The organism is Streptomyces sp. NPDC085931 (genome assembly GCF_044540565.1).
GTDB lineage: Bacteria > Actinomycetota > Actinomycetes > Streptomycetales > Streptomycetaceae > Streptomyces.
Map to the genome: position 1 here is coordinate 113,907 of NZ_JBITSK010000014.1, position 56,690 is coordinate 170,596.

The 56,690-nt window shown below is 73.4% G+C and carries 47 protein-coding genes (2 of these 47 cut by a window edge); 16 read left to right on the forward strand and 31 right to left on the reverse strand.

All coding sequences use genetic code 11. The annotated features are described in order from the left end of the window. From ACIGAN_RS27290 to ACIGAN_RS27305, 4 genes are all read right to left on the reverse strand, one after another. Nucleotides 1-1,329: the 5' portion of an ABC transporter permease gene (locus ACIGAN_RS27290; protein ID WP_399861538.1), read on the reverse strand. 21 nt of this gene lie to the left of the window's left edge; 1,329 of the gene's 1,350 nt are visible here — the first part of the coding sequence; its start codon is at nucleotides 1,327-1,329; the stop codon falls past the left edge of the window. Then, a complete protein-coding gene (locus ACIGAN_RS27295) occupies nucleotides 1,326-2,012 on the reverse strand; it encodes an ABC transporter ATP-binding protein (RefSeq protein ID WP_399861541.1) in 687 nt (228 codons plus the stop codon). Before ACIGAN_RS27295 ends, ACIGAN_RS27290 begins: the two co-directional genes overlap by 4 nt. Beyond that, on the reverse strand, nucleotides 2,009-2,542 hold the full coding sequence (locus ACIGAN_RS27300; protein ID WP_365098617.1) for a PadR family transcriptional regulator: 534 nt from the start codon (nucleotides 2,540-2,542) through the stop codon (nucleotides 2,009-2,011). The genes ACIGAN_RS27295 and ACIGAN_RS27300 overlap by 4 nt, the downstream gene beginning before the upstream one ends. Before the next feature lie 90 nt (nucleotides 2,543-2,632). Continuing rightward, nucleotides 2,633-5,503: a beta-N-acetylglucosaminidase domain-containing protein gene (locus ACIGAN_RS27305; protein ID WP_399861545.1), complete on the reverse strand. Its 2,871-nt coding sequence runs from the start codon at nucleotides 5,501-5,503 to the stop codon at nucleotides 2,633-2,635. A 221-nt stretch (nucleotides 5,504-5,724) separates the two neighbouring features. Between ACIGAN_RS27305 and ACIGAN_RS27310 the strand changes: the two genes are divergently transcribed. From ACIGAN_RS27310 to ACIGAN_RS27320, 3 genes are all read left to right on the forward strand, one after another. Beyond that, nucleotides 5,725-5,982, forward strand: a complete 258-nt coding sequence (locus ACIGAN_RS27310) for a hypothetical protein (protein ID WP_399861548.1) — start codon at nucleotides 5,725-5,727, stop codon at nucleotides 5,980-5,982. Then, nucleotides 5,983-8,067 (forward strand): 4-alpha-glucanotransferase, encoded by a 2,085-nt coding sequence (gene malQ / locus ACIGAN_RS27315; protein ID WP_399861550.1) that lies wholly within the window; start codon nucleotides 5,983-5,985, stop codon nucleotides 8,065-8,067. It abuts the gene before it with no gap. A 62-nt stretch (nucleotides 8,068-8,129) separates the two neighbouring features. Beyond that, nucleotides 8,130-8,417, forward strand: a complete 288-nt coding sequence (locus ACIGAN_RS27320; RefSeq protein ID WP_094055522.1) for a hypothetical protein — start codon at nucleotides 8,130-8,132, stop codon at nucleotides 8,415-8,417. A gap of 58 nt (nucleotides 8,418-8,475) precedes the next feature. Here the strand turns inward: ACIGAN_RS27320 and ACIGAN_RS27325 are convergent, their stop codons facing one another. Beyond that, nucleotides 8,476-8,988, reverse strand: a complete 513-nt coding sequence (locus ACIGAN_RS27325) for a MarR family winged helix-turn-helix transcriptional regulator (protein ID WP_399861552.1) — start codon at nucleotides 8,986-8,988, stop codon at nucleotides 8,476-8,478. Between the two features lie 106 nt (nucleotides 8,989-9,094). Here ACIGAN_RS27325 and ACIGAN_RS27330 point away from each other — a divergent pair, with 106 nt between their 5' ends. After that, nucleotides 9,095-10,051 carry an EamA family transporter gene (locus ACIGAN_RS27330; RefSeq protein WP_399861555.1) on the forward strand — a complete coding sequence of 319 codons (957 nt, stop codon included), beginning with the start codon at nucleotides 9,095-9,097 and terminating at the stop codon, nucleotides 10,049-10,051. A 99-nt stretch (nucleotides 10,052-10,150) separates the two neighbouring features. Here ACIGAN_RS27330 and pepN (ACIGAN_RS27335) read toward each other — a convergent pair whose 3' ends face one another. Further along, nucleotides 10,151-12,733, reverse strand: a complete 2,583-nt coding sequence (gene pepN / locus ACIGAN_RS27335; protein WP_399861558.1) for an aminopeptidase N — start codon at nucleotides 12,731-12,733, stop codon at nucleotides 10,151-10,153. Between the two features lie 171 nt (nucleotides 12,734-12,904). Between pepN (ACIGAN_RS27335) and ACIGAN_RS27340 the strand changes: the two genes are divergently transcribed. Further along, nucleotides 12,905-13,384, forward strand: a complete 480-nt coding sequence (locus ACIGAN_RS27340) for a DUF1203 domain-containing protein (RefSeq protein ID WP_399861561.1) — start codon at nucleotides 12,905-12,907, stop codon at nucleotides 13,382-13,384. A gap of 80 nt (nucleotides 13,385-13,464) precedes the next feature. Here the strand turns inward: ACIGAN_RS27340 and ACIGAN_RS27345 are convergent, their stop codons facing one another. Next, nucleotides 13,465-14,484 carry an aspartate-semialdehyde dehydrogenase gene (locus ACIGAN_RS27345; RefSeq protein ID WP_365098603.1) on the reverse strand — a complete coding sequence of 340 codons (1,020 nt, stop codon included), beginning with the start codon at nucleotides 14,482-14,484 and terminating at the stop codon, nucleotides 13,465-13,467. A gap of 347 nt (nucleotides 14,485-14,831) precedes the next feature. On the opposite strand from ACIGAN_RS27345, the gene ACIGAN_RS27350 reads away from it, so the two are divergent. After that, nucleotides 14,832-15,380 (forward strand): RNA polymerase sigma factor, encoded by a 549-nt coding sequence (locus tag ACIGAN_RS27350; protein ID WP_365098685.1) that lies wholly within the window; start codon nucleotides 14,832-14,834, stop codon nucleotides 15,378-15,380. A gap of 1 nt (nucleotide 15,381) precedes the next feature. After that, entirely contained in the window at nucleotides 15,382-16,215 is an 834-nt protein-coding gene (locus ACIGAN_RS27355) for a hypothetical protein (protein WP_399861563.1), read from the forward strand. 66 nt (nucleotides 16,216-16,281) lie between these two features. Here ACIGAN_RS27355 and ACIGAN_RS27360 read toward each other — a convergent pair whose 3' ends face one another. Then, nucleotides 16,282-19,584 carry a S8 family serine peptidase gene (locus ACIGAN_RS27360; protein WP_399861566.1) on the reverse strand — a complete coding sequence of 1,101 codons (3,303 nt, stop codon included), beginning with the start codon at nucleotides 19,582-19,584 and terminating at the stop codon, nucleotides 16,282-16,284. A gap of 220 nt (nucleotides 19,585-19,804) precedes the next feature. On the opposite strand from ACIGAN_RS27360, the gene ACIGAN_RS27365 reads away from it, so the two are divergent. After that, nucleotides 19,805-20,284 carry an NUDIX hydrolase gene (locus ACIGAN_RS27365; RefSeq protein WP_399861568.1) on the forward strand — a complete coding sequence of 160 codons (480 nt, stop codon included), beginning with the start codon at nucleotides 19,805-19,807 and terminating at the stop codon, nucleotides 20,282-20,284. Nucleotides 20,285-20,494: 210 nt separating this feature from the next. After that, nucleotides 20,495-22,252: a TIGR03767 family metallophosphoesterase gene (locus ACIGAN_RS27370; RefSeq protein WP_399861571.1), complete on the forward strand. Its 1,758-nt coding sequence runs from the start codon at nucleotides 20,495-20,497 to the stop codon at nucleotides 22,250-22,252. Between the two features lie 134 nt (nucleotides 22,253-22,386). Here ACIGAN_RS27370 and ACIGAN_RS27375 read toward each other — a convergent pair whose 3' ends face one another. Then, a complete protein-coding gene (locus ACIGAN_RS27375; RefSeq protein ID WP_399861573.1) occupies nucleotides 22,387-23,427 on the reverse strand; it encodes a hypothetical protein in 1,041 nt (346 codons plus the stop codon). A 196-nt stretch (nucleotides 23,428-23,623) separates the two neighbouring features. Beyond that, nucleotides 23,624-26,200 (reverse strand): aminopeptidase N, encoded by a 2,577-nt coding sequence (gene pepN, locus ACIGAN_RS27380; RefSeq protein ID WP_399861575.1) that lies wholly within the window; start codon nucleotides 26,198-26,200, stop codon nucleotides 23,624-23,626. A gap of 139 nt (nucleotides 26,201-26,339) precedes the next feature. Here pepN (ACIGAN_RS27380) and ACIGAN_RS27385 point away from each other — a divergent pair, with 139 nt between their 5' ends. Continuing rightward, a complete protein-coding gene (locus ACIGAN_RS27385) occupies nucleotides 26,340-26,975 on the forward strand; it encodes a mycothiol-dependent nitroreductase Rv2466c family protein (RefSeq protein ID WP_399861578.1) in 636 nt (211 codons plus the stop codon). 3 nt (nucleotides 26,976-26,978) lie between these two features. Here ACIGAN_RS27385 and ACIGAN_RS27390 read toward each other — a convergent pair whose 3' ends face one another. The 10 genes from ACIGAN_RS27390 to ACIGAN_RS27435 are packed head-to-tail and all read right to left on the reverse strand — an operon-like array spanning nucleotide 26,979 to nucleotide 36,866. Continuing rightward, entirely contained in the window at nucleotides 26,979-27,200 is a 222-nt protein-coding gene (locus ACIGAN_RS27390; RefSeq protein ID WP_365095755.1) for a hypothetical protein, read from the reverse strand. Beyond that, nucleotides 27,200-28,249 carry a glycerophosphodiester phosphodiesterase family protein gene (locus ACIGAN_RS27395; protein ID WP_399861580.1) on the reverse strand — a complete coding sequence of 350 codons (1,050 nt, stop codon included), beginning with the start codon at nucleotides 28,247-28,249 and terminating at the stop codon, nucleotides 27,200-27,202. The genes ACIGAN_RS27390 and ACIGAN_RS27395 overlap by 1 nt, the downstream gene beginning before the upstream one ends. Before the next feature lie 26 nt (nucleotides 28,250-28,275). Next, a complete protein-coding gene (locus tag ACIGAN_RS27400) occupies nucleotides 28,276-29,700 on the reverse strand; it encodes an FGGY family carbohydrate kinase (RefSeq protein ID WP_399861583.1) in 1,425 nt (474 codons plus the stop codon). Between the two features lie 33 nt (nucleotides 29,701-29,733). Further along, on the reverse strand, nucleotides 29,734-30,765 hold the full coding sequence (locus ACIGAN_RS27405) for a 2-hydroxyacid dehydrogenase (protein WP_365744919.1): 1,032 nt from the start codon (nucleotides 30,763-30,765) through the stop codon (nucleotides 29,734-29,736). Then, on the reverse strand, nucleotides 30,762-31,856 hold the full coding sequence (locus tag ACIGAN_RS27410; RefSeq protein WP_399861587.1) for an ABC transporter ATP-binding protein: 1,095 nt from the start codon (nucleotides 31,854-31,856) through the stop codon (nucleotides 30,762-30,764). Before ACIGAN_RS27410 ends, ACIGAN_RS27405 begins: the two co-directional genes overlap by 4 nt. After that, nucleotides 31,828-32,658 carry a DeoR/GlpR family DNA-binding transcription regulator gene (locus ACIGAN_RS27415; RefSeq protein WP_365099392.1) on the reverse strand — a complete coding sequence of 277 codons (831 nt, stop codon included), beginning with the start codon at nucleotides 32,656-32,658 and terminating at the stop codon, nucleotides 31,828-31,830. The genes ACIGAN_RS27410 and ACIGAN_RS27415 overlap by 29 nt, the downstream gene beginning before the upstream one ends. After that, complete coding sequence (locus tag ACIGAN_RS27420; protein ID WP_399861590.1) at nucleotides 32,655-33,746, reverse strand: ABC transporter ATP-binding protein; 1,092 nt, start codon at nucleotides 33,744-33,746, stop codon at nucleotides 32,655-32,657. Before ACIGAN_RS27420 ends, ACIGAN_RS27415 begins: the two co-directional genes overlap by 4 nt. Continuing rightward, nucleotides 33,743-34,567, reverse strand: coding sequence for a carbohydrate ABC transporter permease (locus tag ACIGAN_RS27425; RefSeq protein WP_365099394.1), 825 nt, complete (start codon nucleotides 34,565-34,567; stop codon nucleotides 33,743-33,745). The genes ACIGAN_RS27420 and ACIGAN_RS27425 overlap by 4 nt, the downstream gene beginning before the upstream one ends. Beyond that, nucleotides 34,564-35,442 carry a carbohydrate ABC transporter permease gene (locus ACIGAN_RS27430; protein ID WP_365099395.1) on the reverse strand — a complete coding sequence of 293 codons (879 nt, stop codon included), beginning with the start codon at nucleotides 35,440-35,442 and terminating at the stop codon, nucleotides 34,564-34,566. Before ACIGAN_RS27430 ends, ACIGAN_RS27425 begins: the two co-directional genes overlap by 4 nt. A 2-nt stretch (nucleotides 35,443-35,444) precedes the next feature. Next, the gene (locus ACIGAN_RS27435) at nucleotides 35,445-36,866 is read right to left on the reverse strand and encodes an extracellular solute-binding protein (protein WP_365744912.1); all 1,422 of its coding nucleotides are present in this window, start codon (nucleotides 36,864-36,866) and stop codon (nucleotides 35,445-35,447) included. Between the two features lie 156 nt (nucleotides 36,867-37,022). On the opposite strand from ACIGAN_RS27435, the gene ACIGAN_RS27440 reads away from it, so the two are divergent. Next, nucleotides 37,023-38,492 carry an FGGY-family carbohydrate kinase gene (locus ACIGAN_RS27440; RefSeq protein WP_399861595.1) on the forward strand — a complete coding sequence of 490 codons (1,470 nt, stop codon included), beginning with the start codon at nucleotides 37,023-37,025 and terminating at the stop codon, nucleotides 38,490-38,492. Nucleotides 38,493-38,615: 123 nt separating this feature from the next. After that, nucleotides 38,616-39,239 carry a histidine phosphatase family protein gene (locus ACIGAN_RS27445; RefSeq protein ID WP_399861597.1) on the forward strand — a complete coding sequence of 208 codons (624 nt, stop codon included), beginning with the start codon at nucleotides 38,616-38,618 and terminating at the stop codon, nucleotides 39,237-39,239. Nucleotides 39,240-39,382: 143 nt separating this feature from the next. Here the strand turns inward: ACIGAN_RS27445 and ACIGAN_RS27450 are convergent, their stop codons facing one another. The 8 genes from ACIGAN_RS27450 to ACIGAN_RS27485 form a co-directional block, all read right to left on the reverse strand. After that, entirely contained in the window at nucleotides 39,383-40,030 is a 648-nt protein-coding gene (locus ACIGAN_RS27450; protein ID WP_365099399.1) for a superoxide dismutase, read from the reverse strand. A gap of 134 nt (nucleotides 40,031-40,164) precedes the next feature. Further along, nucleotides 40,165-41,547: an amino acid permease gene (locus ACIGAN_RS27455; RefSeq protein ID WP_399861600.1), complete on the reverse strand. Its 1,383-nt coding sequence runs from the start codon at nucleotides 41,545-41,547 to the stop codon at nucleotides 40,165-40,167. A 121-nt stretch (nucleotides 41,548-41,668) separates the two neighbouring features. Continuing rightward, a complete protein-coding gene (locus tag ACIGAN_RS27460) occupies nucleotides 41,669-42,562 on the reverse strand; it encodes a TauD/TfdA dioxygenase family protein (protein ID WP_399861602.1) in 894 nt (297 codons plus the stop codon). A gap of 17 nt (nucleotides 42,563-42,579) precedes the next feature. Beyond that, entirely contained in the window at nucleotides 42,580-43,920 is a 1,341-nt protein-coding gene (locus ACIGAN_RS27465) for an LLM class flavin-dependent oxidoreductase (RefSeq protein ID WP_365744903.1), read from the reverse strand. Then, nucleotides 43,917-44,651 (reverse strand): ABC transporter ATP-binding protein, encoded by a 735-nt coding sequence (locus tag ACIGAN_RS27470; protein WP_365744901.1) that lies wholly within the window; start codon nucleotides 44,649-44,651, stop codon nucleotides 43,917-43,919. The genes ACIGAN_RS27465 and ACIGAN_RS27470 overlap by 4 nt, the downstream gene beginning before the upstream one ends. After that, the gene (locus tag ACIGAN_RS27475) at nucleotides 44,627-45,484 is read right to left on the reverse strand and encodes an ABC transporter permease (RefSeq protein ID WP_399861605.1); all 858 of its coding nucleotides are present in this window, start codon (nucleotides 45,482-45,484) and stop codon (nucleotides 44,627-44,629) included. The genes ACIGAN_RS27470 and ACIGAN_RS27475 overlap by 25 nt, the downstream gene beginning before the upstream one ends. Next, complete coding sequence (locus ACIGAN_RS27480; RefSeq protein ID WP_399861607.1) at nucleotides 45,481-46,539, reverse strand: ABC transporter substrate-binding protein; 1,059 nt, start codon at nucleotides 46,537-46,539, stop codon at nucleotides 45,481-45,483. Before ACIGAN_RS27480 ends, ACIGAN_RS27475 begins: the two co-directional genes overlap by 4 nt. A gap of 238 nt (nucleotides 46,540-46,777) precedes the next feature. Beyond that, nucleotides 46,778-47,977, reverse strand: coding sequence for an ROK family protein (locus tag ACIGAN_RS27485; protein WP_365744895.1), 1,200 nt, complete (start codon nucleotides 47,975-47,977; stop codon nucleotides 46,778-46,780). 448 nt (nucleotides 47,978-48,425) lie between these two features. Between ACIGAN_RS27485 and ACIGAN_RS27490 the strand changes: the two genes are divergently transcribed. Then, complete coding sequence (locus ACIGAN_RS27490) at nucleotides 48,426-49,007, forward strand: biotin transporter BioY (protein WP_399861610.1); 582 nt, start codon at nucleotides 48,426-48,428, stop codon at nucleotides 49,005-49,007. Between the two features lie 81 nt (nucleotides 49,008-49,088). On the opposite strand, the gene ACIGAN_RS27495 is transcribed toward ACIGAN_RS27490, so the two are convergent. After that, nucleotides 49,089-49,814, reverse strand: a complete 726-nt coding sequence (locus tag ACIGAN_RS27495) for a hypothetical protein (RefSeq protein ID WP_399861612.1) — start codon at nucleotides 49,812-49,814, stop codon at nucleotides 49,089-49,091. A 197-nt stretch (nucleotides 49,815-50,011) separates the two neighbouring features. Here ACIGAN_RS27495 and ACIGAN_RS27500 point away from each other — a divergent pair, with 197 nt between their 5' ends. Then, nucleotides 50,012-52,249 (forward strand): serine/threonine-protein kinase, encoded by a 2,238-nt coding sequence (locus ACIGAN_RS27500; protein ID WP_399861614.1) that lies wholly within the window; start codon nucleotides 50,012-50,014, stop codon nucleotides 52,247-52,249. Between the two features lie 89 nt (nucleotides 52,250-52,338). Here the strand turns inward: ACIGAN_RS27500 and ACIGAN_RS27505 are convergent, their stop codons facing one another. Then, nucleotides 52,339-53,817: an amino acid permease gene (locus ACIGAN_RS27505; RefSeq protein WP_399861617.1), complete on the reverse strand. Its 1,479-nt coding sequence runs from the start codon at nucleotides 53,815-53,817 to the stop codon at nucleotides 52,339-52,341. Nucleotides 53,818-54,094: 277 nt separating this feature from the next. Between ACIGAN_RS27505 and ACIGAN_RS27510 the strand changes: the two genes are divergently transcribed. Next, nucleotides 54,095-54,580: a ribose-5-phosphate isomerase gene (locus tag ACIGAN_RS27510; protein WP_365736915.1), complete on the forward strand. Its 486-nt coding sequence runs from the start codon at nucleotides 54,095-54,097 to the stop codon at nucleotides 54,578-54,580. Nucleotides 54,581-54,934: 354 nt separating this feature from the next. Further along, nucleotides 54,935-55,759, forward strand: a complete 825-nt coding sequence (locus tag ACIGAN_RS27515) for an Fpg/Nei family DNA glycosylase (protein ID WP_399861619.1) — start codon at nucleotides 54,935-54,937, stop codon at nucleotides 55,757-55,759. Nucleotides 55,760-55,772: 13 nt separating this feature from the next. Here the strand turns inward: ACIGAN_RS27515 and ACIGAN_RS27520 are convergent, their stop codons facing one another. Beyond that, nucleotides 55,773-56,690 carry the 3' portion of a GNAT family N-acetyltransferase gene (locus ACIGAN_RS27520; protein ID WP_399861621.1) on the reverse strand. Its footprint extends 339 nt past the window's final position, so the window shows 918 of its 1,257 coding nt (coding positions 340-1,257); its start codon lies beyond the right edge, outside the window; it ends in the stop codon at nucleotides 55,773-55,775.

Below are 56,690 nucleotides of genomic sequence, written 5' to 3' on the forward strand. Positions count from 1 at the left end.
GGGGCGCACCGAGCGGCGCAGCAGGGGCAGTGAGCCGGCCGCGGCCAGCAGGCAGGCGGCGTAGGCGGCGAGGGGCACCAGGGCGATCGCCCAGGGGACCGGCCGGCCCGCGAGCTGGGCGTACCAGGCGCCGACGGCCGTCCCGCCCACGCCCGCGAGCAGCAGCGCGGGGGCCAGCGGCAGCGCGGTCTCCAGCAGCAGGGCCCGGCCCAGCACCGCGCGCGGCACCCCGCCGGCCACCTGCGCGGCCAGCGTCCGGCGGCGGGCGGCCACGGACTCGGCGGTGCCGACGGCCAGCGCGGACAGGGCGAGGGCGAGGGCGACGGCGACCGCCGCGCCGGCGAGATCGAGGCCGGCCAGGTAGAACGACGCGTCGAGGTCCTCCCTGGAGCGCACCACGTCCCCGAGGACCCGCCGGATGCCCAGGAAGCCGGTCCCGGCGACCGTCACCAGCAGCACGGCCGCGTGGGTGCGGGCGGCGGCCCAGGGGTCGTCGCGCAGCCGCTCGGCGGCGATCAGGGCGGCCGCCGAACGGGCCCGGGCCGCGAGGAGCCGGCCGGTCGCCCCGGCGGCGGCGCCGGAGAGCCACACCGCGCCCGCGCCGGCCGCGACGGCCGCGCCCAGCACCGCGAGCAGCGGCGCACCGGCGGGCCGGTCGGCCCCGGTGGTGGACGCGCCGGACACGGTGAGCGCACCCACCAGGCCGACGAGGCACAGCCCGGCCAGGAACAGCAGGCCCGGTCCCCGTCCGCCGCGCGGCCCGGTCCGGCGCACCCGGCCGAGCGGGTCGGCCACCACCCGGCGCAGCGCGAGCCCGCCCGCCACCGCGCCCAGCAGCGGCACGGCGAGCGCGACCAGGACGATCCCGGCCCAGGCCGGGGCGCCGGGCCGCTCCCACCAGCGCAGCAGCAGCGGCACCGCGCAGCAGGCGGCGACCGCCGAGCCCAGCAGGCAGGCCAGGCCGGTCTCCAGCGCGGCGATCCGGCGCACCTGCCAGGGCGTCGCCCCGGCCAGCCGCAGCCCGGCCAGCCGCCGGTCCCGGTGCACCGCCCCGATCCGGGCGCACTGGCCGAGGAACCCGAGCACCGGGACGAGCAGGAGCAGCAGGCCGACGATCACGCCCGACCGCGTGCCCGGCTGGTCCAGCAGGCCGTGGGCGACGGGCACGCGGTAGGTGCCGCGCAGTGCCGCCAGGGCGGCGGCGGTCAGCGCGAACCCCGTCGCGAGGGCCGCCCCGGCCGCCGTCAGCGCGATCCGCCACCACTCGCCGCGGCCGGAGCCCCGGGTGAGCTGCCAGGCCAGGCGCAGATCGGAGCGCAGGGGTGTCATGCCGTCACCCCCAGCGCCGCCACCGCGCCGTCCCGCAGCCGGATCTCCCGGTCCGCGTAGGCCGCCACCTGGGCGTCGTGCGTGATGAGCAGGACCGCCGTGCCCGCCTCGCGGGCGGTGTGGACCAGGGCCGTCATGACCTGCTCGCTCGCGAGGGAGTCCAGGGCTCCCGTCGGCTCGTCGGCGAAGACCACCCGCGGGCCGGTGACCAGGGCCCGGGCCAGCGCCGCCCGCTGGGCCTGGCCGCCGCTCAGCTCACCCGGGCGCAGCTCCCCCTGCCCGAGCACCCCGAAGCGCTCCAGCCACGCACCGGCCCGGGCCCGGGCGGCGGCCCGGCCGGTGCCGGCCAGCAGCAGGGGCAGGGCGACGTTGTCCAGGACCGTCAGCTCGGGGACGAGCTGGCCGAACTGGAACACCACGCCGAACTCGGTGCGCCGCAGCGTGCTCAGCCGCTGCTCGGACAGCTCCTCCAGCCGCCGGCCGTCGTAGGTGACCGAGCCCTCGTCCGGCCGGACGATCCCGGCCAGGCAGTGCAGCAGCGTCGACTTGCCGCTGCCGCTCGCGCCGGTGACGGCGAGGATCTCCCCGGCGTGCAGCTCGGCCGACGCGCCGCGCAGGGCGGGTGTGCCGCCGTGCGTCTTGACGAGGCCACGGGCCGTGAGGAGGGGCACGGGTCTGTTCATGTTGCGTCGACCTCCGCGGTCAGGGTGGTGAGCCGGGCCGCCGTGGTGTTCATCCAGCGGAGATCGGCGTCGAGGTGGTTGAGGGCGTAGTCGGCCGAGAGCACGGTGGCCAGGTCGGCGCCCGGGGCCGCCTTGAGGGCGGTCAGCTCCCGCATCCGCTCCATGTGGGCGGCGCGCTGGGCGCTCAGGTACCCGGCCGGGTCGCCGCCGGAGAGGATCGCGACCACGACCTTGGCGAAGATCTCGTTCGCCACGAAGGGCGCGGGCGGTGCGATCTGCGCCGCCCAGCGGGACAGCTCGCGCGTCCCCTCGCCGGTCGAGCGGTAGACCGTCCGCTCCGGGCCGCCGTCCGAGTCGGTGCCGTCGACCTCGGCGAGGCCGTCGCGGACGAGGCGCTGCAAGGTCGTGTAGACCTGCCCGTAGGCGAGCGGGCGGGCCTGCGGGAAGCGTTCGTCGTGGCGTCGCTTGAGGTCGTAGCCGTGGCTCGGACCCGTGGCGAGCAGGCCCAGCAGGATGTGGCGGGTGCTCATGGCGATCATTATGTACTCAGTACATGTACTGAGTGAATAGTGGGCGCCGAAAAGCTCGCGCGGGCGCTCGCCCCGGGATCCCGTTCCAGGTCACTCCGTGACCGCGTAGGCCTCCACCGACCACAGCGAGTAGCCGTACGGCGTGGCGCGCTTGTCGCCCTGGACGCGGACCACGCGCACGTCCCGTTCGTCCAGGCGGACGGTCTCGCGGCCGCCCCGGCTGTCGCGGACCGTGGCCGCCGTCCGCCAGCGGCGGCCGTCCGGCGAGACCTGGACCCGGTAGGCGGAGGGGTGGGCGTCCTGCCAGCGGAGCACGAGCCGCCCGAGCCGCGCCGGGCGGGGCAGCTCCAGCTGCCACCAGGCGCCGTCGTCGGGCGGGGACGACCAGCGGGTACCCGGGTCGCCGTCGTTCGCCGCCGACGCGGGGAAGCCGGGCGTCTCGTCGGCCGAGGAGCGGGCCGTCGCGGTGCGGGCCAGGTCGGGACCGCCGGTGGGCGGGAACGCCCGGACGGTGAGGGTGCGCTCCGCTCCGGCGAAGCGCAGCCGGACGTCGTAGGACCGCGTCGGGGCACCGCGCGCGCCGCGCTCCACGGTCACCTCGACCGGCACCTCGACGGTCGTGCCGCGCGGCACCACCCGCTCGGCGCGCTCCACCCGCACCCGCACGCCCCGCGGTGCCTCGACGGCGAGCCGGCCGCGCGTGCCGGCGGGCCGCAGGGAGTCCAGGCGCGCCGTCAGCCGCTCGGTGCGGCCGCTCTCCACGTCCGCGAGGTCCCGGTCCAGGCCCAGGGAGGTGGCGGGCGCGTCCGCGAACCAGGGGACCAGGTGGCGCACCCGGGCGGGAGCGGGGCCCTCGACGCGCACGGCGTCCACCTTCTGCCCGGCCCCGCCCGGCAGCCGCACCTCCGTCGCCCCCGACGCGTCCAGCCGGCCGGCCTCACGCCAGCCCCGCCCCGGCAGCCGCACCTCGACCCGGCCCCGCGTGCCCGGGTCGGCCAGGACGGTCAGGGCGGTCAGCGGGCGGGCCTGCGAGAAGCGCAGGGTACGGCCGTCGCCGGGGTTGCGGGGCGGCTCGTGGTCGATGCCCGACCAGGCCGTGTACGCCTTCTGCGCCCGCTGCAGGAACGCGTCCAGCACGTCCGTGCCGACCTCGACGCGGGCCGACTGGAGGTCGTCGCGCAGCGCCCCGAGCCCGCGGTACGCCGTCCAGGCCGCCGCCGCGTCCCCGGCGCTCTGCGCGTCCAGCATGCCGAGCGCCTCCGTGCCCGCCTCGCCGTAGCGGGACAGCTGGTCCGCCCAGGGCGCGACCTCCCGGGCCAGGCCGGTGCCCGCCAGCCGCGCGGGCAGCTCGCGCAGCACGGTGAAGGCCTGCCGCAGCCGCCGCGCGGCGTCGCCGCCGCCCGGCCCGCCCGTCGCGCGGGACCGCCAGTACGCCTCGGTCAGCGGCCGCAGGTAGGCGGACTCCTCCTCGTCCAGCACCGACGAGGCGTCGTTCCCGGCGAGCGCCGCCAGGGCCTGCTCGCGGCGCCGGTCCCCGCCCGCCAGGTCGGCGATCGCGGCCCGCCAGGACTCGTCGGGCCGGTAGCCGCGCGGGTTCCAGGCGTAGTCGGCGGCGGTGAACAGCGCGATGCGGGACGCCTCCGGCTGCTGCATGGCGTTGGCGAGCAGGGCGGCCGAACCGGCCGCGACGGCCGGCTCGCGCCCCTGGTACGGGCCCAGGAAGAGCCGGCCGGGGGCGTAGTCGTTGACCGGGTAGTTGTCCATCGTCACCAGCGGGTGCCCGAACGCCCGGCGTGCCTCGGCCAGTTCGCGGCCCGTGATGGTGCGGGGCACCACCCCGACGCCCGTCCAGGCCACCTCGACCCCCTCGGCCAGCGCGTCCGCCAGGGCCCGCCGGTAGTCGGTCGCGCCGTCCTCGTAGTACTCGGTGGGCATCAGGGACAGCGGCGGGGCGCCGGGATGCCGCCCAGCCAGGTGCCGGGCGAGGGCGTTCGCCACCCGTGCCTGCGCCCGGGCGGCCGCCCCGGGCCCGGAGCCGAACCGCTCGGCGTCCGCCTCGCAGTGCCACTCGCTGTAGCTCACGTCCTGGAACTGGAGCTGGAAGACCCCGAACCCCAGCGCCCCCATCGCGTCCAGCTTCCGCGTCAGCGCGCGCACGTCGTCGTCGGAGGAGAAGCACATCGCCTGGCCCGGGGCCACCGCCCAGCCCGGTGTGACGTGGTTGCGGCGCGCCCGCTCGGCCAGCTCCCGGAACGCGGCCCGCTGCGCCGCCGGGTACGGCTCGCGCCAGCGGGCCTGCCGGTACGGGTCGTCGCCCGGGGCGTACAGATAGCGGTTCTGCTTGGTGCGCCCCAGGAAGTCGAGCTGCGCCAGCCGCTGCCGGTGCGTCCACGCGGTGCCGTAGAACCCCTCGGTGACCCCGCGGACGGCGGTGCCGGGCCAGTCGCGCACGACGGCCGCCGTGATCCGCCCGTCCGGGCGCAGGAGCTGCCGCAGCGTCTGCACGGCGTGGAACAGGCCGTCCGCGCCGGTGCCGGTGAGCCGGACACCGCCGACGCCCACCGACAGCTCGTAGCCCCCGGCGGGCAGGGCGTGCCGGTCGCCGGGGCGGGCGGGTTCCGTCCGCGCGCGCACCACCAGGGCGCCCGGCTCGGCGGTGTCGGTGATCCGGCGTGCCCCGGCGTGGCGCAGGAGCGCGCGCAGTGCGTCGAGGGCGTACGGATCGGCGTGTGCATCGGTGAGCAGCGCGACCCGGTCCGGCACGGCGACGGGCGCGCCGTTCCCGCGCAGGGACTGCGGACGCGGCCGGACGGACGGGCCCGCGTCGGTGACACCGGGGGCCGGCGCGACGGCCGGGCCGGGCGGGGGCGGGGCCGCCACCGCGGCGGGCACGGCCCCGAGGCTTCCGGCCACGACGGCGACCGCGAGGGCCGCCGCCCGCTTCCCGCGCCGCAGTCCCACAGGCCTCCTCCAGGTGTGTCCGACCGGCGGAACGAGCCCACCACCGACCCGGCGAAGGTGTCAACGACAGTGGCCGATGTGACTGCTTTCGCCGGAATGTGGAAGGAGTGCAGGGGAGCGGGATGTGAGCAGGAGCACGATGTCCGGCGCGGGGCGTCTGCCCGCCCGCCGACTGGGTAGGGCTGCGATGACCCGTAAGCCGCACCCGAAAAGGAGGCCCCGTGGCTGCGATGACGTTCCTTCCGCTCCCGGCCCCGTCCAAACCCGTGGCGGACGACCCGTCCGCCGACCTCGACGCCCCCCGCCACGACCCGCGGTACTGCGTCTTCAGCTCCGAGAGCGCCTGCACCGAGGCGCCGCTGACCAGCGAGCCGCCGCTGCCGGACGCCGAGCCCCTGACCAGCGAGCCGCCGCTCGCCGAAGCCGCCCCCCTGACCAGCGAGCCCCCCGCCTTCGTCCCGGACCACACGAGGCTCTAGATGACCGCTCCCCGGCCGGCCGAACCGCTCCCCGAGGACCTGTCCCGCCTCGCCGTCCTGTACGGCGTCGCCCCCTCCTACAGCCCCTCGCCGGACCGCACCGTCGCGGCCTCGGCCACCGCGGTCACCCTCGCCCTGGCCGCGCTCGGCGTGGACGCGAGCACGCCCGGCGCCGTCCGCGCCGCGCTCGCCGCCCGGGAGCGCGAACTGGGCGCACGGCTGCTGCCGCCGACCGTCGTCGCCTGGGGCGCGAACCCCCCGGCCGCCCTGGCCGCCCTGCCCGAGGGGACCCGGCTGCGCGTCGAGACCGAGCAGGGCGAGACGCGCGCCTCGGCCGAGCAGTTGCCGCCCGGCGTCCACCGGCTGACCGCCACGGCCCCCGACGGCCGCACGGCCCACGCCCACCTGATCGCCGCGCCGGAGCGCCTGCCCGCCGCCCCCGGCCGTTCGTACGGACTGCTCGTCCAGCTGTACTCCCTGCTCTCCCGCCGGTCCTGGGGCATGGGCGACCTCGGCGACCTCGCCGAACTGGCCGGCTGGGCCGGGCGGTCGCTCGGCGCCGGCTTCGTCCAGGTCAACCCGTTGCACGCGGCCGTGCCCGGCGCCCCCACCGACCCCTCCCCCTACCGCCCCTCCTCGCGCCGCTTCCCCGACCCCGTGCACCTGCGGATCGAGGACGTGCCCGAGGCCGCCCACGTCGAGGACCCCGGCCGGCTGCGCGCCCTGCTGGAGCGGGCGGCCCGGCTGCGCGAGGCGGTGCTGCACCAGGGCGCGCTGATCGACCGGGACGCCGTCTGGGAACTCAAGCGCGAGGCGCTCGAACTGCTCTGTGAGGTTCCCCTCGGTCCCGGCAGGCGCGCCGCCTACTGCGACTTCCTCGCCGGGCAGGGCCGGGCCCTGGAGGACCACGCCACCTGGTGCGCCCTCGCCGAGGTGCACGGCCCGGACTGGCACCGCTGGCCCAGCGGCCTGCGCGACCCCCGCTCGGCCGAGACGGCCCGCGCCCGCAACGGCCTGATGGACCGGATCGACTTCTTCTCCCGGCTCGCCTGGCTCACCGACAGCCAGCTCACCGCCGCGCAGCGCGCCGGGCGCGAGGCGGGCATGCCCGTCGGCATCGTCCACGACCTGGCGGTCGGCGTGCACCCCGCGGGGGCCGACGCCTGGGCGCAGCAGGAGTACTTCGCCGCAGGCATGTCGGTCGGCGCCCCGCCGGACGCCTTCAACGCCCGCGGCCAGGACTGGGGCCTGCCGCCCTGGCGGCCCGACCGCCTGGCCGACTCCGGCTACGCCCCCTTCCGCGAGCTGCTGCGCGCCCTGTTCCGCTACGCCGGGGCCCTGCGCATCGACCACGTCATGGGCCTGTTCCGCCTGTGGTGGGTCCCCCAGGGCCATCCGCCCACCGAGGGCACCTACGTCCGCTACGACGCCGAAGCCATGCTCGCGGTGCTGGTCCTGGAGGCCTCCCGGGCCGGAGCGCTGGTGATCGGCGAGGACCTCGGCACCGTCGAGCCCGGGGTGCGCGAGGCGCTGCGCGAGCGGGGGGTGCTCGGCACGTCCGTGCTGTGGTTCGAACGCGACTGGGAGGGCGACGGCCGCCCCCTGGCCCCGGAGAGCTGGCGCGCGGACTGCCTGGCCACCGCCACCACCCACGACCTGCCCTCCACCGCGGCCCGTCTCACCGGCGAGCACGTGGAGCTCCGCGACAGTCTCGGGCTGCTGACCCGTCCGCTCGCCGAGGAGCGCGCCGAGGCGGCCGCCGACACGGCGGAGTGGCTGTCCCTGCTGTCCGAACTCGGCCTGCTGCGCGGCACCGGCGGCGGCACCGACACCTCCTCGGAGGAGGCGCAGATCCAGGCCGTCCACCGCTTCCTGCTGCGCACCCCGGCCCGCATGGTCGGCGTCTGGCTCCCCGACGGGGTGGGCGACCGCCGCCCGCAGAACCTCCCGGGGACCTGGGACCAGTACCCCAACTGGCGCCTGCCGATCGCGGACGCCGAGGGGCGCCCGGTGACGCTGGAGGAACTGGCGGCCTCGCCGCGGCTGCGCGCGCTGACGGAGGTGCTCAGGGAGGGCGGATCCTGACGCCGGGCCCCTTACGGCACCCCGGGCGCGCGGCCCGGGGCGGCGTTGGATACTTTGACACCGTGGACAAGAAGAACGCCCTGCGCGCCGGCGCCCTGGCAGCCGGAACGACGCTGATGATGCTGCTCATGTCGTCCCCCGCCTCCGCGCTCACGCGCGACGACGGTGACGACCCCGGCACGGGCCTGAGCGTCATCGAGACGCTGGGTCTCTTCGTCGTGGCCCCGATCGTGCTGTACCTGGTCATCGCCGGACTGGTGATGGTCGGCGACAAGTCGCACAAGAAGAAGGACCCGACGAGCTCCAACATCACCACCAAGGCCGACGCGAAGACCGAAGTCAAGGCCTGATCAGGGATTTCTCGCCGAGGGCGCCGTCGCGGTCACCGCGACGGCGCCCTCGGTGGTGTCAGGGGCGGTCCGCCCCCGACAGCAGGTCCCGCAGCAGGCCGGCCAGGGCTTCGGCCTGCTCGGCGCCGAGCGCGGACAGCGCCTGCGTCTGCACCGCGAGCCCCGCCCCGACCGCCTCGTCGACCAGCGCGAGGCCCTCGTCGGTGAGCGTCACGTGCAGGGCGCGCCGGTCGTGCGGGTCGGGGGAGCGGCGCAGCAGCCCCGCCCGCTCCAGCTTGTCGAGCCGGCCCGTCATGCCGCCGGTGGTGAGCATCAGCGTCGCCGAGAGCTGCCGGGGCGAGAGCGTGTAGGGCTCCCCGGAGCGGCGCAGGGTGGCCAGGACGTCGAACTCCCCGCGGGAGATCCCGAACGTCGCGTAGACCTTCGTGGCCCGTTCCCCCATCGCGTGCGCGATCCGGTTGATCCGGCCGAAGACCTCCATGGCGGTGGTGTCGAGGTCGGGCCGTACCCGCGCCCACTGCTCGATGATCGCGTCGACGGGGTCCCTGCGCTGCTGGGGGCGTTCACTCATGGCAGGAGTATCGGGGCCCTTCCGGTCACCCGCAAGAAAGTAGCTTGACGGAAAGTAGCTTAGCGCTAAGCTACTTCCTACCGACCTACTTGGAAGGGTGTCCCGCATGGCCGTCTCCCGCCCGGCTCTCATCGCCCTCACCGCCCTGGCCCCCGTCTCCTGGGGCACCACCTACGCCGTCACCACCGAGTTCCTCCCGGCCGACCGCCCCCTGTTCACCGGCCTGATGCGCGCTCTGCCCGCCGGTCTGCTGCTGCTCGCCCTCGCCCGGACCCTGCCGCGCGGGATCTGGTGGGCGAAGGCGGCGGTGCTCGGCGCGCTGAACATCGGCGCCTTCTTCCCCCTGCTGTTCCTCTCCGCGTACCGGCTGCCCGGCGGCATGGCGGCGGTCGTCGGCTCGGCGGGGCCGCTGTTCGTCGCCGCGCTCGCGGCGCTGCTGCTGGGGCAGCGGCCGACCCGGCGCACGCTGCTCACCGGGGCCGTGGCCGCGTTCGGCGTCAGCCTCGTCGTGCTGCGCGCGGCCGGGGCGCTGGACGCGCTCGGCCTGCTGGCGGCCCTCGCGGCCACGCTCTCCATGTCCGCGGGCACGGTCCTCACCCAGCGCTGGGGGCGTCCCGCCGGGGTCGGGCCGCTGGCGCTCACCGGCTGGCAGCTGACCGCCGGCGGCCTGCTCATCGCGCCGCTCGCCTTCCTGGTGGAGGGCGCGCCCCCGGCCCTGGACGGCCGGGCGGCCGGCGGCTACCTCTACCTCGCCCTCGCCAACACGGCGGTCGCCTACTGGCTGTGGTTCCGCGGCATCGGCCGCATGACCGCCACGCAGGTCACCTTCCTCGGGCCGCTCTCCCCGCTGACCGCGGCCGTGGTCGGCTGGGCGGCACTCGGCCAGGCGCTGACGCCGGTGCAGCTGGTGGGCATGGCACTGGCGCTCGGCGCGACGGTGGCGGGGCAGTTCACCGGGCGGGGCGGCGGTCCCGGCGCCCGCGCGGTCGCCGGAACGAAGCCCCGGGACGCTCCGGCCGGCAGGGAACGCCGGGACGTGGCGGCCGGCGCGGTGCGGCGGTAGAAGAGGGGCGCGCTCGGGCAGGCGGGGGGTACGACGGCCGAAGGGGCGCCCGGCACAGGCCGGGCGCCCCTCGTCGGTGCCGCTGGTGGAACCGAGCCGCTACCGGCCGGCCGCCGCCGCGTCCGCGCGCTGGGCGCGCAGGGCGCGCTCGACGCCCGCGCGGGACTCCGAGACCAGCCGGCGCAGGGACGCGTTCGGTCCGGCGGAGGACAGCCACGCGTCCGTCTTGTCCAGGGTCTCCTGGGAGACCTGCACGGCCGGGTAGAGGCCGATCGCGATCTGCTGGGCCATCTCGTGGGAGCGGGACTCCCAGATGCCCTTGACCACCTCGAAGTACCGGTCCGCGTACGGGGCGAGCAGCTCGCGCTGGTCGGTCTGGACGAAGCCGCCGATGACCGCCTCCTGCACCGCGTTCGGCAGCTTGTCGGAGTCGACGACCGACGCCCACGCCTCCGCCTTCGCCTCCGCGGTCGGCCGGGCGGCCCGGGCCGTGGCGGCGTGCCGCTCACCGGCAGCGGTGCGGTCGCGCTCGTACTCGGCCGCGATCTCCGCCTCGTCGAACCGGCCCACCGCGGCCAGCCGCTGCACGAACGCCCAGCGCAGCTCCGTGTCGACGACCAGGCCCTCGACGCTCTGCGAGCCGTCCAGCAGCGCGTCCAGCAGGTCCAGCTGCTCCGGCGTGCGGGCCGTCGCGGCGAACGCGCGCGCCCACGCCAGCTGGTGGTCGCTGCCGGGCGCGGCCGACCGCAGGTGGGCCAGCGTCGCGTCGGTCCAGCGGGCCAGCAGCGTCTCGCGGGCGGCCGGGTCGGCGTACAGGTCGATGGCCAGCTTCACCTGCCGCTGGAGCGACTGCACGACACCGATGTCGGACTCCTTGCCGATGCCGGACAGCACCAGCGACAGGTAGTCGCGGGCCGCCAGCTGGGCGTCGCGGGTCATGTCCCACGCGGACGCCCAGCACAGGGCGCGCGGCAGGGAGGACTCGAAGTCGCCCAGGTGCTCGGTGACCACGGCCAGGGACTCCTCGTCCAGGCGCACCTTCGCGTACGACAGGTCGTCGTCGTTGAGCAGGACCACGGCCGGGCGGCGCCTGCCGGACAGCTGCGGCACGGCGGTCAGTTCCCCGTCGACGTCCAGCTCGATGCGCTCGGTGCGCACCAGCTTGCCGCTGCCGGCGTCGAGGTCGTACAGGCCGACGGCGATCCGGTGCGGGCGCAGCGTCGGCTCGCCCTTGGCGCCGGCGGGCAGGGCCGGGGCCTCCTGGCGGACGGCGAACGAGGTGATCACGCCGTCGGCGTCCGTCTCGATCTGCGGGCGCAGCACGTTGATGCCGGCCGTCTCCAGCCATTTCTTCGACCAGGTCTTCAGATCGCGGCCGGAGGTCTCCTCCAGCGCCCCCAGCAGGTCCGACAGGCGCGTGTTGCCGAAGGCGTGCGCCTTGAAGTAGGCCTGCACGCCCCGGAAGAACTCGTCCTCACCCACGTAGGCGACGAGCTGCTTCAGCACGGAGGCACCCTTGGCGTACGTGATGCCGTCGAAGTTGACGAGCACGTCGTCCAGGTCGCGGATGTCCGCCATGATCGGGTGCGTCGAGGGCAGCTGGTCCTGCCGGTACGCCCAGGTCTTCATGGAGTTGGCGAACGTCGTCCACGAGTGCGGCCAGCGCGAGCCGGGCGCGGCGGCCTGGCAGGCGATGGAGGTGTAGGTGGCGAACGACTCGTTCAGCCACAGGTCGTTCCACCACTCCATGGTCACGAGGTCGCCGAACCACATGTGGGCCAGCTCGTGCAGGATGGTCTCCGCGCGCGTCTCGTACGCCGCGTCCGTCACCTTCGAGCGGAACACGTACTGGTCGCGGATGGTCACCGCGCCCGCGTTCTCCATCGCGCCCGCGTTGAACTCCGGCACGAACAGCTGGTCGTACTTCTCGAACGGGTAGGCGTAGTCGAACTTCTCCTGGAACCACTCGAAGCCCTGCCGGGTCACCTCGAAGATGGCGTCCGAGTCGAGGTACTCGGCCAGCGAGGGACGGCAGTAGATGCCGAGCGGGACGGACTGGCCGTCCTTCTCGTACACGCTGTGCACCGAGTGGTACGGGCCGGCGATCAGCGCCGTGATGTACGTCGAGATGCGCGGCGTCGGCGCGAAGGCCCAGACGTTGCCCTGCGGCTCGGGCGTCGGCGAGTTCGAGACGACGGTCCAGCCCTCCGGCGCCTTCACGGTGAACTGGAAGGTCGCCTTGAGATCCGGCTGCTCGAAGCTGGCGAACACCCGGCGGGCGTCGGGCACCTCGAACTGGGTGTAGAGGTAGGCCTGGTCGTCGACCGGGTCGACGAACCGGTGCAGACCCTCACCGCTGTTGGTGTAGGCGCAGTCGGCGACCACCCGGAGGATGTTGCGGCCCCGCAGCAGACCGGGCAGGGCGATCCGGGAGTCCGCGAAGACCTCGGCGGGGTCGAGCGCGTCCCCGTTCAGCGTCACCTCGTGCACGGCCGGAGCGACCAGGTCGATGAACGTCTCCGCGCCGTTGTCGGCGTCGACGTCGAAGCGCACCGTGGTCACGGACCGGTAGGTGCCGCCCTCCTGCGCGCCGGAGAGGTCGAGTTCGATCTCGTACGAGTCAACGGCGAGCAGCTGCGCCCGCTGCTGCGCCTCTTCGCGGGTCAGGTTTGTGCCAGGCACGCGGTCATCTCCTCGTTATGGGTGGGTTGCGTCATCTTTCCACGGCGGCTCGGCGTCGGGCGACGACCGGGGCCATCGGTAGGGATACCCCTCGGGGGACGGCCGGCCCCGGCGGACACGAGGTCCGGAAACCGCCGGTCATCCCGCCCCGCGCGCCCGACCCTGGGGACCATGACGACGACGTACACCGCACGCCCCATCGACCCCCGGGCCCTGAAGGAACTGCGCACGGCCGACGACGCTGGCCGTCCCACCGCCGGCTTCACCGACCCGGAGGGCGGCGCCCCGCTGCGCTGCTGCCTGCGCCGCAGCGCACCCGGCGAACGCATCGCCCTGGTCTCCTACGCGCCCCTGCGCCGCTGGGCGTCCGCCACCGGGGCGGACCCGGGGCCGTACGACGAGCAGGGGCCGGTCTTCATCCACGCCGAGCCCTGTGCGGGGTACGCCGCCGGCGCCCTGCCCTTCACGAACAGTCACCGCACGGTCCGCCGCTACTCCGCCGACGGGCGCATCCTCGGCGGGCGGCTGGTCGAGGAGCCCGCGGCCTTCGGGGCGGCCTTCACCGAGGCCTTCGCGGACCCGGACGTGGCGCTCGTGCACGTCCGGGCGGTGGAGTACGGCTGCTTCCTGTACGAGGTGCGCCGGCCCTGACGGGACGGGCCCGCACAGCGCTCGGGGCGGTCACCCCCGGCCGGAGGTGACCGCCCCGCTGTGCGTGGGGCGCCGCCGCCCTACGCGGCGGACAGCTCCTGGGCCACCAGCTCCGCGATCTGCACGGCGTTCAGCGCCGCGCCCTTGCGGAGGTTGTCGTTGGAGACGAAGAACGACAGGCCGTGCTCCACCGTCTCGTCGGCGCGGATACGGCCGACGTAGGACGGGTCCTTGCCCGCGGCCTGCAGCGGGGTGGGGATGTCGGAGAGCTCGACACCGGGGGCGTGCCGCAGCAGCTCCGTGGCGCGCTCGGGGGTGATCGGGCGGGCGAAGCGGGCGTTGACCTGGAGGGAGTGGCCGGAGAAGACCGGGACGCGCACGCAGGTGCCGGAGACCTTCAGCCCGGGGATCTCCAGGATCTTGCGGGACTCGTTGCGGAGCTTCTGCTCCTCGTCGGTCTCGTTCAGGCCGTCGTCGACGATCGAACCGGCCAGCGGCAGCACGTTGAACGCGATGGGGCGCTTGTAGACGCCGGGCTCCGGGAAGTCGACCGCCTCACCGTCGTGGGTGAGCTTGTCGGCGTCGGCGGCGACCTTCTGCACCTGGCCGTGCAGCTCGGCGACGCCCGCGAGACCGGAACCGGAGACGGCCTGGTACGTGGCGACGACCAGGGCCTGCAGGCCCGCCTCGGCGTGCAGCGGACGCAGGACCGGCATCGCGGCCATCGTCGTGCAGTTCGGGTTGGCGATGATGCCCTTGGGGCGGTTCGCGATCGCGTGCGGGTTGACCTCGGAGACGACCAGCGGGACCTCCGGGTCCTTGCGCCAGGCGGAGGAGTTGTCGATCACGACGGCGCCCTGGGAGGCGACCTTCTCGGCCAGCGCCCGGGAGGTGGCACCGCCCGCGGAGAACAGCACGATGTCCAGGCCCGTGTAGTCGGCGGTCGCCGCGTCCTCCACCGTCACGCCGTCCAGCTCCGTGCCCGCCGAGCGGGCCGAGGCGAACAGGCGCAGCTCGGTGACCGGGAAGTTCCGCTCCGCGAGGATCCTGCGCATGACCGTGCCCACCTGTCCGGTGGCTCCGACGATTCCGACCCTCACGGTGACTCCCTCTCCTGCGTCTCTTCACGTGCTCGTTGCTTGGCCGAGGCTTTTCCATCATGCGGCCGACCACGCCCCGTCTGTCCACTTCTTTGCCCGGTCTGCCCGGCACGTGGGACGGCGCGGCCCGCACGATGGTCGCGGACCTGCGGTGCCGACCCCGCTGAACTGCAGGAATTCGTCCCGCGGGGGCCGTGGACCGCAAGCTCGCCTGCCCATGCGGGTCCCGGCCACACGGGAGTGTGACGTATGCCTCGGCCGGCTGCCGGAAACCGGCGCGAGGACGGCCGAACGTTCCGGGCCGTGCCGGCGTCGTAGGACAAACACGGTGAGGGGGGTGGCTTGTGCTGCTGCGCGGAAGGGACCGGCGCGGCCGGGAAGGGCACGCCGGGGACGATCCGCCGGGCGAGGCCGATCCGCTGGACGCGGCGCAGGAACGCCGGGTGCGGGCGGTGCTCGCGCTCGGGGGAGTGCCGCAGGCGGACCTGCCGGACGGGGTGCAGCAGGTCCGCCTGCGGCTGCTGGAGCGGGCGGCCAGTGGCCGGGAGGCGCCGCGGAACGTCTCGGCGTGGGCGGCGGTCGTCGCCTCCAACCTGGCCATGGACTGGCACCGGGCCAAGCGCCGCCAGGAGCGGCTCGGCGAGCGGCTGGCCGCGCTGCGGCAGCTGGAACATCCCTCCGGGGAGGACACCAGCGTGCTGTCCGTCGCGGTCGCCCAGGGCCTGGACGAGCTGCCGGCCGCCCAGCGGCAGGTCGTCGTCCTGCGCTTCTACGCCGACCTGCCGGTCCGCTCCATCGCCGAGCAGCTCGGCGTCCCGGAGGGCACGGTCAAGAGCCGGCTGCACACGGCGGTGCGGGCCCTGCGCGCCCGCCTGCACGAGGACGAGGTGGTGTGACGTGGCCCGGTACCACAGCGAGGCGGGCGGCGCGGACGGCGACCCGCTGATGGCCGCCATCACGGGCGAGCCGCTGCCCCAGGACGCCGACGCCGCCGCCCGGGCGGAGCACCGCGCGGCCCGGGCGGACGTGGCCCTGCTGCGCGAGCAGCTGGGCCTCGTCGGGGACGCGCTGGCGGACGCGGGGGAGGCGGCGCGTCCGGCCGGGGCACCGCGCGCGGCCCGCCGGCGCCCGTGGCCCCGGCGCGGCGTCGCCGGGCGCGGCCCGCGAGGCGCCGGGCAGCGGCCGGGGCACGGGGGCGGCACGGAGCCGCGGACCGCGGCAGGGGCCGGGAGATGGTCCCGGCATCCGGGGATCAGGGCCACCGCCCTCGGCCTGGCCGCCGCGGCCGCTCTGGCCGGCGCGACACTGGGCCTGGGCCGGCTCGTCTCGCACGAGGGGAGCTCGGCCGACACCTCGGCGGCCAGCGGGGAGAGCGGGAGCGCGGCGGACAAGGCCGCCACCCCGCGCGGCCCGGCCTACCTCGCCTGCGCCGAGCTGGTCGTCGAGGGCACGGTCGGCTCGGTGGCGCCGGGGCCGGAGGGCGGCGAGGACCGTGTCACGCTCGATGTGACGCGCTCCTACAAGCCCGCCCGGAGCGAGGGCGAGGTCACCTTCCGCGTGACGAGGGGCTCCTGGCCCCGGCCGGCCGTGGGCGACCGCCTGCTGGTCGGCATCCGCCCCGGGGCCGCGACCCCGGACCTCTGGGCGCACGGCGAGCGGCGGATCGCACGCGAGCGGGCCTGGATCGTCCCGGCGCTGCCGTCGGCGGAGCGGACCACCTGCGAGGAGTGAGCCGGGCAACGGCAAAGGGGCGGGTGTCCGGCCGGACACCCGCCCCTCACCTGTCGTCCCGCAGGGTTACGGCACGACCTTCTCGATCTTCACGCTGCCCAGGCCCGCGACCGTGCCGCGGGCGTTGACCAGCTGGACCTCGCCGAAGAACTCACGGCCCTCGGGGGCGGCCGCGGCGGCGGTGACGCTGCCCGAGACCGTCGCCGAGTCACCCGTGCCGAGCTTCACCGCGGAACCGTCGACGCTCACGCTGCCGAGGGAGGCGGAGAAGAACACGTCCTGGTAGTCGTAGGCGGTGGTGCCGGACGGCACGCCGTAGCCGACGACCTCGATCGTGTAGGTGCCGGCGGCCGGGGAGGGCACGGAGACCGACTCCTCCGAGTCGCCGTCGGCGGAGCTGCCGACCTGCTTGCCGGCCGCGTCGTAGACCGCCAGGTCCAGGTCGGCGGCGGCGTCCGAGACGTTGCCGATGACGACGTCCAGGGACTTGGCGCCCGCGGGCACCTCGACCGTGGTGGTCTGCGTCTCACCCTGCTTGATCGACGGGCGGGCCGTCTTGGCCGAGCCCAGCGGGCCGCCGGCCAGCTTGCCGTCGATCGCCGCGAAACCGTTGGTCACCTTCCAGGAGGCGGTGGCCGGGGTGCCGACCTTCGCCTCGGGGACGGTCACGGTCTCCGGCTCGAAGGCCGCGCCGAGGACGGCGACGTCCAGCTTGTACGGGTTGTCCAGCAGGGGCGACGTGCGGCGCGACTCGACCTCGATCTCCCAGACGCCCGGCTGCGGGTCCGCGTACGCACGCAGGTCGGGGCGGCAGGTGTTGGCCGGGTTCGCGTAGTTCGGGTAGCAGTTGATCGTCGACGTCGGGTCGGCCGGGACGCCGTACGGGTGGATGGAGATGAAGCGGGTCTGGCTCTTGTCCTTCAGACCGCTCATCGCGACCTCGAGGGTCTTGGCGCCCTCGGGGACGGTGACGAAGTAGTGCTGCGAGCTGTTGCGCTGCACCGTGCCGGCCGCGGAGAAGGTGTACTTCAGCGGCTGCGAGACGACCACGGTGTGCAGGACCTGCTTGTCGATGCCCTCGGTGCGCGGGTCGTCGACCTCCAGGATCGCGCTCTTGATGCCCGCGGACTTCGGCGCGGCCTGGACCTTGACGGTCACCGGCTGGTTGAGCGGCAGCCGCACCTCGTCGGAGCCGACGATGCGGAACGTGCCGCCCGCGTTGTTCTCGAAGTGCAGCTCGTGCCGGATCGCCTTGTCGGCGCCGGACGTGCGGGTGATCGTGACCTCGTAGGTCTTCTTCTGGCCGGCCTTCAGACCGCCCTCGCGGTCGTAGAGACCGGTGCCAAAGCCCGGGGTCTTCAACCGGTGATCCATCGCGGTGTCCACGGGCGCCTTCACGGAGTACGTGTGCGCTGTGGCGCCGTCACGGATGGCGTCCCAGGCGTCCGGGATGTTCATCAGGCCCGCGCCCTCCTCGTACGCCTGCACACCCTTGATGTGGTCGGCGGTGGAGGTGAGGGCCGTGCGCAGCGTGGCCGGCGTGAGGTCGATGTCCTTCTGCTTCGCGGCGGACAGCAGCAGCGCGGCGGCGCCGGCGGCCTGCGGGGAGGCCATCGAGGTGCCCTGCAGCATGCCGTAGCCGGCCGGCAGGGAGTAGCCCGCCTCGGCGACCGGGGCGCCCGGCATCCAGGTCTGGATGGTGTTGATGGCGGCACCCGGGGCGACCAGGGTCGGGGTGAAGCCGCCGTCCTCGCGCGGGCCGCGCGAGGAGAACGGCATCATCGCGTACTTCTTCTCCACGACGGAGCCGTAGTTGGCGGCCCAGGTCTCCTTGGAGACGGACGCGCCGACCGAGATGACCTTGTCGGCCAGGGCCGGGTCGCCGATGGTGTTGGCGCCGGGGCCGGAGTTGCCCGCGGAGATCACCAGCTGGACGCCGTAGGTGTCGATGAGCCGGGTGTACAGCTCGGCGCGCGCGTTGTTGCCGTCGTTCAGCGCCGGCAGGCCGCCGATGGACATGTTGACGATGTCGACGCCGCGCTTGGTGACGAGGTCGATCATGCCCTCGGTGAGCGCCACGTTGGTGCAGCCGCCCGACCAGGTGCAGGCGCGCGAGGAGACCAGCTTGGCGCCGGGCGCCGCGCCGTCCATCTTCCCGCCGAACAGGCCGTTGGCGGCGGTGATGCCGGCGACGTGCGTGCCGTGCTCGGACTCGATGACGCCGATGTTGACGAAGTCGGACTTCTTGCCGACCCAGGAACCGCCCAGCGGGTCCATCGGGACGTCCTTGCGGATCTCCACGACGAACGGCTGCCGCTCGGCGATGTCGGTGGCCGGGTCGTCGGTGCCGAAGTACCCGATCTGGTGGCCGTCCTTGTACGGCTTCATCGGGGCGTCGTCGCCGAAGTCGTTGTTGTTGTTCAGGTCGACCCGGACCGTGCCCGCCGCCGCGTCGTAGAGCACGCCCCAGACGTCGGTGGTGTCGCCGTCGCGGTTGGCGTCGCCCGCCGCGTCGCCGCCGGTGGTGTACGACTCCTTGAACAGGCTCACGGCATAGGAGCCGGCCGGGGCCTTGTACGACTGGCCCTGGTAGGTGAAGGCCGGGCCGGAGACGGCCGTGACCATCGGGCGCCAGGTGTTGTCGTTGTCGATGATCGGGTCGGTCGCCGTCACCCAGTCGACGATCTTCCGCTCACCGGTCGTCGTCTTCTGCAGCGCCGGGTGGCCGAGGTCCACGCCGGAGTCCAGGATGCCGATGGTGATGCCGCGGCCGTCCGCCTTCGGGTGGTCCTCGACGAAGTCGACCGCGCCCGTCTCGAAGGACGGGTTGTACGGGTTCTCGGCCGGGGTCTTCCTGCCCGGCGCCGGGTAGGTCCCCGTGGCCTTGGCGCCCTTGGCGGTGTCCGCGCCGGGCGTCGGGTCGTCCAGCGGGATCTCCTCGCGCAGGTCGATGCCGTGCACGGAGGACAGCTTGGCGGCGGCGGCGATCGCCGAGTCGGCCTTGGCCGTCGGGACGGTGGCGCGGACGTAGCCCAGCTTGTCGTCGGCCCGGCCCACCGAACCGCCCTTGACCGCGTCGAGCTGCCCGGAGACCTGCTCGGTCTGCCCGGGGGCGGTGGCGATCATCATCGTGACGGTCTTGTCGCCGTCGGCCTTGGCCTCGGCGAGCAGGTCCGCGTCGTCCGAACCGAGCTTGTGGTGCGCGGACTTGACGTCGCGGTCGGCCGGGGCGGCGCCGGGGCCGTCCGCGGCGAGGACCAGGGGGACCGGCCCGGCCGCGGAGAGCGCGGCGACGAGTCCGGCGGCCACGGCGATGCGCGCCACGCGTCTCCGGCCCGATATCGGGTCACGCTGGGGGGTGAGGGTCATCGGCATCCCTTGGAGGTAAAGGAACGAGCGGGAACGACCGGGGCCTATCGGCCCTGGTCGCCACGGTCCGGAACGGCAAGCCCGGACGATCGCACAGCCTTACGCAAGGGGAAGTTCTTTGGGGAGGGTTGACCGAAACGAAATGGATGTATGGGGAAAACCCCCTATGCGTTTTGCGGGTATCAGTCCCGAAGGCGGTGAAATCGGTTAACGTCCCGGAGTGCGACAGAAGTTGAGGGTGGCGGCCTACGCCATATGCGTCCGTGACGGACAGATCCTCCTGGCCCGCTCGCCCGCCCAGGACGGCACCCCCGAGTGGGTCGTGCCCGGCGGCGGCATGGAACACGGCGAGGATCCCTACGACACCGTCCGGCGCGAGGTCGAGGAGGAGACCGGCTACCGGATCGACGTGACCGGGCTGCTCGGCGTGGACTCCTTCCGCCGGGTCTTCCGCGACGGCATCGGACGCACCGTCGACCACCACGCCGTCCGGTTCGTCTACGAGGGCCGGATCACCGGCGGCGAACTGCGCTACGAGGTGAACGGCTCCACCGACCTCGCCGCCTGGCAGGACCTGGACGCGGTGCCCGGCCTGGTGCGGGTGCCGCTGGTCGACACCGCCCTGCGCATGTGGCGCGAGCGGCCGGTGACCGGCCGGCTGGCCGACGCCCTGGACCAGGAGCAGTACCCCCCGAGGTGAACACCGCGTGACCGGCTCCGGGCCGTTCCCGGAGCGGCCGTCGACGCGCCGGGTGGACCGAGATCCACGTAGGGTGATCGGCGCTGCGCGTTGCCGCCCTGTTCACACGGAGGTCATCCCCGCTGCCAACGATCCAGTACGAGCGGGGTGTTCACCTGATGAGCACCCCGCGACCACTGCCGACGCGTTCGCACTCGGGGAGAGAAGCGCATGTCGCGCACACGCTCAGTCGCCGGCTCCGGCCAGGGCATCCACCGCCGTTCCGTCCTCGCCGCCACCGGAGCGGTCGCCCTTTCCGCGGGCGTCGGCTACGCCCTGCGGCCCAGCGACAGCCAGGCCGCCACCGCCGGTCAGGCCACCGAGGCGGTCGCCGCCTCCTCGCGCCAGGCCCCGGCCGCACCGCTCGCCCCCTACACCCGCGGCACCACCGTGGCGTCCGTCGCCACCCCGCGCGCCGGCTCCGGCTACCGGCGCCTGGGCGAGGGACCGGGCTGGCAGCGGGTCGTGCGCTCCGAGCTGGCCGCACCCAAGTCCGGCCGGGCCGGGCGCCGTGCCGCGCTCGCGGCGTTCGTGCAGCTCACCGACCTGCACATCATCGACGCCCAGCACCCGCTGCGCCTGGAGTACCTGCGCTCGGCCGACATCCACGCCTGGCGGCCGCACGAGGCGCTCACCGTGCAGGGCGCGATCGCGCTGGTGGAGCGGATCAACGCACTGCGCGGCGCCCCCGTCACCGGCGCCCCCCTGCACTTCGCCATGACCACCGGCGACAACACGGACAACAACGCCAGGTCCGAGCTGGAGTGGTTCCTGAAGGTCATGAGCGGCGGGCGCATCACGCCCAACACCGGTGACCCGCGCCGCTACGAGGGTGTCCAGAACAGCGGCCTCAAGCAGTACTGGCAGCCGGACGCGGCACTCCGCGACACCGACAAGCAGGCCGGCTTCCCCCGCCTCGACGGCTTCCTGCAGGCCGCGATCCGCGAGGTGCAGAGCCCGGGCCTGAACCTGCCGTGGTACTCGACGGTCGGCAACCACGACTCCCTGCCGATGGGCTGCTACGCCTCGCACCGCGACTCCTACCTCACGGAGCTGGCCGTCGGCGGCAGGAAGCTCATGGACGTGCCGGCCGCGGAGGCGAAGCGGCTCCAGACGCTCATCAAGAAGGCCCGGGACCCCCAGGGCGTCCGCTACCACGACTTCCTGAAGTCCCACGCCCGCGCCATGCGTTCGGTGACCCCGGACGAGCGGCGCGCCCCCTTCACGCCCGCCGAGTACATCGAGGCGCACCTGGACCCGGCCTTCCGGGGCGTCGGCCCGGTCGGCCACGGCTACTCCTCGGCCAACCTGGACGCGGGCACCCAGTACTACGCCTTCCGCGTCTCCGACGACGTCATCGGCATCAGCCTGGACACCACCGACGCGGGCGGCCACTACGAGGGCTCCATCGGCTCGGCCCAGCTGAGGTGGCTGGACCGGACGCTGCGGGAGAACAAGGACTCCTACGCGGTGATCTTCAGCCACCACACGAGCAAGACCATGACGAACACCCGGCCCGACCCGGCCCGCCCCGGCGAGCGGCGCCTGGGCGGCGCGGAGCTGCTGGCCCTGCTCGGCAGCCACCGCAACGTGCTGGCCTGGGTGAACGGCCACATCCACAAGAACGTCATCACGCCGCACTCCGCGCCCGACGGCCGCTCCTTCTGGGAGATCTCCACCGCCTCCCACGTCGACTTCCCGCAGCTGGCCCGGGTCATCGAACTGGCCGACAACAAGGACGGCACGATCTCCCTGTTCACCACGCTGGTGGAGTCCTCCGCCCCGTACCGCACCGACTTCTCCGACCTCTCGCAGACCGGCCTCGCGGCCCTCTACCGCGAACTGTCCCTCAACGCGCCCGGCGCGAGCAGGACCCTCGGCGGCGACCCGAAGGACCGCAACACCGAACTGGTCCTCAAGAAGGGCTGACACCGGACCCGGAGCCGTGCCGCCCGGGCACGAGGAGGCACGCCCGGGCACGAGGAGGGGCCGCCGGTGCGGCCGGCGGCCCCTCCTCTCCCCTCCTGGTTCCGCTCCTCTCCGGGTTCCGCGCCGGTCCGTCACTACCGGGGCAGCACCACGACATACGCGGCCGGTTCACGGTCGGCCGACGCCATCAGCGCCGTCCGGACCACCGTCGCCTGCTGGTCCGGGGAGTCGCGCAGCTTCCTGGGCGTGATGTGGACGACCGTGATCCCGAGCCGCTCCAGATGCTCGCGCTTGCGGGCGTACTCCGACCACAGGGCGTCGTCGTCCTGCCGGGGCGCCCGGGTGTCCAGCTCGACCGCCACCGCGTGGTCGGGCCAGTAGGCGTCCAGGCCGCCGAGGTAGGGGCCGCCCGGCAGGCGCAGGTCCACGTTCCACACCGGGTCGGGCAGGCCGTACTCGCGGACCATCCGGTACAGGCGGTCCTCGGCGAGGGCGCGGCCCTCGGCCAGCAGCGAGTCCACCGCGTCCACCACGTGCGGGCGGCTCAGCAGCCGCGCCTGGTTCAGCTCGCGCACCACGGAGGCCGGGTCGCAGTGGCCGCCGCGCACCGCCTCCGTGAGCAGCCGGCGCACCACGCCCGCGTCCGCCAGTCCGGCGACGGCGTCCGCCAGCGCCCGGGCCACCGGAGCCACCGGGACGCCCGTGACCTGCTCCGGAGTGGGCAGCACGGGCGTGCGGACGATCCGCGCGCACCCCGTCGAGCGCAGCCGCCGCATGCGCGGGACCAGCACGTCGAACGCGTCCAGGGACGGCAGCGGGGGCGTCGAGGAGAACCCGTGCAGGGTGAGCGCGGCCAGGCCGGTGATCATCACCTCCGGGTAGGCGGGAGCGTGTGCCGTGCTCGCGCCGGGCTGGGCCGGCACACCGGTGCCCCGCTCCCGTGCCGCGTACATCAGCGCCGCGTGCAGCCGCTCCTCGCTGGTCGGCGGGCCCGGGTGGAGCAGGACCACGCCCGGCAGGAGCTGCTGCCAGGGACCGCCGGGACGGCACTGCTCGTGCGTCTCGGCCGTGGAGACCCCGTGCGAGCGGAGCCGGACCGTGGTCGTCACGCGGGGCCGGCCCGCACCGGTCAGGTCGTGCAGGGGGCGGGGGGAGAGCGGGGTGTTCTGGGTCATGACCCGCAATTTCCCGCGTCCGGGGCGCCCTTGAACCGCTGTTACAGGTCCGTCGACAAATACGGACAACCCAGCACTAAAGGACGAGTGTTCGGATACCGAAAACCCCTGGTCCGTTCGGGTGCGGACCAGGGGTTACGGCTCAGCGGGCACGCGTCTCGTAACAGAGCGGGAACGCCCGGATCTCAGGCCAAAGCTACTGGTCAGCGGCCTGGTCGCACGCCTGTCCGCGCAACGCGCGTGCCAGATCGTCCCGGGACTCCAGGACCAGCCGGCGCAGCGCCGGGGCCGCCTGCGGATGGGCGTCCAGCCAGGCGTCCGTGGCGTCCAGCGTCTCCTGCGACTGCTGCAGCGACGGGAACATGCCCTGCACCACGTGCATGGCGATCTGGATCGACCGCTCGGCCCAGACCCGCTCGAGCGCCGCGAAGTACTTCTCCGCGTACGGCGCGAGCAGTTCCCGCTGGGAGCCCTGCGAGAAGCCCGCGATGGTCGCCTCGACCATCGCGTTGGACAGCGCGTCCGACTCCACGACCTGCGCCCACGCCTGGGCCTTGACCGCCGCCGAGGGGCGCGCGGCCAGGCAGCGCACCTGGTGCCGTTCGCCGGAGGCCGTGTCGTCCCGGGCCAGCTCCTCGGCCAGCGCCTTCTCGTCCACCGCCCCGTGCGCGGCCAGCGGCTCCAGGAACACCCAGCGCAGCTCCTGGTCCAGCTCCAGCCCCTCGACCGTCGCCGTGCCCGCCAGCAGGTCGCGCAGCAGGTCGAAGTCGGCCTCGGCGGTGGCCGTCCGCGCGAAGAAGCGCGCCCACGCCAGCTGGTGCTCGCTGCCGGCCTCGGCGGCGTACAGCTCGCGCCGCGCGCCCTGGGCGAGCAGCGCGGCGGTCGTCGCGCGCCGGGCCGGCGCGGAGTAGTGCGTGACCGCCGACTCGGCCCACGCGTGCAGCATCTGCAGGACGCCGATCTCGGACTCGCGCCCGGCGAACCGCAGCACCAGGTCCACGAACTGACGCGCCGGCAGCAGCGCGTCCCGCGTCATGTTCCACAGCGCCGACCAGCACAGGGCACGGGCGAGCGGGTCGGTGACCGACCCCAGGTGCTCGCGCAGCGTGGCCAGCGAGGTCTCGTCGAAGCGGCTCTTGCAGTAGGTCAGGTCGTCGTCGTTGACCAGGACCAGGTCCGGGGCATCGGCGCCGGCCAGCTCCGCGACCACCGTCCGGGCGCCGTCGACGTCGGTCTCCACGCGCGCGTAGCGCTCCAGCGTCCCGTCCGCCACCCGGTACAGGCCCACCGCGACCCGGTGCGGGCGCAGTTCCGGATGCGACTCGGCGGCCTCCTGCACCACCGCCAGCTCCTCGACGCGGCCGTCGGGGCCCAGCAGCACCTGCGGTGTCAGCGCGTTCACCCCGGCCCGCTGCAGCCAGGAACGCGACCAGGCGCTCATGTCCCGGCCGCTGGTCTCCTCCAGCACCGACAGCAGGTCGCCCAGGCGCGTGTTGCCGTAGGCGTGCCGCTTGAAGTAGCGCCGGGCGCCCTCCAGGAACGCCTCCTCGCCGACGTACGCAACGAGCTGCTTGAGCACCGACGCGCCCTTGGCGTACGTGATGCCGTCGAAGTTCAGCTTGGCGTCCTGCAGGTCGCGGATGTCGGCCGTGATCGGGTGCGTGGAGGGCAGCTGGTCCGCGCGGTAGGCCCAGGCCTTGCGGCGGTTGGCGAAGGTGATCCAGCCCTCGCTGAAGCGGGTCGCGCCGACCAGGGAGAACGCGCCCATGAAGTCCGCGAAGGACTCCTTCAGCCACAGGTCGTCCCACCACTCCATGGTGACCAGGTCGCCGAACCACATGTGCGCCATCTCGTGCAGCACGACGTTGGCCCGGCCCTCGTAGGACGCCTGGGTCACCTTGCCGCGGAAGACGAACTCCTCCCGGAACGTCACCAGCCCCGGGTTCTCCATCGCGCCCAGGTTGTACTCGGGCACGAAGGCCTGGTCGTACTTGCCGAACGGGTACGGGTAGTCGAAGTGGTCGTGGAAGAAGTCCAGGCCCTGCTTGGTGACCAGGAAGACGTCGTCGGCGTCGAAGTGGGGGGCGAGCGCCTTGCGGCACAGGGCGCCCAGGGGGATCTCCAGCGTCGTGCCGTCGGCGAACGTGCGGGAGTAGGAGTCCGTCACGTAGTGGTACGGGCCCGCCACCACGCAGGTGATGTACGTCGAGATCGGCTTGGTCTCCGCGAACCGCCACACCCCGTCGGACCGTTCACCGGAGCCGTTGCTCCACACGGTCCAGCCCTCGGGGGCCCGCACCTCGAACCGGAAGGGGGCCTTGAGGTCGGGCTGCTCGAAGTTGGCGAAGACACGGCGGGAGTCGGCCGGCTCGTACTGCGTGTACAGGTACACCTCGCCGTCCTCCGGGTCGACGAAGCGGTGCAGGCCCTCGCCGGTGCGGGAGTAGGCGCACCGGGCGTCGACCACCAGCTCGTTGTCCGCGGCCAGGTCCTCCAGCGTGATCCGGCAGCCGTCGAAGACCTCCCCGGGGTCCAGGTCACGGCCGTTGAGTGAGACGGATGTCACACTCGGGGCGATCAGGTCGGCGAAGCTGCTCGCACCGGGCTCGTTGCAGCGGAAGCGGATGGTCGTGACCGAGCGGAACGTACGGGGCCCGTCGCCGCTGTCCTCGCCGACCGCGGACCGCAGGTCGAGGGACACCTCGTACCCGTCGACGCTCAGCAGGGCGGCCCGCTCGCGGGCCTCGTCGCGGGACAGATTCTCACCGGGCACGGGCGGAACTCCTCAAGCGTCGTGGAATACGGCTGAACAGCACCGATCCTGCCACGGGCCCCTGACGCCGGTCAGCCGGGAATGGCCGGGGACCGCCGAGGTGTTTCCCGGGGAAAACGGCTTTCTCACGAGGAGAGACATGTCGGAGAAGACCCCCGTCGACTTCTGGTTCGACCCGCTGTGCCCCTGGGCGTGGATGACCTCCCGTTGGGTGCTGGAGGTGGAGAAGGTCAGGGACATCAAGGTCCGCTGGCATGTCATGAGCCTCTCCGTGCTCAACGAGAACAAGCTGGACGAGCTGCCCGAGCGGTACCGCGAGCTGCTGGAGACGGGCTGGGGCCCGGTCCGGGTCGTCATAGCCGCCCAGCAGGAGCACGGCGCCGAGGTGCTCGGCGACCTCTACACCGCGCTCGGCACCCGCATCCACAACCAGGGCGAGGGCCATGGCAAGGAGACCGTCGCCGCGGCCCTGAAGGACGTGGGCCTGCCCGACTCCCTCATGGAGCACTGGGACTCCACCCCGTACGACGCCGAGTTGCGCGCCTCCCACAAGGAGGGCATCGACAAGGTCGGCCAGGACGTCGGCACGCCCGTCATCGCCGTGCCCGGCGCCGACGGCGAGCAGATCGCCTTCTTCGGCCCCGTCGTCACCCCGGCGCCCAAGGGCGAGGAGGCGGCCCGCCTGTGGGACGGCACCCTCGCGGTGGCCTCGGTGCCCGGCTTCTACGAGATCAAGCGCACCCGCACCAAGGGCCCGGACTTCTCCAACCTCTGAGGCTCACGCCGAGGCGCCGGCTCCCGGGTTCTGCAGTTCCTCCGGGAGCCGGCCCCCGGCCGCCTGGTGGTCCCACGGCTGGTACCACCGGCAGCCCGGCGCGGTGCACCGCCACAGATCCGTGCGCCGCGTCCCGATGGCCTTTCTCTCCTCGGGCTTGAGCGGCGCGAACACCTGGGTGCCGCTGCCGGGACAGGTCGGGCAGTGCTTGTCCCTGAAGAACATCAGCTCCTCCTCGCGCTGACCGCCAGGTCCGGGAAGTCGGTGACGACCGCGTCGACCCCCATGTCGTAGTACAGCGCGTATTCGGCGAACGCGTCCCCGAAATCAGCGGGTCCGCTCCCGCGCCGGAACCGGGCCGGCAGGAACTGGTTCTCCGCGCGGAAGGTGTACGGCCCGATCCGCAGCCCGGCCGCGTGCGCGTCCGCGACCAGCGAGGTGCCGGCGACCGAGGACTTGTCCGGGCCGATCCAGTCCGCGTACGCGGCGATCCGGGCCAGCCCGGCCGGGCTCATCATGTCCCGGTACGTCGTCGGATCGCCGGCCGAGACCAGGTCGTACGGCCCGCCCGTCGTCCCCAGCGCCTGCCACAGCGGCACGCCCAGCCGCTCCGCGGCGATCCGCGCGAGGCTCGTCGGCTCGAAGGACTGCACGACGCACTCGCGCCGCCCGAGCCGGTTGCGGCGGATCACCCGGGCCAGTTCCGGCTCCAGCGGCAGCCCGATCGAGCGGAAGTACGTGGGGTGCTTGGTCTCGGGGAAGACGGCGACCGTGCGGCCGTGCGCCCGCGACAGCCGCCGCGCCAGGTCCACGACCTCCTGGAAGGTCAGGATCCGTTCACGCCCGTCGAAGACGGTGTTGCGGTTGCGCACCGCCGGCAGCCGCTCCACCGCCCGCAGCGTCCTCAGCTCGGCCAGGGTGAAGTCCTCCGTGAACCAGCCGGTGACCGGCCGGCCGTCGACCGTCTTCGTCGTGCGCCGGCCGGCGAACTCCGGCCGCAGGGCCACGTCGGTCGTCCCGGAGATCTCGTTCTCGTGCCGGACCACCAGTGCGTGGTCCTTCGTCGGCACCAGGTCCGGTTCGATCCAGTCGGCACCCGTCTCCACCGCGTGGGTGTACGAGGCCGCCGTGTGCTCCGGCCGCCAGCCGGCCGCGCCGCGGTGGCCGATGACGACCGGGCCGCGCGCACCCGCCGCGCCCGCCGCCGGGGCGGCGGCCGCCGTGGCCGTCCCCGCGGCCGCCGCGAGCAGGAGGGATCTCCGTCCGAGCCGCATACGACTCCCCTTCGTCGATGGGATGTTCAGCCCCGGGCCCGGGCCCGCGCCCCGGCCAGCCGGTCCAGGTGCTCCGCGTAGCCGTCCGTGTAGAACGCGGCCCGGTCCGGGTCCGGCTCCACGACCGCCGCCGGCCGCGTCCACGCCGGTGCGTCCAGCCCGGCCCCGAACCGCTCGGCCGCGGCCAGCACCGCCCCCCGCGCCCCCACCTCGCCCTCGACGACCCGCAGGGGCCGCCCGAGCACGTCCGCCAGCAGCCGCATCCAGGCGGAACTGCGCGTGCCGCCGCCGCAGACGGCGAGGCTCCCCGTCAGCCCGGCCGCCTCCAGGCAGTGCCGGGCCGCGTACCCGATGCCCTCGCAGGTGGCCCGGACCAGGTCGCCCCGGGTCGACTCCAGACTGACGCCGGTGAGTTCGGCCCGCAGCCGCGGCTCGACGAAGGGGGCGCGTTCCCCGGAGGGCGCGAAGTAGGGCAGTACGCGCACGCCGTGCGCGCCGGGCGGGGTCCGCGCCAGCAGCCCGTCCACCTCGTCGTGCCGCATGCCGGTCGTGGACAGCACCCAGTCCAGCGCGGCCGTGCCGACCATCGCGGGCATGGCGCGCAGCCAGTACCCGGGCCGGTCCGTGGAGATGTGCAGCCCGGCCGGTTCGCCGGTCAGGTCGAGTTCGGTCGTGGCGACCAGGCCGGCCAGGCAGGTGCCGACGATCAGCAGCCCGTCGCCCGGGGACGTCACCCCGGCGCCCAGCGCGCAGGCCGGCAGGTCGTAGGGGCCGTTGGCGATCCGGGTGCCGGCCGGCAGGCCCTCGCCGCGTGCCCCGGCCGTGGCCACCGGGTCGCTGACCGCAGGGAGCAGGTTCCGCCGGTGGCCCAGCCCGAGCAGTTCGACGACCCGGTCGTCGTAGGCGCGGGTCCGCGGGTCGAGGAACGGCATGGACGCGTCCGAGACGTCCGTGGCCGGGCCCGCCCCGGTCAGCCGCCAAAACACCACGTCCTTGCAGTACAGGGCGGCCCGCGCGGTGTCCAGCGCCTTCGGCTCGTGGCGGTCGAACCAGGCCAGCAGCGGCCCCGGGCAGCCGGGGAACAGCGCGCTCCCGGTCCGCCGGAACACCGTCTCGAACGTGCCGTCCGCCAGCCACCGGTCGACCAGTTCGTGGGCCCGCCCGTCCATCCAGGAGGCCGCCGCCCGCACCGGCAGCCCCTCGGCGTCGACCAGCCACACCCCGTCGCCCTGCCCGGTCAGTCCGGCGAACTCCACCGGCTCCGGCACCGCGGCGGTCAGCGCGCCGAGCACGCCGACGACCGCCGCGTACACCTCCTCCATGTCCTGCTCCACGACCCCGCCGTCCAGCGACAGGCCCACCGGCCGGGCCCGCACCGCCAGTTGGCGGCCCCCCGCGTCGAAGGCCGCCGCCTTGACCACGGACGTGCCCACATCGATACCGACGTACATGCGGCTCTCCCCTCCGGGTCCTCCTCCGGGTCCTCAGGTCAGACAGTGCGCGAGCGGCTCTCCCCGCACCCAGCGGCCCACCTCTTCGGCGGCGATCCGCGCGGCCTTCTCCGCCACGGCGCGCGAGGCGCCGCCCAGGTGGGGTGTGAGCACCACGCGCTCGGCGAAGCCGCGCAGCCGGGACCGAGCGGGCAGCGGCTCCCGCTCGTAGGTGTCGAGCGCCGCCGCCGCCACCCGGCCGCTGTCCAGCGCGTCGCACAGCGCGCCCTCGTCCAGCAGCGGGCCCCGGGCCGCGTTGACCACCACCGCCCCGTGCGGCAGCAGGCCCAGCTCCCGGGCGCCGACCAGCCCGCGCGTCTCGGGCGTGAGCCGGGCGTGCAGGGTGATCACCCGCGAGCGGCGCAGCAGGTCGTCGAGCGAGGTGACGCGCAGGCCGTGGATCTCGCCGTGCACATACGGGTCGTACACCATCACCCGCGCCCCGAACGCGCACAGCACCCGCGCGACCCGGCTGCCGACGGCCCCGTACCCGATCAGCCCGACGGGCAGGTCCTCCAGCTCGTGGCCGCTCTCCTCGTACGTGTAGTACGTCGCCCCCTCCCAACTGCCCCGGCGCACCAGGAGCTCGTGGGCCTGGGGGATGCGGCGCAGGGCGCAGAGCATCAGGCCGAGGGTGAACTCGGCGGTGGCGGCGGCGTTGCGGCCGGGCGCGAAGCACACCCGCACGTCGTGCCGCTTCGCCGCGTCCAGGTTGACGTTGACCGGCCCGCCCCGGCAGACCACGACCAGCCGCAGGTCCGGGCAGGCGGCCAGGACCCTCCCGGTGACCGGCCCCATCTGTGTGACCAGCACCCGCGCCCCGGCCAGCGCCTCGATCAGCTCGTCCTCGGCGTCACTGGCCTCGCGCACCTCGGCGACCGGCCCGAACGGCTCCAGCGGCCAGCCCAGCCGCACCTGGCGCACCTCGGCCCGCTCCACCTCGTGCTCCACCGCCCGCGCGATCAGCGACGGCAGGACGAAGTGGTCGCCGGCGGCCACGACACGCACCTTGTTCTCGAAGGTCATCGCAGTGAGGCTCCTGTCTCGGCGTCGAAGACATGGGTGTGCGCGAGGTCGGCGGCGACGCGGACCCGGTCGTCGTGGGCGAGCCGCACGTCGGGGTCGGTGAGCACGACCAGGTGCCGCTCCACACCGTCCAGGGCGAGCGTCGCCAGGCCCGCCTCCAGGAGCGGTTCGTGCGCGACGACCCGGGCGGGCAGGCCGTCCCCGGCGGTGAGCCGCACGTCCTCGGGGCGGATGCCGACCACCACCTCCCGCCCCGCGTCCACCGGCACGGGCAGGGCGATACGGACCGCGTCGGAGAGGCGGGCGTGGCCGTCGCCGCCGGCGATGCCGGGCAGCAGGGTGATCGCGGGCTCGCCGACGAAGTCGGCGACGAAGACGTCGGCCGGGCTGTCGTAGATCTCGTAGGGGGTGCCGAGCTGCCGGATGACGCCGTCCTTCATGACGGCGATCCGGTCGGCGAGGGAGAGGGCCTCCTCCTGGTCGTGGGTGACCAGGATGGTGGTGTGGCCGAGGTCCTTCTGGATGCGCTTGAGTTCGCGGCGGGTGGTGTCGCGCTGGGCCGCGTCCAGGTGGGAGAGGGGCTCGTCCAGGAGCAGCACGTCCGGTTCGCGGATCAGGGCCCGGGCCAGCGAGACCCGCTGCTTCTGGCCGCTGGACAGACCGGCCGGGCGGGCGTCGAGCAGGCCGGTCAGGCCGACCCGTTCGGCGATGTCCTTCACCTTGCGCTCGATGTCCCGTCCGGAACCGCGGGCGGACCTGCGCCGGGCCTTCAGCCCGAACGCCAGGTTCTGAGCGACCGACAGCGGCGGATACAGCGCGTAGTTCTCGAACGCGACCCCGATGTTGCGCCGCCGGGCGGGCCGTTCGGTCACCGATGTCCCGCCGACCAGGATGTCCCCGCCGGTGACGGACTCCAGCCCGGCGATCATCCGCAACGTGGTCGACTTGCCGCAGCCGGAGGGCCCGAGCAGACCGAGCAGTTCCCCCGACCGCAGGCTCAGGTCGATCCCGCGGACGGCGTCCACCGGGGGCCGCCCCCGTGACCGGTAGGTCTTGCGCAGCTCACGTAGCTCCAGTCCGGTTCCCGTCATGGCCGCCCTCCAGCGCGCAAACCTCGTAACGGACCTTGTGCTCGTCCAGATCCCGCAGTGCCTCCGGCGACGCCCCGTCGTCCACGAGGACCGTGTCGAAGCGGGACAGCGGGACCACCCGGTGCAGGGCGACCCGGCCGAGCTTGGTGTGGTCGATCAGCAGGACGTTCCGGGCGGCCGCGTCGAGCATCGCCCGTTTCACGGACACGATGTGCTGCTCCTGGTGGTAGGCGTACCCCCCGTGCACGGCCGACGTCGACGCGAAGCACACGTCCACCCGCAGCTGCTCGACCGCCTCCACGCACGACACCCCGAGGAACGAGGAGTGCAGCGGGTCGTAGTCGCCGCCGAGGGCCATCAGATGGATGCCCCGCTGGTCGGCCAGGAGGTTGATCGCCTCCAGGAAGTTGGTGACGACCGTCAGGGGCGTGATCTCGCCCGTGCGCAGCCGCCTGGCTATCTCCAGGGCGGACGTGGAGTCGTCCAGCAGGATCGCCATGCCGGGCTCGACCATGCGCAGGGCGCGCGCGGCGACGGCGGCCTTCTCGGCGCGCATGGCCTTCAGCCGGTACTGCACGTTCGACTCGAAGACGCCCGACGGCTGCGCGGTCACCCCGCCGCGGAACTTGCGCACGATGCCCTGGCGTTCGAGCTCGTCCAGGTCCCGGTGGATGGTCATCAGGCTCACCCCGAACCGCTCGGCGAGTTCCGCCGCCGTGGCCGAGCCGTCGGCCAGCACCTGCTCGGCCATGGCGGCCTGCCGTGCCGCGGGCCCCTGCTGTCCACCGCTGCTGTTGCTCATGGCTGTGTCTCTATCCGTCGTCCCGGTCGTTCCGGCCGGTCGGCCTCGAACAGCAGCAGGTTCTCAGGCCGGACCACGAGCCGTACCGGATCGTCCGGACGAAGGCGCGCCGCGTCCGCCCGGGGGGCCACCAGGGACACCCGCTGCTCCCCGGTGCCGAGCCGGACCGTGACCTCGACGGACCGGCCGAGCACCTCGGTGACGTACACGGTCCCGGCCAGTTCGTGGCCCGCGCCGCCGTGCAGGGCGATGTCCCGGGGGCGGATGCCGACCAGGACGTCCGTGCCCGCCGCGGCCCGCGCCCGCACCGGCAGCTCCACCCCGCCCTCCGACCGCACCCCGCCCTCCGTCACCACGCCCGGGAGCAGGTTGATCCGGGGCCGGCCGAAGGCCCGCGCGACCTCCGTGTCGCAGGGCCGGTACCAGATCTCCTCCCGCGTGCCCGTCTGCACGATCCGCCCTTCCCGGATCACGCCGATCCGGTCGCCCAGGGCCAGCGCCTCGACCGAGTCGTGGGTGACGTACAGGGTGGTGGTGCGCCGCACGGCCCCGATGGCCTTCAGCTCGGCCCGCATCTGCTGGCGGAGCTTGGCGTCGAGGTGGGAGAGCGGCTCGTCGAGCAGGAACGCCCGGGCGGGGCGGACCAGCACCCGGCCCAGGGCGACGCGCTGCCGCTGGCCGTTGGACAGCTGCCCGACGGGCCGGTCCAGCAGCCCCGGGATCCCGAGCAGCTCGGCGATCGCGCCGATGCGCTGCCGGGCCTCGGCGGCGGGCAGCCGGTGCCGGGGCGAGCGCAGCGGCGAGGCGAGGTTGTCGTAGACCGAGCGGTGCGGGTAGAGGGCGTAGCTCTCGAAGCACATCGCCACGCCCCGGTCGTAGGGCTCGACACCGCGCATGTCCTCGCCGTCGAGGACGACCGTGCCCGCGTCGGGCTGCTCCAGCCCGGCGACGGTCTTCAGGGTGGTGGTCTTGCCCGCGCCGGACGGCCCGAGCAGGCAGAAGAACTCGCCTTCGCGCACCTCCAGTTCGAGCCCGTCGAGCGCGACGGTCCGCCCGTACGCCTTGCGGATCCCGCTGAGCCGGATCACGACTTCACCGCCCCGAACGACAGGCCCCGCACCAGGTAGCGCTGGATGGTCAGCGCCAGCAGCAGCGGCGGGACGACCGACACGAGCGCGGCGGCGGCCGTGAGGTTGTACTTGGGCCGGTCCCCGCCGAGGAAGGACAGGGCGCCGACGGTCACCGTCTGGGCCTCGTTGGAGGTGAGGATCAGCGGGAAGACGAAGTTGTTCCAGGCGAAGATGAACGCCAGCAGCGACACGGCCGCGATGCCCGGCTTGACCAGCGGCAGCGCCACCTTGAAGAACGCCTGCTTGCGGGTGTAGCCGTCCAGCAGGGCGGCCTGCTCCAGCTCGGGGGTGAGGTCGGCGAAGTAGGACCGCATGATCCACACGATCAGCGGCAGTGTCACCAGCTGCAGCACCCACACCATGCCGACGTAGGTGTCGAACAGGCCGAGCTTCTGGTACAGCACGAACAGCGGGATGATCACGGTCAGTTCGGGGGCGAAGCGGAACGACAGCAGCGTGAACATCAGGTTCTCGGAACCCTTGAACCGCCACCGCGCCGAGGCGTACGCGGCCGGGAGCCCGACCACCAGCGACAGCGCGACCGCCCCCACCGACACCACCAGGCTGTTGACGAAGAACCGCACGAACGGGATGCCCTCGCTGTCGCCGAGGACGGTCCGGTAGCCGTCGAGGGTGGGGGAGAAGGAGAAGTAGGTGGAGAACAGCTGGTCGGCCGGCTTCAGCGACAGGATCACCATCCAGGCGATCGGGAACAGCGCGAAGACGAAGTAGAGGATCAGGGCGGCGTCGCCCAGCCACCCGAGGACGCGTCTGTTCATGTGGTGACCTCCGCGGCCTTCCGCTGGATCTTCCCCAGGTGCTTCACCAGCACCATCGCGGCCAGGTACACCACGGCCCACAGCACGATCGTGTAGGAGATCCCGAACGAGTAGCGCTGGAAGCGGATGGCCTCCAGATAGGCCCGGATCTGCAGCACGACGGTCGAGTCGCCCGGCCCGCCCTCGGTCAGGGCGTAGATGATGTCGAACACCTTCAGCGAGTCCATGAACCGGAAGATCACCGCGACCAGCACGTACGGCCACAGCATCGGCAGGGTCAGCCGCCGGAAGGTGTACCACCACCCCGCGCCGTCCACGGCCGCCGCCTCGAACGGGGAGGCGGGCAGCGACCGCAGACCGGCCAGGGCGAGGATCGCCACGAACGGGGTGTAGACCCACACGTCCACGGCGATCGACGACAGCAGCGCGCCCGTCGGGGTGTCGGTCCACTGCACGCCGCCCAGCCCGAAGGGCCTCAGCAGGTGGTTGACCACCCCGACCGACGGCTGCAGCATCAGCTTCCAGATGATCGCCGCGATCACCGGGGCGATCATCAGCGGCAGGATCAGGATCTTCTCCAGCACCCGGCCCACCAGGGTCGAGCGGTGCAGCAGCAGGGCGACGGCCACGCCGAGCACGGTCTCCGCCAGGGCCGCGCCGACCGCGTACAGCACCGTCACCCAGGCCGAGTTCCAGAACGCCTCCTGGGTGAAGACGGTGGTGTAGTTCTCGAACCGCACCATGTCCGGCTGCGGTTTGCTCGCCGAGAAGTCGAACAGCGTGTAGTACAGCCCGAGCCCGAAGGGGTAGAGGATCCCGCAGGTCAGCAGCAGGGCCGGGACGATCAACAGGTACGGCCGCAGCGCGAGCCGCACGGCTAGCCCACCTTGCCGGCGAGGTCGTCCGCCAGCCCGTGCAGCACCGACTGCGCGCCCTTGCCGCCGTAGATCTCCTGGAGGGCCGCGGCCCAGCTGGTCGTCGCGTCGAAGAACTGCGCCTGCGGGGTGAACTGGATCTTCGTCTGGTCGACGACCGTCTCGAAGGTCTCCAGGAAGCCCGGCAGGTGCCGCATCTTGTCCTTGTACGCGGCGTCCTCGGCCACCGACCTGCGCACCGGATCGATGTGGTTGTGCGTGATCGCGCTTCTGCGCAGGTGCTCCTTGCCGGTGGCCCACTGCAGGAACAGCCAACCGGCGCTCTTCTTCTTGCTCCTGGCGTTCATGCCGAGCGACCAGATCCACATGTTGGTGGCGAGCGAGCCGTCCGGACCCTTCGGCCCGGGGTGGAAGGCGATCTTCCCGGAGGCGGGGCTCGCGCCCTTCACCGCCTGGAAGTAGGCGGCCGTGTCCGCGTCGAACAGCATCCCCGCCTTCTTCGCGCCCAGGTCGCTGGAGCACTGGTACCAGGTGTAGGAGGTCCAGGACGGCGGGCCGCCCCGCTTCACCATCCGCGCCCAGTCCTCGGTGAAGGCGACGGCCTCGGGGCTGTTCATCGCCGGTGTGAGCTTCCCGCTGTCGACCGTGAAGTCCTTCAGGCCGTTGCGGGCGTACATCGTCATGAAGCCGGGGTGGATGGTGGCCCAGCTCCTGGACCCGCGCACGGCGATCCCGTACATCCCGTCGAAGCCGGCGCCCGGCGCCTTCCGCTTGATGGTGGCGGCGAGTTCGGTCAGCTCGTCGAAGGACTCGGCCGGTTTCAGGCCGAGTCTGCCGAACACCTCGGTGTTGTAGGCGACGACATTGGTCTCCCAGCCCCACGGCAGCGCGTACTGCCCGCCCCGGCCCAGCGGCGCGCCCGCCTTCAGCGACCACTGGCCGGCCTGGAGGAGGTTCGGGAAGAAGTCCGCCTGGTCCCACTCGGCGCCCGTGGCCGCCGAGTTGCGCATCCAGGGCCCGAGGTCCTCCAGCCAGCCCGGCGGCCCGTACTGCCACACCATGTACGCGCCGAGCATGAAGACGTCGTAGGAGGCGCGCCCGCTGGACAGGTCGACGGTGAGTTTGTCGAAGTAGTTGTCCTCGGGGAAGACGTCGTACTCGACCTCGATGCCGGTCCGCGCGGTGAAGGACTTCAGGTCGGCGATCAGGGCGTCCGTGTACGGGTGCTTGTTGAGCAGTGCCTTGACCGTCGTGCCCTTCTCCCGTTTCCAGTCGAAGGAGCCGGTGATGTCGTCGGCGGCGGACCCGTCGCTCTTGCTGTCGTTCCCGCCGAAACCGGCGCCGCAGGCCGTGAGCAGCGGGGCGGCGGCGGCCCCGGCGGCGAGGGCGAGGAAGCGCCGGCGGTCGTGCACGTGCGTGTCCATCCGTACCTCCGCGTGGAGCCTGGTCAACACGTCGAGTCGACTCGCTAACAGAGAGTGGAACGGCCGAAGTGGGGCGTCAATCCCTCGCGCACGGGAAAATATCGGGGCACAGTGAGAAGTTCACAGATCCGGCTGCGACGGCGTGGGAGGTTCCGGATGGTGGACGAGGGTGCGGGCTGGCTGGGCGTCGACCTGGGCACGCAGAGCGTCCGCGTGCTGCTCGTCACCGCCGACGGCACGGTCCTCGGCAGCGGTTCGGCCCCACTGTCCGGGCGCCGCCACGGCGTGCGCCACGAGCAGGACCCGCTGCGCTGGTGGGCCGCGCTGTGCACGGCGTCCCGGGCCGCCCTGGGCGCGGCTCCCCCCGGCACACCGGTCGGCGGACTCGCGGTGTGCGGCACGTCCGGCACGGTGCTGCTGACGGACGCCTCGGGCCGGCCCGTGAGCCCGGCGCTGATGTACGACGACGGACGCGCCACGCGGGAGGCGGCGCGGATCAGGGAGGCGGGGCTCGTCGTTCAGGACACCTGGGCGCTGCCCAAGGCGCTGTGGCTGCTCGGGGAGTACGGCCCGGGCCTGCGCCTCGCCCACCAGCCCGACCTGATCGTCACCCGCCTCACCGGCGCCCCGCCCCCGGCCGACTCCAGCCACGCGCTCAAGACGGGCTACGACGTGGCGCACGAGTGCTGGCCGGAGGCCGCCCTGGCCCGACTGGGCGTCCCCGAGGGCCTGTTGCCCTCGGTCGTCCGCCCGGGCACCGTCCTCGGCGAGGTCTGCCCGGCCGCCGCCGACGCCACCGGCATCCCCGCCGGCACGCCGGTGCTCGCGGGGATGACCGACGGCTGCGCGGCCCAGATCGCCTCGGGCGCGCTGCGGCCCGGTTCCTGGAACTCGGTGCTGGGCACGACCCTGGTGGTCAAGGGCGCGGCCCGCGACCCGGTCCGGGACCCCACCGGCGTGGTCTACAACCACCGCGCCCCGGACGGCACCTGGCTGCCCGGCGGGGCCTCCAGCGTCGGGGCCGGGGCGCTCGCGGCGCACTTCCCGGGCGCCGATCCCGCCGCGATGGACGAACGGGCCGCGGCGTTCGAGCCGTCGAGCGCGGTCGCCTATCCGCTGGTCTCCCCGGGGGAGCGGTTCCCGTTCCGGGCGCCGCAGGCCACCTCGCTCCTGCTGGGCGAGGTGGCGGACGACGCCGACCGGTGGGCCGCCCTGCTCCAGGGCGTCGGCTTCGCGGAACGCCTGTGCCTGGACTGTCTGCACCACCTCGGCGCCCCCCTCGACGGCCCGCTCACCTTCACCGGGGGTGGGGCGCGCAGCCCTTACTGGAACCAGTTGCGCGCCGACATCCTGGGCCGCCCGGCCCGCGTCCCCGAACAGACCGAACCGGCGCTGGGGATGGCGGCGCTGGCCGCGTTCGGGGCGTCGGGGGCCGGTTCGCTCGCCGGCGCCGCCGAGCGCATGGTCCGCGTCCGGACCGTCCTCGAACCCCGCCCCGGCCGCACGGCGGTCTTCGCCGAGCCGTACGCACGCCTCGTCGACGCCCTCCGGGACCGCGGCTGGCTGCCCGCCGCCGTCGCCGAACACGCCCGGGCCCGGCTGCACCTGGACACGGACCGATCATGACCGGGACCCTGGTGCGGCCCCGCCCCGGCGGGCCGACCCTCCCGGTGCGACCCCGCACCGACCGCCCGCCCCCCCGGAGCGGCCCCGCACCGACCGCCCGACCGCACGCGAACGGACCGGCCCATGACCACGACCCTCCTGCTGGCCCGCCACGGACAGACCGTCTGGCACGCCGAGAACCGCTACGCCGGCATCAGCGACATCCCCCTCACCGACACCGGCCGCGCCCAGGCCGAGGCACTCGGCCGCTGGGCCGCCGCCCACCCGGTGGACGCGGTGCGCACGTCCCCGCTGTCCCGGGCCGTCGCCACCGCCGACCCCGCCTGCCGTGCCCTCGGCCTCGCCCCGCAGCTCGAACCGGACCTGCGCGAATGCGACTTCGGCGTCGTCGAGGGCCGCACGCTCGCGGAGTTCGAGGCCGAGGACCCGGAGTGGGCCGCGGCCTACCGGGCCGACCCGGTGGCGCACTCCTTCCCCGGCGCCGAGGACCCGACGGCGGCGGCGGCCCGGGGGGTGCGGGCCCTGCGGGAGATCGCCGCCGCGCACCCGGACGGACGCGTCCTGGTCGTCGCCCACAACACCCTGCTGCGCCTGGTGCTGTGCAGCCTGCTGTCGATCCCCGCCCGGGAGTACCGCAGGGTCTTCCCGCGGCTGCGGAACGCGGCGATCAGCGAACTGCGCGTGCGGCCCGACGGTTCCGCCGCGCTGCTCTCCCTGAACGTGCCGTGCGATCCGGACTTGCCGTAGCGCGACGAGCCCGGGCCGCGGACCGGCCTCCCGCGCGGAAGACCCCCGCGAGTCACGTCCTCGCGGGGGTCTTCCTCTTACCGCCTGCCGTTCGTGAAGGGTGAGAAGACGATCACGAGGCAGGACGCTTCACGGGGGCGGCCTCAGGGGGCCAGCAGCAGCACGTCCGCCCGGGACTTCGCGGCCTCGTAACGCCGGGCCACGTCCTGCCAGTTGACGACCTGCCACATGGCCTCGATGAAGTCCACCTTCTGGTTGCGGTACTGCAGGTAGAAGGCGTGCTCCCAGGCGTCGAAGACCAGGATGGGGGTCGCGCCCTGGCCGACGTTGCCCTGGTGGTCGTAGACCTGCTCGACGATCAGCCGGCCGCTCAGCGGCTCGTAGGCGAGCACGCCCCAGCCGGAGCCCTGCGTGGTCGCGGAGGCCTTGGACAGCTGCGCCTTGAAGCGGGCGAAGGAGCCGAAGGACTCGGTGATCGCGTCCGCCAGCTCACCCACGCCGTCCTGCGCGAGCGGCTCGCCGCCGCCGTCCTTCGGGCCGGTCATGTTCTGCCAGTAGATGCTGTGCAGGATGTGGCCGGAGAGGTGGAAGGCCAGGTTCTTCTCCAGCCCGTTGATCGACCCCCAGGCCTCCTTGTCCCGCGCTTCGGCGAGCTGCTCCAGCGTGTCGTTGGCGCCCTTCACATAGGCCGCGTGGTGCTTGTCGTGGTGCAGCTCGATGATCTCGGGGCTGATCACGGGGGCGAGTGCCGCGTAGTCGTACGGCAGGTCGGGCAGCGTGTAGACGGGCATGGGCGGGTTCCCCTCCGAACCTCTTATTGCAACAGGCTTGCAACTGCACGCTAGCAGCAAGAGGTCCGGGAGGGGTGGCCAGGGCACAGAAAAAGGCCCCCGCGTGTTCCGCGGGGGCCGGTCGGGTGCGGCGGCTACCGCCGGGCGCGCGCCCGCTGCCAGGCGTAGCCGACGGCCGCGAGGACCAGGGTCATCCCGCCCGTGGAGTACAGCTGCACCCGGGTGTCCGGCTCCCGGGCCATCAGGACGAACACGGCGGCCATGCCGGCCAGGGCGAGCCACGTCAGCCACGGGAACGCCCACATGCGCACGACCAGCTTCCCGGGCGCCTCGCGCTCCGTCCGGCGGCGCAGCCGCAGCTGCGAGACGGCGATGAAGATCCACACGACGAGGATCACCGCGCCGATCATGTTCAGCAGCCAGGCGAAGACGTCGTTCGGCCGCCAGTAGCTCAGCAGTACGCACAGGAACCCGAACACACAGGAGGCCAGGACGGCGATCCGCGGCACCCCGCCCGAGACCCGGCCGAGCCCCTTCGGGCCCTGGCCGCGCTCCACCAGCGAGTAGGCGATGCGGGAGGCGCCGTAGATGTTGGCGTTCATCGCGGACAGCAGCGCCACCAGCACGACCACGTTCATCAGCTGCCCGGCGCCCGGGATGCCCAGTTCGTCGAGGGCCGCGACGTACGGGCCCTTCTCGACGACCTCCTTCGAGTCCCACGGCACGAGCGTGACGATGACCGCCATCGAGCCCACGTAGAACAGCGCGATGCGCCACATCGCGGTGCGCACCGCGCTCGCCACGCCCTGGACGGGGTTCTCCGACTCGGCGGCCGCGATCGTCACCGTCTCCAGGCCGCCGTAGGCGAAGACCGAGGCGAGCAGGCCGATGACCAGGCCCTCGCCGCCGTTGGGCAGGAAGTCGGTGAGGTTGCCCGCGCCGGGGGAGTCGGTGCCGGGCAGGACGCCCAGGATCGCCAGGACGCCGAGCACCAGGAACAGGGTGATCGCGGCGACCTTCAGCGCCGCGAACCAGAACTCGAACTCGCCGAAGTTCTTCACCGCCGCGAGGTTGGTGCCGCAGAAGACGACCATGAACAGCGCCACCCACGCCCACTCCGGGGTGCCGGGCAGCCAGCCGCTGACGATCTTCGCGGCGCCGATGCCCTCCAGGCCGACCGCCGTGCACAGCAGCACCCAGAACGACCAGCCGGCGGTGAACCCGGCCCACGGGCCGATCGCCCGCTCGGCGTGCGCCGAGAACGAGCCCGACGACGGATACGCGGCCGACATCTCGCCGAGCATCCGCATCACCAGCATCACGAGGAGACCGGAGAGGGCGTAGGCGACCACGATCGAGGGACCGGCGGCGGCGATCCCCGCGCCGGAACCGACGAACAGTCCGGCGCCGATCACCCCGCCGAGGGCGATCATCGACAGATGGCGCTGCTTGAGGCCGTGGGAGAGGGAGACGCCGTCCGTGCCGGTCGGCGTCTCCTGGGTGGTGCTGCTGGGCATGGGCGCGGCTCGTCCAATGCGTGAGGGGTGTACGCGGGCAAAAACGCCGCCAGTCTCGGACGCCTCCCCGCCCGGGCGGAGAGGCATCCCACGATGTGGACACCCGGGTCGCTCAGCGTGCCTACGCGGCCACCGGCGTGTAGTGCGAGGCGTCGCCCTCGATGGCGTGGCTCTCCTTGCCCTCCACCCCCACGGGGACGTCTCCGGCGACCGTCACCCGGTGCAGCCGGCGCGGCAGGCCGTCGTAGTTGTCGACGGCGTAGTGCTGGGTGATGCGGTTGTCGAACAGGACGAGCTGGTTCGGCGACCAGCGGTGGCGCAGCACGTGCTCGGGCCGGGTCACGTACGCCTGGAGCAGGTCGAGGACCGTGCGGGACTCGCCGGGCGACAGGCCCACGATCCGCTGGGCGAAACCGCCGATGAACAGGCCCCGCTCGCCGGTCAGCGGGTGGACGCGCACCACCGGATGGACCGTGCGGTACGTGATCGAGGTGAACTCGGCGCGCCGGGCCGCCTGATCCTCGTCGACGTCCTCCTCCGGTACGGCGTAGTCGTAGTCGTTGGTGTGCTCCGCCCACAGCGTGTCCGCCAGGCGCCGCAGGGGATCGGGCAGGCTCCGGTAGGCGGCGGCCGAGCTGGCGATCAGGGTCTCGCCGCCGTAGGGCGGGACCGTGATGCTGCGCAGGCTGGTGACCTGCGGCGGGTTGAGGACGAAGGTGACGTCGGTGTGCCAGTGGTTGGCGGCCCGGCCGTCGCCGCTGTCGACGGGCAGGACGTGCGGGGCGCCGTCGACGGCGGACACCGTCGGATGGGCCGTGGTGATGTCGCCGAAGTGGCGGGCGAAGGCCTGCTGGCCCGCGTCGTCCAGGCCCTCGGCGTCCAGGACGAGGGCCTTGTGCGTGTTGAGCGCCTCGCGCAGGGCGGCGTACGTCTCCCCGTCCAGCGGCCGGGTGAGGTCGACGCCCTCGACACGGGCGCCGATGTGTGCGGTGATCTTGTGGATCTCGATGGCCATGGCGGTTTCCTTCCGGGTCAGACGAGGGCGGGGGCGGCGACGTACTGGTTGGCGGGGCGCGGCAGGCCGTAGCGCTCCCGCAGGGTGCTGCGGGGCCCGTACTCCGTGCGCAGCAGACCGCGATCGCGCAGCAACGGGACGACATGGTCGACGAACGCCTCCAGGCCGGAGGGCAGCACCGCGGGCATGATGTTGAAGCCGTCGGCCGCGCCGGAGGTGAACCACAGCTCGACGGTGTCGGCGACCTGCTCGGGCGTCCCGGCGAAGGTGAGGTGCCCGCGGCCGCCGCCGAGCCGCCCGATCAGCTGCCGCACGGTGAGCCGGTCGCGCCGGGCCAGCTCGACGATCAGCGTGTAGCGGCTCCTGGCGCCCTCGATGGCGCTCTCCGGCGGCAGGTCGGCCGGCAGCGGGCCGTCCAGGTCGAGGCTGCCCGGGTCCAGGTGCAGCAGCCGCTCCAGCTGACGCACGCCGTGCGTGTGCACGATGTGGTCCTCCAGGACCCGCTCGTGCGCCCGCGCCTCGGCCTCGGTCGAGCCGATCACCGGGACGATGCCCGGCAGCACCTTGACGTGCCCGGCGTCCCGGCCGGCCGCGACCGTGCGGGCCTTGAGGTCGGCGTAGAAGGCCCGCGCGTCCTCGATCGTCTGCTGCGCGGTGAACACCGCCTCCGCGTAGCGGGCCGCGAACCGCTTGCCGTCCTCGGAGGACCCGGCCTGCACCAGCAGCGGGTAACCCTGCGGGGAGCGGGGCACGTTGAGCGCACCCTCGACGCTGAAGAAGCGGCCCCGGTGCCGGGGCGGGTGGATCTTCGTGTCGTCGCCCCACACGCCCGCCGCCTTGTCGGCGACGATCGTGTCGTCCTCCCAGCTGTCCCACAGCTTCAGCGCCACGTCGAGGAACTCGGCGGCCCGCGCGTACCGTTCGGCGTGCGCCGGCTCGGCGTCCAGACCGAAGTTGCGGGCGGCCTCGGCACCGGCGGTGGTGACGATGTTCCAGCCCGCCCGGCCGCCGCTGAGGTGGTCCAGCGTGGCGAACTTCCGGGCCAGGTTGTAGGGCGAATTGTACGAGGTGGACGCCGTGGCGATCAGGCCGATGTGCTCGGTGGCCGTCGCCAGCGCGGTCAGCAGCGTGATCGGCTCCAGCGCCCCGGCGGGCCGCTGCGCCACACTGCTCCACAGCTGCGGGCCGTCGGCCAGGAACAGCGAGTCGAAGGTGCCCCGCTCGGCGATCCGCGCCAGCCGCACGTAGTGGGCCAGGTCGACACTCGCGTGCGGGTCGCTCTCCGGCAGCCGCCACGACGCCTCGTGGTGGCCGGTGTTCATCAGGAACGCGTTCAGATGCAGCTCTCTGCGGCTCATCGGTGGTCCTCCGTGACACCGAGCGCGGCCAGCAGCCGCTCCCGGTACTCGCCGAGCAGGGGATCGCGGTACGACCGCGGGTGCGGGCGGTCGATGGTCAGGTCGAGGCCGATCCGGCCCTTCTCCAGGACGAGCACCCGGTCGGCGAGCACGATCGCCTCGTCCACGTCGTGGGTGACCAGCAGCACCGAGGGCCGGTGGCGCTCCCACAGCTCCCGCAGCAGCCCGTGCATCCGGATCCGGGTCAGCGCGTCCAGCGCCCCGAACGGCTCGTCGGCCAGCAGCAGTTCCGGCTGCTGCACCAGGGAGCGGGCCAGGGCGGCGCGCTGGGCCTCCCCGCCGGACAGCTCGCCCGGCCAGGCCCGCTCGCGGCCCTTCAGCCCGACCTCCTCCAGGGCCGCCCGGCCCCGGCGCCCGGCGTCCTTGCCCTCGGCGCCGAGGAGCACGTTGTCCAGCACCCGGCGCCAGGGCAGCAGCCGGGAGTCCTGGAAGACGACCGACACCCGCCCGGGCGCGGTCAGCTGCCCGGAGCCCGTGACGCCGTGGTCGAGTCCGGCGACGGCCCGCAGCAGCGTGCTCTTGCCGGAGCCGCTGTGCCCCAGCAGGGCCGTGAGCTGCCCGGCGGGCAGATCCAGGTCGATGCCGTCGAGGACCGTGCGCCCGCCGAAGGACCGGGTCAGCCCGCGCAGTTGCACGGCGGGGCGGGTCAGCTGCTCAGTGTGCGGCGCCATGACAGCACCCTCCGTTCGACGATGCGGACCGCGCTGTCGGAGACCAGGCCGAAGACGCCGTAGACGACCAGTCCGACGAGGATGACGTCCGTCTGGCCGTAGTTCTGCGCCTGGAACATCAGGTAGCCGAGCCCGCTGGTGGCGTTGATCTGCTCCAGCACCACCAGACCCAGCCAGGAGCCGGTCACGCCGAGCCGCAGCCCGACGAAGAAGCCGGGCAGCGCGCCGGGGATGACGACCTCGCGGATGAACCGCGGCTTCGACAGGCCCTGCACCTCGGCCAGTTCGACGAACCGGCTGTCGATGCCGGACAGCGCGGCATGCGTGTTGAGGTAGATCGGGATGTAGACGACGATCGCGATGATGGCGATCTTGAAGGTCTCGCCGATGCCCAGCCACAGGATGAACAGCGGGATCAGGCCCAGGGTGGGGATGGCCCGGTTCAGGTTCACGGTGCCGTCGATCAGCGCCTCGCCGGTCCGGGTGAGCCCCGAGGCCAGCGCCAGCAGGATCCCCACGGTCAGGCCGATCGCGAAGCCGCTCGCCGCGCGCCGCAGCGAGGTCAGGATGTCGTCCGGCAGGGTGCCCTCGCTCCACAGGCGCGTGCCCGTCTCCAGCACCGTCCAGGGCGCCGGGATCGCGCCCGGGTCGAGCAGCCCGGCCGCGGAGGCGGCGACCCACAGGGCGAGGACCGCGGCGGGTCCGACGAGCCGGGTGGCCGGCAGCCGCCGGCCGGGGGCCAGCCGCCGGCGCCGGCGTACCTGGTGCGCCTCCTCGGCCGGGGCGAGCGGGGCGGCGGTGCTCGTGTGCGTGGTCGTGGTCACGGCGGTCACCTCCGGTACTCCGCCGGCACGGCCTCGGCCGCGAGGGACTCGAAGCGGTGGTCGAACAGCTCGGAGACGTCGAACTTCTTCACGAAGCCGCCCTCCGCGAGCAGGTCCGCGGTCTCCTGCTCCCACCGGATCGCCTCGTCCCAGCGCGGCGGGAACAGCGGCTTGTTGGCCAGCGCGGTCACCGCCTTCGCCTGCGCGAGGGTCAGGTTCTGCGTCCCCACGTAGAACCGCTCGTTCCACTCCTCGGGGTGCTCGTACGTCCACACCTGGCCCTTCGCCCAGTACGGGATGTACGCGGCGACCGCGGCGGCCTTCGCCCGGTCGTTCAGCACCGACACCGGCGCCCACAGCAGGTTGAGCAGGTCCACCACGTCGGTTCTGATGGTGCGGGCCGACGCGTACTGCGCCAGATACGCCGGGGCCTGCGTGTTGCCCAGCGGCGCGATGTCCACCTGCCCGGACTGCAGCGCGGTGAGGAACTGGTTGCTGGTCAGCGGCACCAGCTCCACGTCGTCGTACGCCAGCCCCGCCTTCTTCAGCGCCCGCAGCAGGACGACGCCCTGCGCCTGCCCCTGGGAGAAGGCGAGCCGCCTGCCCCGGAAGTCGGCGACCCGGCGGATGTCGCTGCCGGGCTTGGTCGCGAACAGGTAGTTGGGCTTGCGGGTGATGTTGATCGCGACGATCTTCGCGTCGAAGCCCTGGTAGTGCGCCTGGATCGGCGGGATACCCGCGTTGTTGGCGACGTCCAGGGACTTGGCGCGGAAGGCGTTGATGACATCGGGACCGGCGCCGATGTTCAGCCAGTCGGACACCTCGAACGGCAGATCGCCGAACCCGGCCAGCTCGAACTGGAGCTGCTGCGCGTTCTGGTACGAGGCGATCTTCAGGCTCGTCCCGGCGGGCACCTTCGTGGCCAGGGGGGCGTCGGCCGCCGTCTTGTCGGCCGCCGCGCTGCTGTCCGCGCAGCCGCTCAGTCCGGCCGCCGCGGCCGTCACGCCGAGCAGCGAGGTCAGAAACAGACGCCGGCCGGGACCGGAAACAGGGGGAGAGGGCATGGGAGGCTCCCTGGAGGTGGAAGAGGGCACAGCGCAGCGAATTCCGGCAGAAAAGAGGACGCCGAGGGAATTCACGCGAATGTCACAAAGAAAGGAGAAGGCGAGAAGGCGCTCCGGGAAGGGGCGCCAAGGGCGCGTCAACGGGTCAGCAACAGAGGGTGCGACAGCTCGTGAGCGGGCTCATGAACAGGATGTTCCTGGTCGGCGACGCGCCCTGTCAACATTCCGAGTTTCTGAATTAAATAGCCTCAGGTGACACGGCCAGCGGATCCCGGTAGAGCACGTCGAGCGCCACCGCACCGCCCGCCACGGCCAGTACGGAATCCGGGAAACTGCTCGGCCTCACGGTATCGGCACGCCCCGAGCCGACCTCCTCGCGCAATGCGGCGAGGCAGTCCTCCCGGTGCATGACCCCGATCTCCGTCACGACCACCCGCTCCGGATTGAGCACGTCCAGCAGCAGCCCCACCGCGCGCCCCACCCGCCGCGACCGCTCCAGCAGCAGCCCGGCCGCCACCGGGTCACCGGCCGCCGCCGCACCGACCACGTGCATCGGGTTCGCCCCGCCGCGGACCCCCGCCGCACGGGCCCGCCGGCACAGGGTCCGCTCGCTCAACTCCGCCTGCAGGCAGCCCGTCCGGCCGCAGTCGCAGCGCTCCGAGCCGCCCGGCACCGGCAGATGGGCGATGGCCCCGGCCTGCGAGCGCGGCCCGTGGTGCACCTCGTCGTGGGTCGCGAACGCCGCGTCCACCACGTTGCCCGCGAACAGGTGCAGCAGACTCCGGCCGCCCCGCGCCCGCCCGAACAGCCGCTCGGCGTTGACCAGCGCCCGCGCGTGCCCGTCCACATGGACCGGCAGCCCGGTGCGCGCCCCGAGCAGCTCCCGCACCGGCACCTCGCGCCAGCCCAGCAGCGGATGCTCCACGACGGTGCCCGAATCGCGGTCCACCCAGCCGCCCGCCGCGAACCCCACCCCCAGCGCCCTGCTGCCCGCGGCCCGGCCGAGCAGCGCCGCCAGCCCGTCGGCCGCCCGGGCCAGCACCCGTGCGGGCTCGATGCCCTCGTGCTTCAGCTCCCGGTGGGCCACCACGCGCCCGCGCAGGTCCAGCAGCGCCACCGTGGTGTGCGGCACCGCCACATGCACCCCGCCCACCACGAACCGGGAGTCGTCCAGGTCGACCGGCAGGTGCGGCCGCCCCACCCCCTTGGAACGCAACGGCACGGCCGACTCGCGGATCAGGCCCGACTCGGCGAAGCGGGCGCAGTAGTCGCTCACCGACGCCGGCGACAGACCGGTGAGGCGGGCGATGGTGCTGCGCGCGACCGGCCCGTGCTCCAGCACGGACCGCAGGACGACGCTCGCGCTGGTGCGGCGCCGGTCGCTGTCGGCGACACGGGGGATGGGGGACGTCAGAAGGGGAGCCGCGGTTCGAGGCATGGGAGTCTTCCTGGGGCCGGTCCGACACTGCGCCGTCTCGATCGGCGGGCCGGATCCGCTCCGCCCCGCCTCACACCGGGCGGCGACAGGTGGCCGTGCCCTGGCGGCGCAGGTCGACATAGCGACGCTGCGAGAAGTACCGGGCCTGGGCAACCATGGCCGCGACGCTAGCAAAACGGCCCGGGACTGCCCAGACGGCGACCGACGGGCGAGACGGCGGACCCGGCGCCTTTGGCGGAAACCTACAGAGGGCTCCCGCGCCCCTCGCGTGTCGCACGGCACCCGAGCACCGTGACCGGCGTCACGCTCCACTCGGTGTAACCGCACTCTTTGTGCGGAGCCGACCAAGCCCCGGTTCGCGCCTTTGTCGACCGCTGACGGTGATCCGGCCGAGGGCGCTGGGATAGCGTCACGGTGTCCCACCGGCCCTCACCCTCGCGGAGTCCCCATGAGCACCGCTGCCGCCACGCCCGCCCGCACCGGACAGGTCCTCGCCGACCTGCTCCCCTCCTCCCGTGTCCGGGACGCGGCCCTCGTGCTCGGCGGCGCCGCGCTCACCGGCCTCGCCGCCCAGCTCTCCGTGCCCGTGCCGGGCTCCCCGGTGCCGGTGACCGGCCAGACCTTCGCCGCGCTGCTCGTCGGCACGTCCCTCGGCGCCGGCCGCGGTTTCCTCGCCCTGGCGCTGTACGCGCTGGCGGGCCTGGCGGGCGTGCCGTGGTTCGCGGGCGCCTCCTCCGGCGTCGCCCCCTCCTTCGGCTACATCCTCGGCATGATCCTCGCCGCGACCGTCGTGGGCGCCCTGGCCCGCCGCGGCGCCGACCGCTCGGTGTGGCGCATGGCCGGCACGATGCTCGTCGGCGAGGCCGTCATCTACGCCGTCGGCGTGCCCTACCTGGCCCTGGCCACCGGCATGTCCGCCACCGCCGCGATCGCCGCCGGCCTCACGCCGTTCCTGATCGGCGACGCGCTGAAGGCCGCGCTGGCGATGGGCGCGCTGCCGACGGCGTGGAAGTTCGCGAACAAGCGCTGAGCGCGCGCCTGCCGTCGAGGCCGGCCGGGACGTACCGTCCCGGCCGGCCTCTTTCCGTGTCCGCCCCGCGAGGGCGCCGGATCAGCCCTCCCGCACCGCCGGCCGCCGCCGCTGCGACCACCACAGACCGGCCACGCCGGCGGCCAGCAGCGACGCACCGGCCGCGCCCAGCGGCAGCAGATCACGCGCCGGACCCGTCCGGGGCAGTTCCTCGCGGCCCGGGCCCGCCGGCTCGTTGTCCGTACCGAGCAGCAGGGGAGTGGCCGGCGCGTCCGGCGACGGGTTGGTCGTGCCGAACGGCACCGGGCCCTGCTGCCAGAACGTCTTCTTCCCGTCGCCCGTCTGAACGGGCAGACAGATCTTCCCGGTCTTGCCCAGGTCGTACGTCGCGTCCACGGCGAACGACTTCGACTCACCCGCCGCGAGACGGTCGAGCGGGCAGGCGAATCCGCTGTTCGAACCCTCCGGAAGGTCCTTCTCGGCTATCGCGGAACACCCCTCCACGTTCTTGACGACAAGCCCGTCGAAACCGACGACCAACAGCCTGGTCTTTCCGCTGTCCTTGGTCCCCTCGTTCTTCACCGTGGCGGTGATCGCCGTCTTTTCCGAGGCGTTGTCGACGGAGATCTTCCCGGGCAGCAGCGTGGTGAACTCGACCCCCGCCGGAGCTTCGTCGACGACCTTTCCCCCCTTGCTGCTCGCGGGCCCTTCGTCCTCCGCGCCGGCGGTGCCGGAAAGGATCAGCACCGCCGAGAATGATGCCGCGACCAGCGGTCCCGCGACCACGGCCGTACGACGAGAACTCATGTTCGTCCCCCCTTGCGTCCCCCTGGGCTGCGCCTGAATTCGCAGCACTGAAAGAGGTACCACAAGATTTCACCGCACTGTCCTGGTGCGGCGCGAAGTGTGACCGTTGTGTTTCACTGGAGTCGGTCGCGGCGTCGTGGAGGGGGTGCGGCGAATTGCCGGGGAATGCGAACAGCGGCGGTGGTCCAGGGAAATTGGTGACGGGACGCTATCGATTGGTCGAGAGTATCGGCCAGGGGGGAATGGGGCGGGTGTGGCGAGCCGCCGACGAAATACTCGACCGGCAGGTCGCCGTCAAGGAAATGCGGATCGACGGCCTCGACGCGGAGGACAGCCGGACGCGCCGGGAACGGACCCTGCGCGAGGCCCGGGCCACGGCCCGCATCGACCACCCCAACGTCGTACGGATCTACGACGTCGTCGACGAGGGTGAACGGCTGTGGATCGTCATGGAGTTGGTGGCGGGCCGCTCCCTGGAACGCGTCCTCGCGGAGGAGGGCCCGCTGGGCCCCTGCGAGACCGCCCGGATCGGACTCGGGCTGGTCGCGGCGCTCCGGCAGGTGCACGAACGGGGCGTGCTGCACCGGGACATCAAGCCCGGGAACGTCCTGGTGGCGAACGCGGGCCCGAGGGCCGGATCCACACGGCCCGCCACCGGCGCCCCGGCCGTCCGCTCCCGCTCGCACGCCCGGCGCGTGGTCCTCACCGACTTCGGCATCGCCGCCATCCAGGACGCCAAGGCGCTCACCATGGTCGGCATGCTGGTCGGCTCCCCCGACTACATGGCCCCCGAGCGGGTCTCCGGCCGCCCCCAGGGCCCGCCGTCCGACATCTGGTCCCTCGGCGCGACCCTCTGCGCGGCCCTCGGCGGCCGCTCTCCGTTCTCCCGCGACACCACGCTGGCGACCCTGCACGCGGTCCTCTACGAGGAGCCCGAACTGCCCACCGCGGCAGGCCCGTTGCGCGAGATCCTCACGGCCCTCCTGGAGAAGGACCCCTCGACCCGCCCGACCCTGGAGGACCTGGAAACGGCCCTGGAACCGGTCGCGTTCCCCGAGCCCACACCCACGGTGGCGGTGGGCCTGGGGGTGGGGACAGGGGCGCCGGGGGAGGGGGCGACCGAAGCGGGGGAGCACACACGGCTGCCGCCCTGTGAAACGGGGCCGGACCCGAAAACGACCCCGGGCGTGGGGACGGCCCGGGGCGTGGGGACGGCCCCGGGCTCCGAGACCGGGCCGGGCGCGGGGACGGCCCTGGGCCCCGAGACGGCTCCGGGCCCGAGCCCGATGTCGCGTCAGAGTGCGGGTCCGAGTCCGGGGCCGGTGCCGGGGTGGGGCTCGGGTGCAGTACCGGGGTGTGGCTCGGGGGTGGTGCCGGAGCGTCCCACCCCGGCACCACCCCCGACCCCGCAGGACTCCCGGCCCTCCCCTCCAGCGGACCCCCGTCGCCCCGCCCCGGCCACGCTGCCGGCGCCGTACCCCGGCCCCGACCACCTCGACCCCAACACCGCCCCCGCGAAAGCCACCGCGCACGCGCAGCCGTCCTCACTCCCGGTCCCGACCCGGTCCCCGGATCCGCCCCCCTCCGAAACGGCCGGCCCCTCCGAAGGCCACACCGCCGCCGCCCGGCCCCCCACCCCGAGCCCTGTCTCCCTGATACGGGCACACGCGAAGACCGAGCACCGCCCCCACCCCAGGCCGAAGCCGCCCTCCACCCCCCTGCCACCGGCCGAACTCCCCGGCCCGGCCACCCCCGACCGGGGTACACCCACTCCCGCCACAACCGTCCCGACCGCACCCGCCCCCCGCCCCGCCGCACGGCGCCACCGCAGGCTGTTCACCGTCGCCGCGGCCGCCGTCGCCACCGCCGGTACCGTCGTAGGGATCCTGCTGGCCACGGCCTCCACCCCGCCGGACGGCGAACCCACCCGCGCGGACTCCACGGCAACCGCCACGCGCACCGTGTCCCCCACCCCGGCACCCACCGTGGAGGGCACCGCCAGGCCGCAGAGCCTCCCGCCGGGCGCGCACCGGGAGGCGGGCGGCTTCGCCTGGGCGACTCCCGACGGCTGGCGGCGCGACGTGAAGACGGGCGCGGAGGTGCACTACACGTCCCCGGACGGCTCCCAGGAACTGGTCGGAAAGTCGTCCCTGGCCCGCGGCAGCCTCCTGGAGACCTGGCAGACCTCGGAGCGCAACGCCCGGCAGGGCGAGGACTACCGCAAGATCCGCCTGGAGGAGACGACGTTCCGCGGCCACCCCGCGGTCGTCTGGGAGTACACGTTCACCCTGAGGGGCGTCCACTGGCACGCCCGCCTGCTCGGCTTCACCGTGGAGGGGAAGTCGTACCAGGTCAACACCTGGTACGACGCGGCCGCCGAGCAGGAGGCCCTGCGCGTCTACGACAGGGTCAAGGACAGCTTCACGGTGCTCTAGGGCAGCGAAAAGGCCTGCGGCGCGTGCGCCGGAGCAACGCGCGCCGCAGGCCCTGCCGTTCGGTCACGAGACGGCGAGCGCCTCGGGGCTCAGCCGGCGGAGACCTTGTCCCGGGCCTCGGCCTCGTCGGCGGCCCGTCGCCCGCCCCGTACCTTCTCCTTCACGAAGGCGATGACGAGCACCACCGCCGCCACGAGCAGCGACAGCGAGATCGTGGTGCGCCCGTCGTGCTCGGTGTCGGTGAGCATGTAGCCGAGGATGAACACGATCAGCGCGGCCGTCGCCCACGTCAGGTACGGGTACAGCCACATCTTCACGACGAGCTTCTCCGGCGCCTCGGCCTTGATGATCTTCCGCATGCGCAGCTGCGAGAAGCAGATCACCAGCCACACGAACAGGGCGACCGCACCACTGGAGTTCACCAGGAACAGGAAGACGGAGTCCGGGAACTTGTAGTTGAAGAACACGGCGACGAACCCGAACGCGACGGACGCGAGGATCGCCGTGCGCGGCACGCCGTTGGCGGTGGTGCGGGCGAAGGACTTCGGCGCGTCCCCGCGCTGGCCGAGCGAGAAGGCCATGCGGGAGGCGGTGTAGAGGCCGGAGTTGAGACAGGACAGCACCGAGGTCAGCACGATGAAGTTCATGATCTGGCCGGCGTGCGGAATGCCGAGCGAGTCGAGCGCCGCGACGTAGGAGCCGTCCTCGGTGATGGACTTGCTGTCCCACGGCAGGAGGGCGACGACGACGAAGATCGAGCCGAGGTAGAAGACGGCCACACGCCAGATGATGCTGTTGGTCGCCTTGGTGACGGCCTGCTGCGGGTTCTCCGACTCACCGGCCGCGAGGGTCGCGATCTCACTGCCCATGAAGGAGAAGACGACGAGCAGCACACCGGTGAGGATGGCCCCGGCCCCGTTGGGCAGGAAGCCGCCGTGCTCGGTGAGGTTGCTCAGCCCGGCCTGCTCGCTGTCCACACCCGGCAGGACGCCGAACACGGCGAGTCCGCCGATGACGATGAACGCGGCGATGGCGACGACCTTGATGCCCGCGAACCAGAACTCGAACTCGCCGTAGGAGCCGACGGAGACGAGGTTGGTGGCGGTCAGCACGACCATCACGATCAGGGCCCAGGCCCACTGCGGCACGGCCGGTATCCAGCCCTCCAGGATCACGGCACCGGCGGTCGCCTCGACCGCGAGCACCACGACCCAGAAGAACCAGTACAGCCAGCCGATGGAGAACCCGGCCCAGGGGCCGAGCGCCCGGTCGGCGTGGGCGGAGAAGGAACCCGAGGTCGGGTTGGCGGCCGACATCTCACCCAGCATCCGCATCACCAGCACCACGAGCGTGCCGACGAGGGCGTAGGAGAGCAGGATGCCGGGGCCGGCGGTGGCGATGCCGGAGCTGGACCCCACGAAGAGGCCGGCGCCGATCACACCACCGATGGCGATCATCGAAAGATGCCGGTTCTTGAGTCCGGCCTGCAGCCCGGAGCCGTGCGCCCCGGGATCTCCGGGGCCCTGGGGTTCGTTTCCGGTTGTCTTCAACGTCGGCTGCGAGGTCATGGAACGGATTTCCTTTGCGCCGGGGAGTGGTACTTCCGTACGCACCGCACGCGCCGTACGAACGGGGTGTGTCGCGGCATGACGGTGTACGGGGGCTCGTACGAGCGGTGTACGAGCCGGTCCAGTGAAACGGAGGCGAACGACTAGGAGAACCTTTGAATCCAGATTGTTACTTGAGGTTTCCCTGAGCTTCCGTAATGCGGCTCACATTCCGCGCACGTTTTCCCGAGCGCCACCCCGCGCGCCTTCCCCGGAACACCCGTGTCACACTCGTGCCATGCGCGTGTACCTCGGCTCGGACCATGCCGGCTACGAACTGAAGAACCACCTCGTCGAGTGGCTGAAGGACGCGGGTCACGACCCCGTCGACTGCGGCCCGCACATCTACGACGCCCAGGACGACTACCCGCCGTTCTGCCTGCGCGCCGCGGAGCGCACGGCCGCGGACCCCGACTCCCTCGGCATCGTCATCGGCGGCTCCGGCAACGGCGAGCAGATCGCCGCGAACAAGGTGAAGGGCGTCCGCGCGGCCCTGGCCTGGAGCGAGGAGACGGCGGCTCTTGGCCGCCAGCACAACAACGCCAACGTCGTGGCCGTCGGCGCCCGCATGCACTCCCAGGACGAGGCGACCAAGTTCGTCGAGGTGTTCCTCAACACCCCGTTCTCCGGTGATGAACGTCACATCCGCCGCATCGACATGCTGGCGTCGTACGAAACGACCTCGGACCTCCCCCCGATCCCCCCGCACCACCCCCAGCAGTAATCCCCGGACGCCCGCGAGACGAAGGACGCGGCCCCGGCCCTGAGGGGTGCGGCGGACGCGGTCCCCGCCGGGGCCCGGCATGCCGTCCCTGCCTGAGCCCGGCACGCGGTCTCCGCCGGTCTCGGGGCGCGGTCTCCGCCGGGGTCCCGGGGCGCCGTCCCCGCCGAGGCCGGAAGCGGAGCCCCGGGCCAGGGTCTGCCGCGTCCGTCCCCTGTGTCAGCCGAGTCGGGCGAGCGCGCGGGCAGGCACGCGGGGGCCGGGGCGGATCCCCGCGGCCTTCCGCCCCCGGCCCTCGCGACGAGCCGTGTCGGACGGGCGGGTGGGCAGAACCGTATCGACCACAGGGAGCACCCCGTGCCCGAAGGCCACACCATCCACCGCCTCGCGCAGGACTACGCCACGGCCTTCCGCGGCACCACCCCCCAGGTCACCAGCCCCCAGGGCACGTTCGCCCCCGCCGCGACCCTCCTCACCGGCACGGAACTCACCGCCACGGACGCCCACGGCAAACACCTCTTCCTCGGCTTCCGGGCAACCGGCCGCGGCGAAACCCACTGGATCCACATCCACCTCGGCCTCTTCGGCAAGGTCACCGCCGGCCCGGCCCCCGCACCCCCGCCCACCGACACCGTCCGCCTCCGCCTCGCCGGCGACACGGCCTACGTCGACCTGCGCGGTCCCACCACCTGCGCCCTGATCACACCCCCGGAGAAGCAGGCGATACACGACCGTCTGGGCCCCGACCCCCTCCGCGACGACGCCGACCCGGACATCGCGTACCGCCGTATCGCCCGCAGCCGTACGACGATCGCCGCCCTCCTCATGGACCAGAAGGTCATCGCGGGCGTGGGAAACGTCTACCGCGCGGAGGTCCTGTTCCGGCACCGCATCGACCCGTACCGCCCCGGCAAGGACATCACGCCCACCGAGTGGCACGCGATCTGGACGGACCTCGTCGCCCTCATGCGCGAGGGCGTCCGCGACAACCGCATCGACACCGTCCGCCCGGAGCACACCCCGGAGGCGATGGGCCGCCCGCCCCGCGTGGACGACCACGGCGGCGAGGTGTACGTGTACCGCAGGGCGCAGCTGCCCTGCCACGTCTGCGGCGGCGAGATCCGCACCGCCGATCTCGCCGCCCGCAACCTCTTCTGGTGCCCGTCCTGCCAGCGTCCCTGACCCGGCGGCGGCGTCAGAACCCGTGCGGCAGCCACGGCGCCGGGCCGGCCCCGCCCGCGAATGCCAGGGATGCCTCGGCCAGCGCCCCCCGCCGTACCTCCCGCACCCGGCCCGCCGCCGCCAACGAGGCCAGCGACACGCCTCCGAGGTACGCCGCCCCCAGCTCCCGCACCGACAGCACGACATCCGCCGCATCCGTCGTCCGCTCGCAGGACGCCCCCTTCTGATCCCCGCTCAGCCGCCAACGCCCGGCGTTCCAGGGGCAGAACGCGTCCTCCACCTCGAACACCACGTCCACCGGGGTCTGATACGTCCGCGCCTCCAGCGCGGCCCCCACCTCCACCGGCCGGACGTACAGGGAGTCCCGCACCCGCGGCAGGCACCGCCGTATGTCGGACACCAGGTACTGCCACGCGTCGTCGACCGGCCGCCCCCGCGCCACCACCTTCGACGTCAGGTCGATGTCGAACAGGAAGCGCCACAGCGCCGCGTCCGCCGCCGGATCCAGCGCGGCCAGAGCCTCCACGACCACGGTCCCCTCGGGCCCGGCGGTCGCCCACTCCGGCTTGATCCGGTACCGGGCGTATCCGACGGTCTCGCCGTCCCGTTCGGCCACGACACACTGCAGCGGCGACGCCCCGCCCCGCTCGCTCTCCGGGTCGAGCACCCCGACCCGCTCCCAGCCGGGCCGGCGCGCCAGCATCCCGGGCCGCGACGGCACCAGCCGGGCGTACACCGCCTCGCACGCCTCGAGGACATCGGCCGGAGCCGCGTACCGCAGCCGTACGTCGTCCGTCCCGGGCGGCACCGACAGCCGCACCCGGCTGGTGTCGATCTCGGCGTTCACGTGGTAGGTGGCGTTGCCGTACCCGAACCGGCCGTAGATCGCCGGCTCGCTGGCCGTGAGCACCGCGAGCGGCTCACCCCACGC

Excerpts from the sequence above, each read along its gene's own strand:
- ACIGAN_RS27295 (WP_399861541.1), bottom strand. The coding sequence starts at position 2,012 with ATGAACAGACCCGTGCCCCTCCTCACGGCCCGTGGCCTCGTCAAGACG.
- ACIGAN_RS27300 (WP_365098617.1), bottom strand. The coding sequence starts at position 2,542 with ATGAGCACCCGCCACATCCTGCTGGGCCTGCTCGCCACGGGTCCGAGC.
- malQ (WP_399861550.1), top strand. The coding sequence starts at position 5,983 with ATGACCGCTCCCCGGCCGGCCGAACCGCTCCCCGAGGACCTGTCCCGC.
- ACIGAN_RS27325 (WP_399861552.1), bottom strand. The coding sequence starts at position 8,988 with ATGAGTGAACGCCCCCAGCAGCGCAGGGACCCCGTCGACGCGATCATC.
- ACIGAN_RS27330 (WP_399861555.1), top strand. The coding sequence starts at position 9,095 with ATGGCCGTCTCCCGCCCGGCTCTCATCGCCCTCACCGCCCTGGCCCCC.
- ACIGAN_RS27340 (WP_399861561.1), top strand. The coding sequence starts at position 12,905 with ATGACGACGACGTACACCGCACGCCCCATCGACCCCCGGGCCCTGAAG.
- ACIGAN_RS27360 (WP_399861566.1), bottom strand. The coding sequence starts at position 19,584 with ATGACCCTCACCCCCCAGCGTGACCCGATATCGGGCCGGAGACGCGTG.
- ACIGAN_RS27370 (WP_399861571.1), top strand. The coding sequence starts at position 20,495 with ATGTCGCGCACACGCTCAGTCGCCGGCTCCGGCCAGGGCATCCACCGC.
- ACIGAN_RS27375 (WP_399861573.1), bottom strand. The coding sequence starts at position 23,427 with ATGACCCAGAACACCCCGCTCTCCCCCCGCCCCCTGCACGACCTGACC.
- ACIGAN_RS27385 (WP_399861578.1), top strand. The coding sequence starts at position 26,340 with ATGTCGGAGAAGACCCCCGTCGACTTCTGGTTCGACCCGCTGTGCCCC.
- ACIGAN_RS27390 (WP_365095755.1), bottom strand. The coding sequence starts at position 27,200 with ATGTTCTTCAGGGACAAGCACTGCCCGACCTGTCCCGGCAGCGGCACC.
- ACIGAN_RS27395 (WP_399861580.1), bottom strand. The coding sequence starts at position 28,249 with ATGCGGCTCGGACGGAGATCCCTCCTGCTCGCGGCGGCCGCGGGGACG.
- ACIGAN_RS27400 (WP_399861583.1), bottom strand. The coding sequence starts at position 29,700 with ATGTACGTCGGTATCGATGTGGGCACGTCCGTGGTCAAGGCGGCGGCC.
- ACIGAN_RS27405 (WP_365744919.1), bottom strand. The coding sequence starts at position 30,765 with ATGACCTTCGAGAACAAGGTGCGTGTCGTGGCCGCCGGCGACCACTTC.
- ACIGAN_RS27410 (WP_399861587.1), bottom strand. The coding sequence starts at position 31,856 with ATGACGGGAACCGGACTGGAGCTACGTGAGCTGCGCAAGACCTACCGG.
- ACIGAN_RS27415 (WP_365099392.1), bottom strand. The coding sequence starts at position 32,658 with ATGAGCAACAGCAGCGGTGGACAGCAGGGGCCCGCGGCACGGCAGGCC.
- ACIGAN_RS27425 (WP_365099394.1), bottom strand. The coding sequence starts at position 34,567 with ATGAACAGACGCGTCCTCGGGTGGCTGGGCGACGCCGCCCTGATCCTC.
- ACIGAN_RS27435 (WP_365744912.1), bottom strand. The coding sequence starts at position 36,866 with ATGGACACGCACGTGCACGACCGCCGGCGCTTCCTCGCCCTCGCCGCC.
- ACIGAN_RS27440 (WP_399861595.1), top strand. The coding sequence starts at position 37,023 with ATGGTGGACGAGGGTGCGGGCTGGCTGGGCGTCGACCTGGGCACGCAG.
- ACIGAN_RS27445 (WP_399861597.1), top strand. The coding sequence starts at position 38,616 with ATGACCACGACCCTCCTGCTGGCCCGCCACGGACAGACCGTCTGGCAC.
- ACIGAN_RS27450 (WP_365099399.1), bottom strand. The coding sequence starts at position 40,030 with ATGCCCGTCTACACGCTGCCCGACCTGCCGTACGACTACGCGGCACTC.
- ACIGAN_RS27455 (WP_399861600.1), bottom strand. The coding sequence starts at position 41,547 with ATGCCCAGCAGCACCACCCAGGAGACGCCGACCGGCACGGACGGCGTC.
- ACIGAN_RS27460 (WP_399861602.1), bottom strand. The coding sequence starts at position 42,562 with ATGGCCATCGAGATCCACAAGATCACCGCACACATCGGCGCCCGTGTC.
- ACIGAN_RS27465 (WP_365744903.1), bottom strand. The coding sequence starts at position 43,920 with ATGAGCCGCAGAGAGCTGCATCTGAACGCGTTCCTGATGAACACCGGC.
- ACIGAN_RS27470 (WP_365744901.1), bottom strand. The coding sequence starts at position 44,651 with ATGGCGCCGCACACTGAGCAGCTGACCCGCCCCGCCGTGCAACTGCGC.
- ACIGAN_RS27480 (WP_399861607.1), bottom strand. The coding sequence starts at position 46,539 with ATGCCCTCTCCCCCTGTTTCCGGTCCCGGCCGGCGTCTGTTTCTGACC.
- ACIGAN_RS27485 (WP_365744895.1), bottom strand. The coding sequence starts at position 47,977 with ATGCCTCGAACCGCGGCTCCCCTTCTGACGTCCCCCATCCCCCGTGTC.
- ACIGAN_RS27490 (WP_399861610.1), top strand. The coding sequence starts at position 48,426 with ATGAGCACCGCTGCCGCCACGCCCGCCCGCACCGGACAGGTCCTCGCC.
- ACIGAN_RS27495 (WP_399861612.1), bottom strand. The coding sequence starts at position 49,814 with ATGAGTTCTCGTCGTACGGCCGTGGTCGCGGGACCGCTGGTCGCGGCA.
- ACIGAN_RS27505 (WP_399861617.1), bottom strand. The coding sequence starts at position 53,817 with ATGACCTCGCAGCCGACGTTGAAGACAACCGGAAACGAACCCCAGGGC.
- ACIGAN_RS27510 (WP_365736915.1), top strand. The coding sequence starts at position 54,095 with ATGCGCGTGTACCTCGGCTCGGACCATGCCGGCTACGAACTGAAGAAC.